Annotated in this window: 47 protein-coding genes and 1 pseudogene; 38 read left to right on the top strand and 10 right to left on the bottom strand. The window is 41.9% G+C overall.

All coding sequences use genetic code 11. The features are described 5' to 3' along the window. The first annotated feature begins 173 nt into the window (after window positions 1-173). A complete protein-coding gene (locus R2X38_RS24375) occupies window positions 174-440 on the top strand; it encodes a YfcL family protein (protein WP_317524939.1) in 267 nt (88 codons plus the stop codon). Window positions 441-1294: 854 nt separating this feature from the next. Here R2X38_RS24375 and R2X38_RS24370 read toward each other — a convergent pair. The 4 genes from R2X38_RS24370 to R2X38_RS24355 all read right to left on the bottom strand — a co-directional run bounded on the left by R2X38_RS24370 (window position 1295) and on the right by R2X38_RS24355 (window position 5559). After that, window positions 1295-3514, bottom strand: a complete 2220-nt coding sequence (locus R2X38_RS24370) for a YjbH domain-containing protein (RefSeq protein WP_317524938.1) — start codon at window positions 3512-3514, stop codon at window positions 1295-1297. 2 nt (window positions 3515-3516) lie between these two features. Beyond that, window positions 3517-4353 carry a capsule biosynthesis GfcC family protein gene (locus R2X38_RS24365; protein ID WP_317524937.1) on the bottom strand — a complete coding sequence of 279 codons (837 nt, stop codon included), beginning with the start codon at window positions 4351-4353 and terminating at the stop codon, window positions 3517-3519. A gap of 10 nt (window positions 4354-4363) precedes the next feature. Then, window positions 4364-5083, bottom strand: coding sequence for a YjbF family lipoprotein (locus R2X38_RS24360; protein WP_317524936.1), 720 nt, complete (start codon window positions 5081-5083; stop codon window positions 4364-4366). 176 nt (window positions 5084-5259) lie between these two features. Continuing rightward, entirely contained in the window at window positions 5260-5559 is a 300-nt protein-coding gene (locus R2X38_RS24355) for a hypothetical protein (protein WP_317524935.1), read from the bottom strand. Between the two features lie 748 nt (window positions 5560-6307). On the opposite strand from R2X38_RS24355, the gene R2X38_RS24350 reads away from it, so the two are divergent. The 30 genes from R2X38_RS24350 (at window position 6308) to pssE (ending at window position 37589) form a co-directional block, all read left to right on the top strand. Further along, window positions 6308-7450: a polysaccharide export protein gene (locus R2X38_RS24350; protein ID WP_317524934.1), complete on the top strand. Its 1143-nt coding sequence runs from the start codon at window positions 6308-6310 to the stop codon at window positions 7448-7450. A 150-nt stretch (window positions 7451-7600) separates the two neighbouring features. Further along, window positions 7601-9760, top strand: coding sequence for a polysaccharide biosynthesis tyrosine autokinase (locus tag R2X38_RS24345; protein ID WP_317524933.1), 2160 nt, complete (start codon window positions 7601-7603; stop codon window positions 9758-9760). 251 nt (window positions 9761-10011) lie between these two features. Further along, the gene (gene cysD, locus R2X38_RS24340) at window positions 10012-10926 is read left to right on the top strand and encodes a sulfate adenylyltransferase subunit CysD (RefSeq protein ID WP_317524932.1); all 915 of its coding nucleotides are present in this window, start codon (window positions 10012-10014) and stop codon (window positions 10924-10926) included. 59 nt (window positions 10927-10985) lie between these two features. Further along, window positions 10986-11330 (top strand): four helix bundle protein, encoded by a 345-nt coding sequence (locus tag R2X38_RS24335; RefSeq protein WP_281025392.1) that lies wholly within the window; start codon window positions 10986-10988, stop codon window positions 11328-11330. 87 nt (window positions 11331-11417) lie between these two features. Then, window positions 11418-12848 carry a sulfate adenylyltransferase subunit CysN gene (gene cysN, locus R2X38_RS24330; RefSeq protein WP_317524930.1) on the top strand — a complete coding sequence of 477 codons (1431 nt, stop codon included), beginning with the start codon at window positions 11418-11420 and terminating at the stop codon, window positions 12846-12848. 27 nt (window positions 12849-12875) lie between these two features. Beyond that, complete coding sequence (glf, locus tag R2X38_RS24325; protein WP_317524929.1) at window positions 12876-13973, top strand: UDP-galactopyranose mutase; 1098 nt, start codon at window positions 12876-12878, stop codon at window positions 13971-13973. Between the two features lies 1 nt (window position 13974). Beyond that, entirely contained in the window at window positions 13975-15285 is a 1311-nt protein-coding gene (locus R2X38_RS24320) for a hypothetical protein (RefSeq protein WP_317524928.1), read from the top strand. Next, complete coding sequence (locus R2X38_RS26840) at window positions 15278-16369, top strand: EpsG family protein (RefSeq protein ID WP_411185914.1); 1092 nt, start codon at window positions 15278-15280, stop codon at window positions 16367-16369. Before R2X38_RS24320 ends, R2X38_RS26840 begins: the two co-directional genes overlap by 8 nt. Next, complete coding sequence (locus R2X38_RS24315) at window positions 16369-17106, top strand: sulfotransferase family 2 domain-containing protein (protein WP_317524927.1); 738 nt, start codon at window positions 16369-16371, stop codon at window positions 17104-17106. Before R2X38_RS26840 ends, R2X38_RS24315 begins: the two co-directional genes overlap by 1 nt. 2 nt (window positions 17107-17108) lie before the next feature. Continuing rightward, the gene (locus R2X38_RS24310) at window positions 17109-17864 is read left to right on the top strand and encodes a DUF4422 domain-containing protein (RefSeq protein ID WP_317524926.1); all 756 of its coding nucleotides are present in this window, start codon (window positions 17109-17111) and stop codon (window positions 17862-17864) included. Between the two features lie 12 nt (window positions 17865-17876). Further along, window positions 17877-18674, top strand: a complete 798-nt coding sequence (kdsA, locus tag R2X38_RS24305; protein WP_317524925.1) for a 3-deoxy-8-phosphooctulonate synthase — start codon at window positions 17877-17879, stop codon at window positions 18672-18674. A 2-nt stretch (window positions 18675-18676) separates the two neighbouring features. Next, the gene (locus R2X38_RS24300; RefSeq protein ID WP_317524924.1) at window positions 18677-19237 is read left to right on the top strand and encodes an HAD-IIIA family hydrolase; all 561 of its coding nucleotides are present in this window, start codon (window positions 18677-18679) and stop codon (window positions 19235-19237) included. Next, window positions 19234-20010 (top strand): 3-deoxy-manno-octulosonate cytidylyltransferase, encoded by a 777-nt coding sequence (kdsB, locus tag R2X38_RS24295; protein WP_317524923.1) that lies wholly within the window; start codon window positions 19234-19236, stop codon window positions 20008-20010. Before R2X38_RS24300 ends, kdsB begins: the two co-directional genes overlap by 4 nt. Then, window positions 19997-20926, top strand: a complete 930-nt coding sequence (locus R2X38_RS24290) for a KpsF/GutQ family sugar-phosphate isomerase (protein ID WP_317524922.1) — start codon at window positions 19997-19999, stop codon at window positions 20924-20926. The genes kdsB and R2X38_RS24290 overlap by 14 nt, the downstream gene beginning before the upstream one ends. 27 nt (window positions 20927-20953) lie before the next feature. Further along, entirely contained in the window at window positions 20954-22273 is a 1320-nt protein-coding gene (locus R2X38_RS24285) for a flippase (RefSeq protein ID WP_317524921.1), read from the top strand. A gap of 18 nt (window positions 22274-22291) precedes the next feature. Continuing rightward, the gene (gene wbaP / locus R2X38_RS24280; RefSeq protein WP_317524920.1) at window positions 22292-23743 is read left to right on the top strand and encodes an undecaprenyl-phosphate galactose phosphotransferase WbaP; all 1452 of its coding nucleotides are present in this window, start codon (window positions 22292-22294) and stop codon (window positions 23741-23743) included. 239 nt (window positions 23744-23982) lie between these two features. Further along, window positions 23983-24582, top strand: coding sequence for an adenylyl-sulfate kinase (gene cysC / locus R2X38_RS24275; RefSeq protein WP_317524919.1), 600 nt, complete (start codon window positions 23983-23985; stop codon window positions 24580-24582). A gap of 144 nt (window positions 24583-24726) precedes the next feature. Continuing rightward, the gene (locus tag R2X38_RS24270) at window positions 24727-25689 is read left to right on the top strand and encodes a DHH family phosphoesterase (RefSeq protein ID WP_317524918.1); all 963 of its coding nucleotides are present in this window, start codon (window positions 24727-24729) and stop codon (window positions 25687-25689) included. A gap of 146 nt (window positions 25690-25835) precedes the next feature. Further along, window positions 25836-26756 carry a UTP--glucose-1-phosphate uridylyltransferase GalU gene (gene galU, locus R2X38_RS24265; protein WP_317524917.1) on the top strand — a complete coding sequence of 307 codons (921 nt, stop codon included), beginning with the start codon at window positions 25836-25838 and terminating at the stop codon, window positions 26754-26756. 34 nt (window positions 26757-26790) lie between these two features. Further along, complete coding sequence (locus R2X38_RS24260; protein ID WP_317524916.1) at window positions 26791-28518, top strand: SLC13 family permease; 1728 nt, start codon at window positions 26791-26793, stop codon at window positions 28516-28518. Between the two features lie 34 nt (window positions 28519-28552). Continuing rightward, window positions 28553-29092, top strand: a complete 540-nt coding sequence (locus R2X38_RS24255) for a VanZ family protein (protein ID WP_317524915.1) — start codon at window positions 28553-28555, stop codon at window positions 29090-29092. A 98-nt stretch (window positions 29093-29190) separates the two neighbouring features. Next, complete coding sequence (gene rfbB / locus R2X38_RS24250; RefSeq protein WP_317524914.1) at window positions 29191-30195, top strand: dTDP-glucose 4,6-dehydratase; 1005 nt, start codon at window positions 29191-29193, stop codon at window positions 30193-30195. 175 nt (window positions 30196-30370) lie between these two features. After that, the gene (locus R2X38_RS24245) at window positions 30371-30799 is read left to right on the top strand and encodes a protein tyrosine phosphatase (protein ID WP_317524913.1); all 429 of its coding nucleotides are present in this window, start codon (window positions 30371-30373) and stop codon (window positions 30797-30799) included. Between the two features lie 64 nt (window positions 30800-30863). Continuing rightward, entirely contained in the window at window positions 30864-31778 is a 915-nt protein-coding gene (locus R2X38_RS24240) for a glycosyltransferase family A protein (RefSeq protein WP_317524912.1), read from the top strand. Window positions 31779-31881: 103 nt separating this feature from the next. Further along, entirely contained in the window at window positions 31882-33012 is a 1131-nt protein-coding gene (gene wecB / locus R2X38_RS24235) for a non-hydrolyzing UDP-N-acetylglucosamine 2-epimerase (RefSeq protein ID WP_317524911.1), read from the top strand. A 2-nt stretch (window positions 33013-33014) separates the two neighbouring features. Beyond that, window positions 33015-34325: a hypothetical protein gene (locus R2X38_RS24230; RefSeq protein ID WP_317524910.1), complete on the top strand. Its 1311-nt coding sequence runs from the start codon at window positions 33015-33017 to the stop codon at window positions 34323-34325. Beyond that, window positions 34313-35527 (top strand): O-antigen ligase family protein, encoded by a 1215-nt coding sequence (locus R2X38_RS24225; RefSeq protein WP_317524908.1) that lies wholly within the window; start codon window positions 34313-34315, stop codon window positions 35525-35527. The genes R2X38_RS24230 and R2X38_RS24225 overlap by 13 nt, the downstream gene beginning before the upstream one ends. Next, entirely contained in the window at window positions 35487-36611 is a 1125-nt protein-coding gene (locus R2X38_RS24220; protein ID WP_317524907.1) for a glycosyltransferase family 4 protein, read from the top strand. Before R2X38_RS24225 ends, R2X38_RS24220 begins: the two co-directional genes overlap by 41 nt. A 43-nt stretch (window positions 36612-36654) precedes the next feature. Continuing rightward, a complete protein-coding gene (gene pssD, locus R2X38_RS24215) occupies window positions 36655-37140 on the top strand; it encodes a PssD/Cps14F family polysaccharide biosynthesis glycosyltransferase (RefSeq protein ID WP_317524906.1) in 486 nt (161 codons plus the stop codon). Beyond that, complete coding sequence (gene pssE, locus R2X38_RS24210; protein ID WP_317524905.1) at window positions 37140-37589, top strand: PssE/Cps14G family polysaccharide biosynthesis glycosyltransferase; 450 nt, start codon at window positions 37140-37142, stop codon at window positions 37587-37589. Before pssD ends, pssE begins: the two co-directional genes overlap by 1 nt. Before the next feature lie 46 nt (window positions 37590-37635). Here the strand turns inward: pssE and R2X38_RS24205 are convergent, their stop codons facing one another. The 5 genes and pseudogenes from R2X38_RS24205 to wecA all read right to left on the bottom strand — a co-directional run bounded on the left by R2X38_RS24205 (window position 37636) and on the right by wecA (window position 41173). Further along, window positions 37636-38478, bottom strand: coding sequence for an IS3 family transposase (locus tag R2X38_RS24205; RefSeq protein WP_317524940.1), 843 nt, complete (start codon window positions 38476-38478; stop codon window positions 37636-37638). Beyond that, complete coding sequence (locus R2X38_RS24200; protein ID WP_317524941.1) at window positions 38478-38636, bottom strand: hypothetical protein; 159 nt, start codon at window positions 38634-38636, stop codon at window positions 38478-38480. The genes R2X38_RS24205 and R2X38_RS24200 overlap by 1 nt, the downstream gene beginning before the upstream one ends. 63 nt (window positions 38637-38699) lie before the next feature. Beyond that, a pseudogene (locus tag R2X38_RS24195) lies at window positions 38700-38777 on the bottom strand (helix-turn-helix domain-containing protein); the annotation flags it as partial. Window positions 38778-39047: 270 nt separating this feature from the next. Continuing rightward, the gene (locus R2X38_RS24190; protein WP_317524904.1) at window positions 39048-40100 is read right to left on the bottom strand and encodes a Wzz/FepE/Etk N-terminal domain-containing protein; all 1053 of its coding nucleotides are present in this window, start codon (window positions 40098-40100) and stop codon (window positions 39048-39050) included. Further along, window positions 40100-41173 carry a UDP-N-acetylglucosamine--undecaprenyl-phosphate N-acetylglucosaminephosphotransferase gene (gene wecA, locus R2X38_RS24185; RefSeq protein ID WP_317524903.1) on the bottom strand — a complete coding sequence of 358 codons (1074 nt, stop codon included), beginning with the start codon at window positions 41171-41173 and terminating at the stop codon, window positions 40100-40102. The genes R2X38_RS24190 and wecA overlap by 1 nt, the downstream gene beginning before the upstream one ends. 272 nt (window positions 41174-41445) lie before the next feature. Between wecA and R2X38_RS24180 the strand changes: the two genes are divergently transcribed. The 4 genes from R2X38_RS24180 (at window position 41446) to R2X38_RS24165 (ending at window position 45106) form a co-directional block, all read left to right on the top strand. Then, on the top strand, window positions 41446-42852 hold the full coding sequence (locus tag R2X38_RS24180) for an MBL fold metallo-hydrolase (RefSeq protein WP_317524902.1): 1407 nt from the start codon (window positions 41446-41448) through the stop codon (window positions 42850-42852). 157 nt (window positions 42853-43009) lie between these two features. Then, entirely contained in the window at window positions 43010-44176 is a 1167-nt protein-coding gene (locus R2X38_RS24175; protein ID WP_317524901.1) for a nucleotide sugar dehydrogenase, read from the top strand. A gap of 52 nt (window positions 44177-44228) precedes the next feature. Then, window positions 44229-44579, top strand: a complete 351-nt coding sequence (locus tag R2X38_RS24170) for a four helix bundle protein (RefSeq protein ID WP_082060660.1) — start codon at window positions 44229-44231, stop codon at window positions 44577-44579. A gap of 179 nt (window positions 44580-44758) precedes the next feature. After that, window positions 44759-45106, top strand: a complete 348-nt coding sequence (locus R2X38_RS24165; protein ID WP_317524899.1) for a hypothetical protein — start codon at window positions 44759-44761, stop codon at window positions 45104-45106. A gap of 109 nt (window positions 45107-45215) precedes the next feature. Here R2X38_RS24165 and mnmC read toward each other — a convergent pair whose 3' ends face one another. Then, on the bottom strand, window positions 45216-47285 hold the full coding sequence (mnmC, locus tag R2X38_RS24160) for a bifunctional tRNA (5-methylaminomethyl-2-thiouridine)(34)-methyltransferase MnmD/FAD-dependent 5-carboxymethylaminomethyl-2-thiouridine(34) oxidoreductase MnmC (protein ID WP_411185903.1): 2070 nt from the start codon (window positions 47283-47285) through the stop codon (window positions 45216-45218). A gap of 169 nt (window positions 47286-47454) precedes the next feature. Between mnmC and fabB the strand changes: the two genes are divergently transcribed. The 3 genes from fabB (at window position 47455) to R2X38_RS24145 (ending at window position 51450) form a co-directional block, all read left to right on the top strand. Beyond that, on the top strand, window positions 47455-48666 hold the full coding sequence (fabB, locus tag R2X38_RS24155; protein WP_317524897.1) for a beta-ketoacyl-ACP synthase I: 1212 nt from the start codon (window positions 47455-47457) through the stop codon (window positions 48664-48666). A gap of 601 nt (window positions 48667-49267) precedes the next feature. Beyond that, window positions 49268-50440, top strand: coding sequence for a 4-phosphoerythronate dehydrogenase (locus R2X38_RS24150; protein ID WP_317524896.1), 1173 nt, complete (start codon window positions 49268-49270; stop codon window positions 50438-50440). Then, the gene (locus R2X38_RS24145; RefSeq protein WP_317524895.1) at window positions 50437-51450 is read left to right on the top strand and encodes an aspartate-semialdehyde dehydrogenase; all 1014 of its coding nucleotides are present in this window, start codon (window positions 50437-50439) and stop codon (window positions 51448-51450) included. The genes R2X38_RS24150 and R2X38_RS24145 overlap by 4 nt, the downstream gene beginning before the upstream one ends. The last annotated feature ends 174 nt before the right edge of the window (window positions 51451-51624 follow it).

Here is a 51624-nt window from a genome sequence, read left to right as displayed (position 1 = left end):
CCAGGACCCAGGACCCAGGACCCAGGACCCAGGACCCAGGACCCAGGACCCAGGACCCAGGACCCAGGACCCAGGACTTAATACTAACTTGATTCTGTAATATATGGCGTAGTAATTGGGGCTTTGCTCTTCCTAGGCCCTAGGACCCAGAATCCCGAACCCCAAAAGATATTATGATCCATCAATACGAAGAAAAACTACTAACCCTGATCGACCAAATGGTTGAAACAGCCTCAGACGACGAACTGTTTGCTGGTGGGTACTTACGTGGCCACATTTCACTTTCTGCAGCAAATTGTGAGCTGGAAGGGGAGATAAGCATCGAAGCGATGAACGCCAAGGTTGAAACGAGCATGTCAGAAGCACAATCTGAATTAAATCCTGCCGATCAGCTGATTGTCAAAGAGATGTGGCAGCAGCTTCAACAGCAAGCGATTTAATAAGCATCGATATTAATACCAAGCAATTAAGAAAAAACGGCAATGCGAATTGCCGTTTTTTTATGAATTAGTGTTTTTTGTATGTATTTCTTAATTAATTATTTGTGCTCAAATATTTGCGTTTATAATCAGAAGACTTAGCAAATACAATAATAGGTAGAGTCACAAATAAAAAACCAGCTGCAAAAAGCAAATTTTCGTTAGCGAGTAATTGATAACAGCTTACTGCAAAAATAGTCATTACAATTAACAAGTTAACAATATGTGCGATTGGGTGGTTCACTGAAAAGTGAGCATACGCCCTGAACATGCTCTTTCCCTCTTCTATTATCTTATGTCGTCAAAAAAATGTTATTATAGAAATTTGTTGTCAATATATTGACAATGTTGTTATTTATATATGATAGCTCAAATCCTGATTTGATGTCATAAACCTAAAATAATTTACGCACAGTGTCACATTTTTGAGACGAAGCATTTGGAAGTCACGAAAATAATAAGAATCAGAGTGAATAAGTCGAATTATCCTTAAATTTATTTTTTGTATTAATTTTATGTTTTTACAATTGTGTGACTGTTTTATTTTGCATGCTGTCTAACTATTTAGAATTTAAATAAGTTGCCTTAAACGTGATTTGTAAAAGTGGCCCTTGGAAAAGCGAAAACGAGGTCCTTGGAAGAGCAGGTCCTAGGAGAAGCGGGAAGAGCGAAAGAATAAGAGTGAAGAGCTTGACATCGATTAGCTAGTAGAACGCTTTTGCAGGACCCAGGACCCAGGACCCAGGACCCAGGACCCAGGACCCAGGACCCAGGACCCAGGACCCAGGACCCAGGACCAGGACCCAGGACCGCTCCTACTCTACCGCTTTTCTCGAGTACCACGGATATCTCGCATCCGTCACACCAAACAGCTGGTACTTACGGTTCAGCATTTGGCCGCCATCACGGGTTAGCGGCAACCAAGAAATCGTTGCGCGGTTAGTACTTGGTTTCACGGTCATCACGTCAAACGGAATCGAGATATAGAAGCCTTTGGTGTAGCTTCCCTCACCGTATTCATCGGAAGACAAATCCGTAAAGGTGGCAAAGGCACCGGCAGTGATACCACTATCAAACTGCTTCGAGAAATCGACAGTGACACCGATATCTTCAGTTAGATATTGGCCTGCGCTTACCTTGAATAAGGTATTTGGCAACCAATCCCACTGTGGTTGATAGTAACCGGTAACGTGGCCGGTCATCGCCCCGGTTTGCACGCGGTACGAACGATTGGTTATGGGATCAAATTGCTCTTCGTCCGTGAAGAAGCCAAATGCCGAGTCGGGGTCACGCTGCACCACATAGTTAACATCCATGCCCACTGCCCAGTTTGCACCAAGTGGGCGATATAGCACCTCACCGCCAACACCACCAAACATCATTTCAAGGTAGCCACCATACGCTTGGCTGTACCAGTTATCCCCAAGTTTATCCATCCAGGTAAGCTGCAGGTTATCAAGACGGACCGGGTTATCACTGATATATTGGCGAACCAAGGTACGAACACGTTTCAAGTCAGTGCCATCGGGCGGTACGTCGTACAGGAACTGGTCGTAGTTATCATAGATATTGAAGTAGACAGAGCCACCGAGCTCAATATTGTCGGTAAACCAGTAGTTCGCCCCGGCATTGATACCGATATTGAACATGTAAAAATCTTCTGAGCCACCGATAGACTGCTGTAATGTAGGCGATAGGCTGACATCCCAGCGTCTGCTTGGCTCGGCGGCCAATCGACCTTCTGGCTCATTTGGTGTGGAAACTGAAGTGCTGTCTTCAACATTCGCACCGATATATTCAACATTAGCAACTTGGCTAAATTTATCGGCATCAATTCGGGTTTCGGTTATTGCCTGGTGGTTGCTGGTTTCAATCAAGCGATATTCGGCAACATCAGGGCCTCGGTTCGCCAAGACGGTGGCGGCACGTTCATGTGCTTCATTGCGATCACGATATTTATTCTGATCAGCACTTACAGTGATGCTGTTGTTATCGTGATGAATGGTCGGGTTTTTATAACCAGCAATGGTATGTAGCTCGTCAGCAAGGACCTGCCATTCCGCATTGGTAAGCTCAGGAGTGTTTGAAGGGCTCTGGCTTCGAGGGGTATAGTCAGGGGCTGGTTCATCTTGCCAGCCAGACTTCAGGCTGTTGAAGTTGGTGTATAGATTAAAGCCAAATGTCCATGTATTACCGCGCTCATAACTAAGACGTAAGTCGCCCCAGTCTCCAAGCCGATACAGCGCGCCATAGTTAAACTTGCTGTCTTGCGGCATTTCAATATCGCCGCGTGTCACTGGGAAGTCACTTTCGTAATCGTTGGCGTCATATTCCAGCTTAAACCGTAAGGGTTCCCATGGGCTTTGATACTCGAGGCCGCCATATATAGACATAGGGCCACTAAAGAAATTATCGAAGTTTGCCGTACCCCATTGTCCACCAATTTCGCGCTCACAGAAGCGGTCGGCTAAGTCACAGAGTGGGTTGGTAACATTGCCGCTATTGCCCATGTAACCCCATGCAACACCAAGGGTGACATCGACAGGGCCAAATTGTTTATTGGCGGCAATAAACTCGCCATCAAACAAGCCGGTTCCCCCAAAGTCACGCACGCCGACAGCAACTTCAGGCAGCCAGTAACTTTCTTCCCACAATCGAACCTTAAAGTCGATCCCTTTATCTGTGTATTTGGAATCGCCACTAAAATCAGGGTTGCTGCTATAGAGAAGATCTTGAACGATAGTGTAGCGAATCGTTGCTTCAAACCAAGGGAAAAGTTGAAGAGAGGCATTATAGTGGTGATATTCACTGTTATAAGTTGCCCCTGCATTGAACTCACCGGTAGGGTTCATACGCGCGGTAGGCATTTGCATTAAGCCGACACCACCAAAGTCAGACTGTGACGGTCTTAATACCGGGTAACTAAATTCATCGGCATTGGCTGAGTAAACAGGCAGGATTGCTAATGCAAGGGCTGAAAGTTTGAAGAAGCCATTAGGTGCTTGGGCAAGAATATTGATTCCTTTGTTTGACATGATTACAGCACCTTGTTCCTTAGCAAGTTAATCATTTCCTGGTTGAGCGACTTATAGTCGCTCGGTAAATCGCCGTAGCCGATAAAAATGGTCGCACCCGGGGCAACGTCCCTATGGTCGCGATTCCAGTAAGCAATAGGGTGTTGTTCAGCAGTGCCATCAGGCTGAATAACAACCGCATAATCTTTTTGGTGATTGTCAATCAATGCGGTGTTATCGAGGTATTGTTTTGCCGACAAACGTGGCTGCCAACGGATTGCGGTTGGTTTTTGCGTGGCACCAATGACCAATACATCATTGGGGCGATTGGCTAAATAGAGATGGTATTCGCCACGGAGCAAAGGGTTTAATTTTTTGTTCAGCCTAATGGCATCATAATCAAGCGGGATAAACTGCTTGGTATATAAGATGTTATCGTTTATCCAACGCTCATTAGCCCTGAGGCTCGCTTTTAATGCAAAGCTGGTCGGCTCTTTATCAACAAGTTGGTCGATGAGCTTAAGCACGGTTGGTTTGTTCTCGGGTTCTGAAGTTGAGCTTAAAGTACTTCCGAGCCAGAAAATGCTATCAGCGCGAAAAGGGTTACTTTGGCCACTGTTATTAGTTAATAGAGAGGCATTTTTTAGCTGCGTAGCAATATTATCACCAATGACTTGGCTTAATCGTACTGGCTCTAAATAGTTTAAAGACCATGCCTGAGCTTTATTAGGGCTGTAAATAGTGACACTTAACGTATTCTGAGTGTTATTCGCAGCAATGGCAGGTGGATTAAACGAGGCTACCGTTAAAAGTATGAGTAGTGGTGGCATTGCTCGTTGAATAAATCTAAAAAAACTCACGATATTATCCCTAGGCAAATGGTTTAAGCAAAATTAGTTCGATATAAGGCAGGTTCGGGGCCAGCTTTTGTTTACTCTTAATGACGGCTCCGTTGCTTGGATCTATCCACCAGTGATTATCGAACTCAATATCCAGTGTTGGGATAAATATACGCTCAATATAATGCTTGGTTGGCTGAGTGGTGCCATTGATATCAAGTATTTCGTCAGCGATGAAGGTAAATTCACTGTTGACCGGGTAGCCCAAATGATACCCAGGCTGCCAGTCAATAGCATGTTGCCAGTGAGTTGGGGTGGTGGCTAAGTGCAACCCCAAAGCGAGTGGGTCAGTTTGTTTGCTATGGCTGCTTACAAGATTACCTGATGGTAAGTTGAGAGTTTTGACAATCCGGCCGTTTTCTGTGATTAGCATCCCTTTGTCAGCCGATACCCACTTAAGCTGGGTACGTTGTGGCTTTGGTGAACTTGAAGCCGAAAAACCTGCCACATCGGTTAAACCAAGGGTCGCTCTATCTTCGGCAAAAGCCAATACCATGAAAGCTTGCGGGCCATCATCAACCCGTGCATACATGCTGGCATAAGGAAGCTTATTGATTTCTTCTGTGCTTAAGGAGACATCTTTATCACCAAAAAAAGCAAGGTTAACGGTGTTGTTTACATCATTAAACTTCTGGCTGCACCCAGTAAGTGTCAATAAGAGAAGTACTGCAGTGGAACATTGTCGAAACATGGAGGTAGCATCCAAATTGCTCAATCAAGAAAAATAGAGTGTTTCAGAATAAGGTGTCAGAGTTAGGTAGTAGTTGTCTAGTTGCTGTTGAGTAAACTTGTGACGAAATAACAAAAATAACCGCGCTATAAAGCGCGGTTAACCACAATCAACTCAAACTTTAACAGGTTAAAGAATTACTGAGTTGCGGTTGCAGTTGTTGTTGTGCTATTGCCATTGCTTGAATCGGCAACAGCAACAGCTGCTACAGCTACTGCTGCACCAACTGCAACCGTAGTTGCTGCAATACCACCCGCCGCTGCTGCACCAGCAGTACCAGCAGTACCTGCTGCTGCACCAGTTGTTGATGCAGTTGCACCAGCTGTTGAAGAAGCTGTACTACCAGTTGTAGCGGCAGTAGAACCTGTTTCAGTTGCTGCGAAAGCTGTACCACTTAGTGATAGCGCCGCAATCAATGCCAAAGCCGTTTTTTTCATCCCATTCCCTTACTTGTTGGTCAAAAGTAACAGTTACGTATATAAAAAAGTATCAATCAAGCGGTTACCGCCTTCTATGCAATAATATTGTGATTAACACAAATCCGCAATGCATCTAGCTAATTGTCATAAAAGAGTTTTCTTTTTTCTTAAGTTTGGTCGTGTCAAAAAGAGAGGCTACTCCCAAAGATGATTAAGAAATGATTGATAAGAGTATTTTGATGGGAATTTAGGTGTGCTACTAGTGGTAACAGGGATTTATAACGTTTTTGAAAGCTTCTGAATGCTAATAAAAATATTAAAAATCAGAGTCATATAAAAACATTTTAAGAATTTCTGAAAGTAAGCTACAAAATTCATATTCCTATCAACATAAAAAATGTGTAAAATCATCAGCCATATTTGAAGGGGCAATCTCCCATCATTAAAGATGAAATTTGACATTTCTGCGTAACAAATTTGCGATAGTGTACTTCGCACTCGAAAATTGACGGTCATTAGGAACCATAACCTAAGGGCGGTAGCATGTCTTAACCACTCTGACAGCTAAGCAGGCCGATGCATAAATCCGCTGAGTTCCTCTTGCTTGAGCCCAGGATTTCCGTTCATTCTTAGCTGATAGCTTGGCCAACCAACGGTAGTTTCACTTTTTGTTTTATATTTAAATCTTCGCTGATAGCTGATAGCTGATAGCTGATAGCTGATAGCTGATTTTTTGTTTCTTCTTTCAACCTTTTCGAAAACAAATATGCATTTCACAAAGAAGCTCCTAATACCAGCCGTGGCGACGGCCATGCTGGCGGGTTGTACTGTGCCCGGTTCACACTTAACAATAGATGATAAAAATGTCGTTGCTTCTCAACAAGAAAGAGACAGTGATATTTCCGAGCAGGTGAATGTTTACCCGCTGACAGCCAGTGCAGTGAGGCAGTTTAAAGCTCCTGCAGTATACTCAAAGGCAAACCCTGCCCTGGATGCTGAAATTGCCCGTTACCAGTACCGTATTGGTCCTGGTGATATCCTAAATATAACAATTTGGGATCACCCTGAGTTGACTATTCCTGCGGGCTCTTATCGCAGCTCAGCCGAAGCGGGTAACTGGGTACATGCTGATGGCTCAATCTTTTACCCTTATATTGGCTCTGTGCAGGTAGAAGGCAAAACGGTGACCCAAGTGCGTGATGAGATTGCAATTCGCCTAGCAAAGTACATTGAAAGCCCACAGGTTGATGTCAATGTTGCCTCTTTCCGCTCGCAAAAAACCTATATTACCGGTGAAATCAACAAGCCTGGCCAGCAGGCGATCACTAACGTGCCACTTACAATGCTAGATGCGATCAATCGGGCGGGTGGGCTTGCAGAGAATGCCGATTGGCGAAACGTGACCTTAACCCGTAATGGGGTTGAAGAAAACGTTTCGCTTTATGCGCTTATGCAACGCGGCGATTTAACCCAAAACCGATTATTACGCCCAGGGGACATTGTTCACGTGCCACGAAATGATGCCCAGAAAGTATTCGTGATGGGTGAAGTAAATAATCCACAACTACTTAAAATTGATCGCAGCGGTATGAGCTTAACTGAAGCATTAAGCCATGTTGGCGGAATCAACGAGCTAGAAGCCGATGCAACCGGGGTGTTTGTGATTCGCGGCAATGAGCTATCAACCACGGATGAAAGCCAGCCATTAGCGAACATTTACCAGTTGAATATTAAAGACGCCTCAGCATTGGTGATTGGCACCGAGTTTGAGCTTCAGCCTTATGACATTGTTTATGTAACAGCCGCGCCAATTAGCCGCTGGAACCGTGTTGTTCGTCAGCTTCTGCCGACCATTACCGGCTTCAATGAGCTAACTGAAGGTGCGCTACGCGTACGTAATTGGCCGTAGGCTATAGTTCCTGGTCCCTAGGAAATAGTCAGTAGGGAAGAAGCTAGCAACTATTTTGATGAAGTGCCTCAGTTAACTGAAGCATAAATGATTAACGAAAGGATCTAGGATCTAGGATCTAGGATCTACTCTATATTTAGAAGTAATTCTATGACCACAACTCAAAATATTAACAACTCCCAAAACGATTCAGATGAAATCGATTTGGGGAAATTGTTCGGTGTGTTGCTAGACCACCGATGGATTATCATTTTAACCACCTTTTTATTCGCAACTATTGGTGTGGTGTATGCTCTGCTTGCAACGCCTATCTATAAAGCCGATGCTTTAGTGCAGGTTGAAGAGAAAAGCTCAGGAGTACCCGGCCTTTCAGATATTTCAGAAATGTTTGCCTCTGAGTCCTCTGCCGATACCGAGATTCAAATTATCAAATCTCGAATGGTGCTGGGTAATACCGTCGATAAGCTGAACCTCACTGTTAATGTTGAACCGAAATTCTTACCTGCCATCGGTAAAGGCTTAGCAAGATTAAAAGGGGAAGATAAACCGGTTGCGATTATTTCAAAATTAGAGCTTCCACATTCTCTAATGGGAGAGAAGCTGCTACTCACCGTTGAAAATGACCAAAGCTACACATTGTCATTTGACGGTGAAACTTTGATTTTAGGTCACAAAGGTGAGGTGGCTGAGGCTGGAGACATTTCCATTTTGGTTTCAGATTTTACTGCTGAGCCAGAAACTGATTTTACTGTTGTTAAGCGTGCCCGCTTAGTCACCATTAGCGAGTTACAAGAAAACGTTAAAGTTTCTGAACAAGGTAAGAAAACCGGTATCTTGAAACTCACTTTGGAAGGTGAAGAGCCGGCTAAAATTCAGGCAATATTGAATAGCATTACTGAAGATTACCTGATGCAAAATATCGACCGCACCTCGGCAGAGGCGGAGAAAAGTCTGCAGTTTTTGCGAGGTCACTTGCCCGATATTAAGCAACAGTTGGATACATCCGAAGCTAAATTAAACACCTATAAGCTTGAAAATGACTCGGTCGATTTGGCGCTGGAAGCCAAATCGGTACTGGATACCATGGTGACGGTTGAAGCGCAGCTTAATGAGTTGACGTTTAAAGAATCCGACATTGCCCAGCGTTTTACCAAGAGCCACCCTGCCTATGTTTCTTTGCTTGAAAAGCGTCGCACTTTAGAAGGTGAGAAAGCGCGGATTGACCGTATGGTTTCACGTATGCCGAAAACCCAACAAGAAGTGATTCGCCTAAGCCGAGATGTCGAGGTTAATCAGGCTATTTACCTACAGCTGGTTAATAAGGTGCAAGAGCTAAACGTCATGAAGGCCAGTGCGGTTGGTAATGTCCGTATTCTTGATAACGCCGAGACCTTGGAAGAAGCCGTTAAACCTAAAAAAGCTATTATCGTTATAATTGCTACTATGCTAGGTGGTGTATTGTCAGTAGCATTTGCGTTGGTGAAACAAGCTTTCCACCGTGGTGTAGAAAACCCTGATGAAATTGAAGCAATCGGCTTGCCTGTATATGCCAGCGTACCGATGTCGGATTGGCAGATTGAGCTAGAGAAAAAACAAAAGGGCAAAAAGCAGTTATCAGTACAAGACACCTTATTGGCGGTGTCAAACCCTGCAGACTTGTCCATAGAAGCATTGCGTAGCCTGCGTACCAGCTTGCACTTTGCCATGATGGAAGCCAAAAACAACATCCTGATGATTTCGGGCCCAAGCCCAGGTATTGGTAAATCATTCGTCTCTGCAAATATGGCGGCTGTTGTAGCGAAATCCGGCCAAAAGGTACTCGTTATTGATGCCGATATGCGCAAAGGCCGAATGGAGAAACAGATGGCGGTTAACCCAAAACCAGGCCTATCTGATTTCTTAAGCGGTCAAACCAGTATCGAAAGCCTACTAAAACAGCCAGGTGTTGAAGGCATGGAGTTTATTGGCCGAGGTGAAGTACCGCCAAATCCATCAGAGCTGTTAATGCACCCTCGCTTTAAACAGTTGATGGATTGGGCTTCGGAAAATTACGATATCGTTATTGTCGATACTCCACCTATTCTGGCGGTGACTGACCCAGCTATCGTAGGTGCACATGCAGGTACTACGCTGCTAGTGGGTCGCTTTAGCCAAAATGCGGTTAAAGAAATTGAAGTGACCAAGCAACGCTTCGAGCAAAATGGTATTGAAGTAAAAGGCTTTATTCTGAATGCAGTAGTACGTAAAGCAAGCAGTTACTACGGTGGTAACTATGGTTACTACAACTACAGCTACAGCAGCGAAAAATAATTTTTAACTTGAAGCTAATCAGCTATCACCTGTCATAATTCCCTGATAGCTGATAGCTGATAGCTGATAGCTGATAGCTGATAGCTGATAGCTGATAGCTGATAGCTGATAGCTGATAGCTTTATTTCTAATATTTCTCCAAATCACAATTTAATAAGCTCGTAGCTCGTAGCTCGTAGCTCGTAGCTCGTAGCTCGTAGCTCGTAGCTCGTAGCTCGTAGCTTTCATTTTTATCTAAGTCAGAAAATATTATGGAAATCTCTCAAGCAAGAATGACCCACCTCAAGCAACTTGAGGCAGAATCTATTCACATTATTCGTGAAGTGGCCGCAGAATTTGATAACCCAGTGATGCTTTACTCAGTAGGTAAAGATTCAGCGGTAATGTTGCACTTAACCATGAAAGCATTTTTTCCTGCAAAACCGCCATTCCCTTTAATGCATGTGGATACGACATTTAAATTTAAAGAGATGATCGAATTTCGCGATAAAATGGCAAAGAAAATAGGTATGGATTTAATCGTCCATAAAAACCAAGAGGGTATCGATGCAAACATCAACCCATTTGACCACGGTAGCGCCAAGTACACTGACGTAATGAAAACACAGGGTTTAAAACAAGCGCTTGATAAACATCAATTCGATGCTGCCTTCGGTGGTGCTCGTCGTGATGAAGAAAAATCCCGAGCTAAAGAGCGTGTTTACTCGTTCCGAGATAAAAATCACCGTTGGGATCCAAAAAGCCAACGCCCAGAACTTTGGAACATTTTTAACGGCAAAGTAAACAAAGGCGAGAGCATCCGTGTATTCCCATTGTCAAACTGGACTGAGTTAGATATCTGGCAGTACATCTACCTTGAAAACATCGATATTGTACCACTATACCTTGCAGCTGAACGCCCAGTAGTAGAGCGTGATGGAACGCTTATTATGGTGGACGATGAACGCCTACCATTAGCGGAAGGTGAGCAGCCGATGATGAAGAAAGTCCGCTTTCGTACCCTCGGCTGTTACCCACTAACAGGCGCAGTAGAATCTGAAGCAACAACCCTTCCAGAAGTCATCCAAGAAATGCTTCTTACCAAAACCTCCGAACGCCAAGGCCGTGTCATCGACCACGACTCCGCCGGCTCCATGGAGAAGAAAAAGATGGAAGGTTATTTCTAAATTTCCAGAGGAAATTTAGAGCGGCTTGAAAGCTAAAAGGCTAGAAAGCGGGAAAGTAAATGGATTTTGAAAAGTTGGATGTATGGAGAAAGTCTTCTAGATTATCAGCTGACTTATATCTTTACTTTAAGAGCTGCAAAGACTACGGATTTAAAGATCAAATAACTCGTTCAGGCTTGTCTGTTCCTAGTAATATCGCAGAGGGAATGACAAGAGAAACAGAACGAGAAAAATACCGGTATCTATCGATAGCAAAAGGCTCTTGTGCTGAATTAAGAACCCAAATCTATATTGGTATAGAAGTACAATATATAGAAAAAGAAGTTGGTAAAAATTGGCTTAATCAGACAAGGCTTATCGCAGCCATGCTTGAAGGTTTAATGAAAAAATTAAAACCTAGATAGCATTCAAGCATTCAAGCATTCAAGCATTCAAGCATTCAAGCATTCAAGCATATACACAGAATTTAAGATTTTATTTGGAATTAAAATATGTCCAACCAATCCTCCCTAATCGCTTCTGACATCGAAGCGTACCTAAAGCAACACGAAAACAAAGATCTGCTGCGCTTCCTAACCTGTGGTAACGTAGATGATGGTAAATCAACACTTATTGGCCGTTTGTTGCATGACTCAAAAATGATCTTCGAAGATCACATGGCGGCAATTAAAAATGATTCAAAGAAATTTAATACCACTGATGGCGAGTTTGACCTTGCACTCTTGGTAGACGGTCTACAGTCTGAGCGTGAGCAGGGTATTACCATTGATGTTGCTTACCGTTATTTCTCAACCGATAAGCGTAAATTCATTATCGCAGACTGCCCAGGACACGAGCAGTACACCCGTAACATGGCAACGGGTGCATCAAATTGTGATTTGGCGATTGTGATGATCGATGCCCGTAAAGGGGTACAAACCCAGACTAAACGACATTCTTACATTGCATCACTTTTGGGTATTAAGCACATTATTGTTGCGGTAAATAAAATGGACTTGGTGGATTACAGCCAAGACACTTACCGTCAAATTAAAGCGGATTACAAAGCGTTTGCTGAGCAGCTTAATATTCCAGATGTGCGCTTTGTTCCAATTTCTGCACTGCGTGGTGATAATGTGGTAGAGCGCTCTGCACAAATGGATTGGTACCCAGGTGCCACCTTGATGCAACTGCTGGATACAGTGAAGGTCAATGAAGACAAAAACCTTGATGTTTTCCGCTTGCCAGTACAGTACGTAAACCGTCCTAATCTTGATTTCCGTGGCTTTTGCGGCACAATTGCCGGTGGCGTAATTAATGTTGGTGACAATGTAGTTGCTTACCCTTCAGGTAAAACCTCTTCAGTTGCACGTATTGTAACCGCAGATGGTGACCTCGACAGCGCATTTGCAGGGCAAGCAATCACTCTAACTCTGGAAGATGAAATTGATATCTCCCGTGGTGATGTAATTGTAAAAGCAACAGAAGATGCCACTAAACTGCCAACAACTACAAATAACTTTGAAGCAACTATTGTCTGGATGAACGAAGCCGAACTTCAACCAGGCAAAGAGTATGAAATCAAAGTTGGCTCAAAAAATACATTTGGTCATATCGTAAAAATACAGCATCGTATTGATGTAAATACTCTAGAAAAGCATGATTCGACAGAACTTCAGCTTAATGAAATTGCAAGTTGCGTAATAGAAACAGCGAGTCCTGTAGTTATTGATAACTACCAAGAAATACATGGTACAGGCTCATTGATTGTTATTGACCGTTTAACCAATGTAACGGTTGGTGCTGGTATGATCACAAATACCTCGATAGCCAGTGAAAATTTTGACCAAAATACACGCGTATATACTGAAGCGGAAATTGCATTAAATAAATATATTTGTGAGCATTACCCAGAGTGGAATGCAATCTCTTTGAATAAATAAAAAAAGACTAAAGATAGGCGATATATAATGAAATATGATTATGTAATTGTTGGCTCAGGATTGTTTGGTGCTGTTTTTGCTCATGAGATGACGAAAAAAGGCAAAAAGTGCCTTGTTTTGGAAAAGAGAGAACATATTGGTGGTAATATATATACTGAATCCACATCAAATATAAATGTTCATAAGTATGGTGCTCATATTTTTCATACGAATGACAAAGATATTTGGGATTATGTTAATCAATTTGTATCTTTCAATAACTATATTAACTCCCCTGTAGCAATATATAAGGATGAGCTCTATAATTTACCTTTTAATATGAACACCTTTAGTAAGCTGTGGGGGATTAAAAAACCTTCAGAAGCTAAAGAAATTATTGAAGAGCAAATAAAGAACTCTGGTATTACTGAGCCAACTAATTTAGAAGAACAAGCGATAAAAATGGTTGGTATTGATATTTATGAGAAATTGATTAAAGGGTATACAAAAAAGCAGTGGGGGAGAGAACCGAAAAAGTTACCAGCATTTATTATCAAAAGGCTACCTCTAAGATTCACATATGATAATAATTACTTTAATGATAAGTATCAAGGTATTCCAGAGGGTGGATATACCTTATTAATTGAAAAGTTGCTAGATAATGTCGATCTAAAGTTAAGTGTCGATTTTTTAGATGATATTGAAAAGTATGAATCTATGGGCAATAAGATTGTCTATACAGGACCAATTGATGCTCTATTTGATTATAAACTTGGCATGTTAGAGTATCGAGGATTGCGATTTGAATCGATGGAAATGAACTCAGAAAATTTCCAAGGTAATGCTGTGGTTAATTATACTGAAGAGCATATTGAGTATACTCGAATCATTGAGCATAAACACTTTGAAAGCGTAAATACTGATACAACAATTATAACGAAAGAATACCCATCTGAGTGGAAATTAGGTGATGAAAGATATTATCCGGTAAATGATGCAAAGAACCAAGATTTGTATAATAAATATAGAAAATTAGCAGGGGAAAAGAAAAATTATATATTAGGTGGGCGACTTGCTGAATATAAGTATTATGATATGCACATTGTAATTCGTAGTGCATTAAATGCAGTAAGGAAGGAAGTTTAGCATGAAAACATTATATGTTATGTGTTTTTATGAGAGTAATGCAAGATATTTCCATCACGCGATTGAACAATTCAAAAAAAATAATATTGATTTGATATTTCTTTGTATGTATCCGTCAGCTGTTGGTTATTGTCGAAGAAATAATCTTAAATATATTAATTTGCCACATAAGGTAAGAAAACAAGATAAGAATGGATTCTCAGAAAAGCTAACCAGTAAAGCAATTAAGGAGTGCTACTCTTTTCATCATAAGTTGCTACCATTTAGTCATGAAAAATATACTGACTTAGTGAAGCAATACTATAATTTCTATATGGATGCTTTTCAAAAAGAAGAATGTTTAGGTGCTGTTGTAATTGGTGATGTAAGATTGTTTTCATCAACTGCGACCTTAGCTTCATATCAATGTAATAAGAAAATTGTTTATTTTGAACCTGGACCATTTGGAACAATGATCTTTGATGATAGTGGTGTTAACAAAAACATGACGATATCATCTATATCAGATGAATGCATTTCAAGCCATGTTTTAGATAAAACAAAACTCAGTGACTTTTATGAAGTAAAATCTGTTAATCAATATTATAAAGGCTCAATATCTGCCTATATCAGAAAAATTCCTGACGTATTCTTAAGTATTCCTCCAAAGCTTATTAAGGCAAGTTTTCCAATTGAGCTCCAAACAGGAGAAAGCTTTTACGACTCAATTCCGTATCTATTCTCAAGAATAAAAAAGCCAAGACAAAACAAAATAGCAAATGCTAGATATAACGGGAAGTACATTTTCTTCCCTCTTCAAGTTCCATGTGATGTACAGATAGTAATGAATAGTCCTTATTTCGATTCTATTTTACAAATGGTTAAAAGTGTTGCTCAATCCATTCCTGATGGCTATAAGCTTGTTCTTCGTGAGCACCCTATGAACTTAGGTCGATATGGTTCGAGTTTTTATTCATATATTGAATCTAATGACAAGATCATTTTGGATAATTCTAATAACATTTGGGAGTTAGTGAAAGCAAGTGAGTTGGTTGTTGTTAACAACTCTACGGTTGGCATAGAATCATTGAAATACAATACAGAGGTTCTAGTTTTAGGAGATGCATTTTATCATAAAGCAGTGCATGTTTTTAATGGCGAAGGACTGAAAGACAAAATACATCACTCAATTAACAATCCAATAAGCAGAGAATATAAGGATAAATATTTATCACTGCTATATGAAAACTACTTAATTAAAGACAATTATAAAAATGAAAGTTATATAAATCTGGGTTTAATGGTTAATAAAATAAGTAACTTTTATGCTTAGCTATGTTTCTTTAGTTAACTTAACAGCATTGAAAATACTGCTGTTGTTATTATATTATTTTTCCAGAACTAAAATAAAGCCATTATGTTTTCCTGTGTTATTAATCATAATTACTCTGGTTTCTATAGTTTACTATAGTGGGAATGTAATTAGCCATGATAGTATCGTATATTACATACCATATTATAATGATGACACTTGGAGAACATTTGAACCGGGATATATGCTTTTGAATGAGGCGTTTAAATGGCTTGGATTTAGTTCAGAGTCATTCATATTATACATCTCTATTATCTCATTATTTTTGTTTTGTTATTCTTTATATAAATTAACAGACGACCTGTCATGTTTTCTACTTTGTCTGTTTTTTATATTTTGTACCTTAAGCTTTAATTTTTTGGCTACAGGTCTGTTAAGGCAATATATAGCATTTGTGTTGGTTTTTCTTTCACTATATTACTTTTCACAGGAAAGGAAAAAATATTACCAGTTATTAATTTTTGCGTCTTCGATGATTCACTTTTCTTCAATTGTTTATTTGGCGGTAGTTAAGATTAAGAGTTTATCATTTGATAAGAAATTGTACCTGTTAACTTTCTCTTTCATATTGGCCGTTTGTTCTCAACCGATTGTTGGTTTTCTCAGTGGGTTGTTGCCAACCGGTAGTGATAATATATACTTAAAGTCACTTACGCGTGTGTTAGGTTATTCAGATAAAAATATCGTCCATGATAATTATATTATCAAATACTCTTTTGTGTTTATTTGTATGTTTTTAGTTGGAGGGTTTTACCGATTTTTTTACTTGAACAATAATTTGAAAGGAATTAAATCTTTTGAGACTGTTTATGCCTTCTCTCTGTGTGGTTTTTTATTGTCATCACTCACGTTTTTCTCAAGTGAAGCATCTATAAGGGTTTTATATGGTGTTGTTGTATTCAATTCTTGTGCTCTGGGTATATTAATTAGAAATAGTAAAATTAAATATAAAGAAGCTATAGTTGGTTGCATAATAACAGTGTTTTTTATTTATTCATTTATTTCTCATCAGTGGATAACTGAGTTTGTTAATAGGTATATTTAATGTTTGTTGTTTTAAAAAAGATATTAACTCAAAGTGACTTTCTTGAGAGGTGTGTGAGGTTTATACATTCAAGAATACCACTTTTAATTAGATTGCGCTTATCTAGAAAATTTATGTCTGCATATCAAAACCTTGAAGATGAAAATAAAGTGATATTTGTTCACGTACCCAAAGCTGCAGGCAATGGAATAACATACTCTCTTTTTAATAGACCATCATCTGGGCACTATTTTTTATCTAAATATTTTCGTGATGACTCTTTAAAATTTAATGAATATTTTAAGTTTACAGTAGTTAGAAATCCTTGGGATAGATTTGTTTCAGCTTATCATTATCTAAATAATGATAAGGGGGGGATTGGTGTTTGGGATAAGGAGTTTAAAGAGTTATATCTTACAGAATGTAAGAGCTTTAAAGAATTTATTGATAAAATGATATCAGATGACAAATTTTTGAGAAAAGTAATGGCATGGACACATTTTATCCCTCAATACCATTATTTGACGCTTGGTAATAAAATGTCCTTAGAACATTTTGATTTTGTATGTAGATTTGAGACTATTGATATTGATTTTAATCATTTGAAGAAATTTTTAAATAAAGATTCGGCATGCTTATCAGTAGTCAATAAATCTAATCATAATCACTACAGAGACTACTATACAGATGAATACATGATTCAATTTGTAAGAGATTTATATAAAGAAGATATTATTCTTTTGGATTACGAGTTTTAAATATGATTATAGTAGCCACCCACAAAGACTTTAATACATCAATACTAGAAGAAAATTATAGCCCTGTTCAAGTTGGCTGTTTTTTTACTGATGTTGACTTGGGTTTTTTAAAAGATAACATTGGAACCAATATCTCTGAAAAGAATAAAAGTTATTGCGAGCTAACAGCACTTTATTACGCTTGGAAAAATAAATCCAAAAATAAAAAATATTTAGGGCTTGCTCATTATAGAAGACTTTTTGTCAAAGATTCATTTAAAGCCAAGATAAATGCTTCAAAAGAAGTGTTAACAGATTCGGATATTAATGAAATACTTATTGATTATGATGTCATTTTACCCAAAAAGCGGTTTTATCCGTTTACAACGGTTAAGCAGCATTATTGTCAGAGCCATTTTGAGAAAGATATTTTATTGTTGGAAGAATTGATTTCTAATAAATATTCTGAATATTCTGAATCTTTTAATTCTGTTGTGAACTCAAAAAGTATTCATTTATATAATATGTTCGTAATGAAAACTGAACTAGCTGATGAGTATTGTGAATGGCTCTTTAGTGTGCTGTTTGAACTTGAAAGTTTGGTTGATATTTCAAATTATGATTCATATCAAGGAAGGATTTTTGGGTTTTTATCTGAGCGATTATTAAATGTTTGGGTTCATAAAAATAAACTAAGAGTAAAAGAACTTAATGTGTATGAACCCGATGGCAGAAGATACACAGAAAAAGCACTTAAGTATTTAAAAGAATATCGATAAATTGAGGTAAATATGTTTTTAATCGCAGGACCTTGTGTAATTGAATCTGAAGAGCTTGTTTTTGAAGTGGCTTCAACTATGAAAGCTATAACGAATGAACTGGGTATTGATTATATTTTTAAGGCCAGCTTTGATAAAGCTAATCGAAGTTCAACCGGTAGCTACCGTGGACCAGGCATTGATAAGGGGTTAGAAATCCTTTCTAACGTGAAAAAAGAGCTTGGCCTGCGTGTGCTGACGGATGTCCATGAAGATACTCCTATTGATGAAGTAGCATCAGTTGTTGATGTTATGCAAACCCCCGCTTTTTTGGTCCGTCAGACTAATTTCATTCAGAAAGTCGCTGCAGCCGGTAAGCCTGTCAATATCAAAAAAGGACAATTCCAAGCTCCATGGGATATGGAGCAAGTCGTGAAGAAGTGCCACGAAGTGGGTAATAAAGACATTTGGCTATGCGACCGTGGTACTTCGTTTGGTTACAACACACTAGTGTCTGATATGCGCGGTCTTTCAGTCATGCGTCAAACAGGTTGTAAAGTGGTGTTTGATGCAACGCACTCAGTACAGCAACCGGGTGGTCAAGGCGCAACGTCTGGCGGCCAACGTGAAATGGTACCTGTACTTGCTCGTGCAGCCGTTGCCGCAGGCATTGATGGTTTGTTCATGGAAACACACCCTGACCCAACTGTTGCGTTGAGTGACGGACCAAACATGTTGCCTCTTAAGCACATGAAAGAGCTACTTGAAACCTTGCTAGAAATTGATCAGGTAGTAAATAAACGTCCATTTATTGAATCTAAGTTGGTTTAAATATGGCGTTAGTGATCAACAAGCCAATTAAAATGGTTCTGTTTGATGTAGATGGTGTCATGACTGATGGCACTATTTATATGTCAGAATATGGCGAATTCATTAAAGCATTTAACGTCAAAGATGGTCTAGCTATCGAGTTGCTACGGGCGCACGGGATCAAATCTGGTGTTATTTCCGGCAAAGCAAGTTCTGCATTAACAACACGATGCCAACAACTTGGTTTTGATGTGATTGAAACGGGATGTAAGCATAAGCTTCCCAAACTAGAAGAGATTTGCAATCGTTTTGATATCACAGCAGATGAAATCGCTTTTTGTGGTGACGATGTGCTTGATTTACCGATTATGGCGCACTGTGGTTTGTCGGCAGCACCAGCAGATGCTCACCAACTGGTATTAGCGGAAGCTGACTGGGTATCTGAATGTAATGGCGGCTTTGGAATGGTCAGAAATTTTGTTGATCACTTACTGTTGAACCAAAGCGGCCTTATGTTAAATGAGATTTACCAACCGTTGTTGAATAAAATTGCTCGCGATGACCTAAAAGGAGTAGAGCAATGAATGACATTAATAATGGAAAGATCAAAATCGTCATTCCCGCCAGGTATGGCTCTTCTCGTTTGCCAGGTAAACCATTGCTTCTTTTGTGTGGCAAGCCTATTTTTTGGCATGTATTCCAGCGTGCTGTTGAGGCAGGTGTCGGAACTGAAGATATTGTGGTCGCAACAGATGATGATCGTATTTTCTCTGAGGCAGCTCACTTATCTATACCTTGTGTGATGACCAATAAGGACCATGCTAGCGGTACTGATAGGTTAAATGAGGTTGCGACTCAACTAAACTGGGATGATGCGACATTAGTGATCAATGTACAAGGTGATGAGCCATTAATCCCAAGTGCGTTGATACGTCAGCTCATTAGCTTTACGCTAGATAACCGCCAATTTGATATTACAACAGCTATTTCTCCCATTCATTGTATGGATGATGTGGCTAACCCTAATATCGTCAAAGTTGCCATGGGTGAATATAGTCGGGCGGTGTATTTTTCTCGTTCGGCTATTCCTTTTAATCGTGACCAGCCTCAATCAATTGACTCGATTTTCCGTCATATCGGTATTTATGCTTATTCTGTAAAAAGCCTACGACAGTTTTGTCAATATTCAGAGTCTGCATTAGAGCATATGGAAAAACTTGAGCAACTACGAGCTTTAAGTAATGGATTGTCCATTGGGGCAACGATTGTTGAACAGGCTCCACCACACGGTATCGATACCGAGCAAGATTATCTCAACGTAAAAACAATAATGGAAAACGAACATGTCAGTAATTGAGCGTGCTAGGGAAGTTATCCGCACAGAAATTAGCGGCTTAGAGTTTATGGCCACGCAGCTTGGTCAGTCTTTTGAAGCGGCAGTTGAAGCAATTCTAAATACGAAGGGACGTACCATCATTTGCGGGATGGGTAAGTCCGGTATAATTGGTAAGAAAATTGCCGCCTCTTTCGCAAGTACAGGGACAGCAGGTTTTTTCATGCATCCGGGTGAGGCTTTCCATGGTGATTTAGGTATGGTTAAGCCTGAAGATGTCTTTATTGCCATTTCTAACTCAGGTGAAACTGACGAAGTACTAAAGTTACTTCCTTTCTTACGTGACAATGGTAACTTTATTATCGCCATTACTGGTCGACCAGATTCTACCTTGGCACAAGCGGCTCACTGTCATTTAGATATTGCGGTTCCGCAAGAAGCTTGTCCGTTGCAGTTGGCACCAACAGCATCGACGACTGCAACCTTGGCGATGGGGGATGCGTTGACCATCTGCTTAATGGAGCAGCGTAACTTTAAGCCGGAAAACTTTGCCCGATTCCATCCTGGGGGGAGCTTAGGTCGCCGTCTGCTTGGGCGTGTTAGTGATGACATGGTATCGGACAATTTACCTGTTATCCACATGCACAGTGAATTGCCAGAAATTATTGCAAAAATTTCTGAAGGCCGCTTAGGGCTAGCTGTAGTGATGTGTGATGACCAGCTGAAAGGGATTATCACTGACGGTGATCTTCGTCGAACCATTGAAAAATTTGGTAAAGATTCTTTTTCTGTAACAGCAGAGTCAATTTTCTCGCCAAGCCCTGTTACGGTATCGCCACAAACATCAATTCAAAGTGCTTATGAATTAATGGACTCATCAAAAATAAGTGCCTTAGTGGTTGTTGATGATAACAATTTAGTAGGTATTTTGAAAAAGTGATGGTATTAACAAAGAAGGCTAGTTGTAATGACTAGCCTTATTTCAAAACTAAGCCAAAAAGTAAAAGATCCTTCATTGTTGTTTGGGGCAATAAGTGCTTTCGGTGTGAAGATCTTGGCAGCTGGCAGCGCGTTTTTACTGAATATTGTTATTGCACGTCATTTAGGTGCAGAGCAGGCAGGTTATTTTTTCCTCGCTCAGGCAATTTGCGTGCTGTTGGCAAGCCTAACTCGTCAGGGTTTTGATAATGCGCTGGTCCGTTTTATTGCTGGCTTTAAAGTCTCTAATGATAGTGCAAGTATCTCTGGTTTGTTTAAATATACGTTTTCACGTGTACTTTTCGTTAGTGTTGCTACGGCATTGTGCTTATACTCGGCAGCATCTTGGCTCAGTAACTCAGTCTTTGATAAGCCACTTTTAGAGCAAACTTTGCATGTTGCGGCCTTTCTTATAGTACCCCTTGCACTTAGTCAATTTATGGGGTTCTGCTTTCAAGGCTTAAAGAAAGTTGTGCCTGCAATGCTCTATCAATCAGCTTTACTAGCTGTGTTATCAGTTATTGGATTGTGGGTGTTTTCGCCGGATAGTGCATCAACCTCAATGAGTGTTTATGTCATTTGCGCTTGCATTGTTGTAACGCTTGGCCTTCTTCAATGGATTAAACATACTCCTCTAGCTGGTGCGAAGTTAAAAATCGAAGATAAGCACGCAGTTAATCAAGCCATAAGGCCGCTTTTTTTAATATTGCTCATGTCCCAGGCGACACAGTGGGCCGGGCAGCTAATGTTAGGTGCCTGGAGCACGGCGCAAGAAGTCGCACTATTTGCTACAGCCCAACGAACAGCAATGTTGACGAGCTTTATTCTAGTTGCTGTCAACGCCATTGCAGCTCCAAAGTTTGCTGAAGCTTTTAAGCAAAATCGACATGGTGAGATTGAGCAAGTTGCATTATCCTCTAGCCGTCTTATGACTGCAGCAGCTGTTCCAATTTTGATATTTATGATCGTTTTTGCACCTTGGTTAATGAGCTTATTTGGTTCTGATTTTGTTGATGGGGCAGTGATATTACGCATCCTGGCTGTTGGCCAATTTGTTAATGTTATCACTGGCTCTGTCGGATATTTGTTGCAAATGACTGCCAATGAGCGTGTATTACGAAATAATATGGCAATATCCTCCGTAATATTGGTTGTTGGTTCTGTAGTTGCAATACCACTATTTGGTGTTATTGGCGCGGCCGTAGTCACATCTTTTGCGATTGCAACACAAAATTTATTATGTGTTTATCAAGTTAAGAAAAAACTCGGGTTTAATACCTTGTCTATATTTAAAAAAGTTTCTGACTAAAAGTTAGAAAGGTGATTTATGAATAATACAAATGTAATACATCATCAAAACTTGGAGAAAGGAAAGTATTCAGCCACAGTAAATAAGATGGCACTTGTTAGCGCTGATTTGTTGAGCTTTCTTTTTTCTTTGTTTATTGTAACGCTCTTGTTCAAAACAACTGGAGAAGACACACCGTTGCTTGAACAGTTGGATATGGTAAGGCTGACCGTATTACTTTTTATCGCTGCTAGTTCAATTCTGTGGTTTTGGGGGAAGCGTCGTCATTATACTTATCGTAAGCCTTTTTGGAGTGAACTTTACGAGGTTTATCAATCGCTTTGTGTTTTTGCTTTAGTTGATTATGTGATTTTGTCTCTGCTTAATCATACTTTCTCTAACCTGGAGTGGCTGGTTTTATGGACAGTTGTTTTTGTAAGCATCCCTTTACTTCGTTTCGCAATAAAGCTGGTACTTATTAAGCAAGGTGTTTGGCAGATGCCAAGCGTTGTGATCGGTTGTGCTGAAAATGCGGAAGAGGCTTACCACGCTATTAACAGCGAAAAATTGATGGGTTTTGATGTTAAAGCCTTTGTTGCAGCAGACGAACAAGCGTTGTCTTCGCCTATTAAAGGTATCCCATATATTCGCTCTGAGTCTTACTTGAATAGTGGGGCGTTGAACTACAAAGTGTTTATTGCGTTGGAATATGATCAGCGTGACTTGCGAGATAATTGGATTCGTACACTATCCGCTCGTGGAGTTCGTAACATTTCGGTCATTCCTTCAACTCGTGGCGTTCCACTGTACGGTACTGATATTTCACACTTTTTTAGCCATGAAGTCATGATGCTTCGTATTAACAATAACTTAGTACGTAAGTCTTCACGCTTTGTTAAACGTTCTTTTGATATTGTTGTCAGTAGTCTGTTGCTGTTAATGTTATCACCTCTTTTTGCCTACATTGGCTGGAAGGTTTCTCGTGACGGCGGATCTCCGACCTATGGGCATGAACGCGTTGGCTTTGGTGGTAAGAAATTTAAATGTTTGAAGTTCCGCTCTATGGTGATGAACTCGCAAGAAGTCCTTCAAGAGTTATTGGAAAATGATCCTGAAGCTCGGGCGGAATGGGATAAAGATTTTAAACTTAAAAACGACCCTCGTATTACACCTATTGGCCATTTCTTACGTAAAACTAGCTTGGATGAGCTACCTCAGCTTTGGAATGTGCTTAAAGGGGAAATGAGTTTAGTCGGCCCGCGTCCAATTATCGATGAAGAACTACTTCGTTATAAAGATGACTCTGAATATTACCTCATGGCTAAACCTGGGATGTCTGGACTTTGGCAGGTAAGTGGTCGTAATGATATTGACTATGATACCCGTGTTTACCTAGACAGCTGGTATGTAAAAAACTGGTCACTCTGGAATGATATTGCCATTTTGTTCAAGACTGTTGGCGTTGTCTTAAACCGTGACGGTGCTTACTAAAATAATACTATCAGCTATTGTGTTGACTTCACCTCAACACCTGATAATTTCGAGCTTTCGAGCTTTCGAGCTTTCGAGCTTTCGAGCTTTCGAGCTTTCGAGCTTTCGAGCTTTCGAGCTTTCGAGCTTTCGAGCTTTCGAGCTTTCGAGCTTTCGAGCTTTCGAGCTTTCGAGCTTTCGAGCTTTCGAGCTTTCGAGCTTTCGAGCTTTCATAATTTCTAATTATTACTCTATATACTATGAATGAAAACATCGTTTGGCATGACCAAGTCATTAGCCATGAAGCGCGTGCTGCGCAAAAAAAACAAAAACCTGTCATCCTTTGGTTCACCGGCCTAAGTGGTTCAGGTAAATCAACCGTTGCCAATGCGGTTGAAAAAAAATTGTTCGACAAAAACTGTCATAGCTACTTATTAGATGGCGACAATATTCGCCACGGCTTAAATAAAGATTTATCATTTAGTGATCTTGATCGCATTGAAAATATTCGTCGCATTGGTGAAGTGAGCAAACTGTTCGTCGATTCAGGCTTGATTGTATTAACGGCCTTCATTTCCCCTTTCATTGGCGACCGTCAGTTAGTCCGTGAGTTGGTTAATAACGATGAGTTTGTCGAAGTGTATATTGATACACCACTAGAGGTTTGTGAGTCTCGCGATCCGAAGGGCTTGTATAAAAAAGCTAGAGCAGGTGAGATCAAGAATTTCACGGGCATCGATTCTGCCTATGAGGCGCCAGTCTCCCCGGAAGTTCATGTCAAAACGGCTGAACTGTCGATTGAAGAGTGTGCCGAGCAGGTTGTGAGTTACCTGGTAGAGAAAGGCTACATCACGAAGTAATGATGATGAGCTGTCAGTTTGAAGCTGTCAGCGATCAGATACGAGCGCACAGCTTCTAATTGCTACCGTAACCTTCATAAATATTCAATGCTTTACTAGGCACTAGGCACTAGGCACTAGGCACTAGGCTCTAAGGAACCCCCCATGTCCAACCATTACGACATTTTTAATGGTGATGCTGATGGCATCATTGCTTTGCTTCAACTGCGTTTGGCTGAGCCGAAACAAAGTACATTAATCACAGGTGTGAAGCGCGATATTAAACTACTAAAGCAAGTTGAAGCCAAAGCGGGTGATAGTCTAACGGTGTTAGATATTTCAATGGAAAAAAATAGCGAAGACTTGCAGCGTCTGCTAAATGCTGGTGCATCAGTATTTTATGCCGATCACCACCGTGCCGGTGACATTCCTGCAACTGAGCTGCTAGAGTCTCATATTGATCTTGACGCAAATACTTGTACAAGCCTGATAGTTGATAGCCTGCTTAATGGCCAATATCACTCGTGGGCAATCGCTGCTGCTTATGGTGATAACCTGATTGCGGTAGGCGACAAACTAGCGGCTAAAGCAGGTCTGACTTTAGGTGAAGCATCGCTTCTGAAAGAGCTGGGCACACTGATTAACTACAACGGTTATGGTGCAACTGTTACGGATTTGCATTTTGCGCCTGCGGATCTATATCAGAAGTTATTACCTTATAGCTCTCCGTTTGCCGTCATAGAAGATAGCCAGTCGCCATACCATGTTTTAAAAGCGGGTTATGAAAGTGATATGAATCATGCACTAGCTCTTGAGCCAATCGCTGATGAGGTTGTGTGCACGGCATTTGCAATGCCTAATGAGGCATGGTCCAAGCGTATCAGTGGCGTATTTGGTAATGAGCTAGCCAATAAATCACCAAATAAAGCCCACATTGTCTTTACTGAAAATGCTGACGGGACGTTTACCGTTTCACTTCGTGCGCCACTGAATAATAAACAAGGTGCTGGTGATATCTGTAGCCAGTTCCCAACAGGTGGTGGCCGTGCAGCCGCAGCTGGTGTCAATGCGTTACCTGCTGAGATGCGTGAAGCGTTTATCAAAGCGGTTAATGACTATTACAGCTGAGATTAAAGCTATCAGAAATTAGCTGTCAGCGTTCAGAAAAGAAAAAAGCTTGTTGAATACAAGCTTTTTTCTTTAAAAACCATAATTACAATTTTCTAGGTTCTAGGTTCTATATTTCCCCAAATACCCCCAATTAAGGAACAACAATGAGTACAGTAAAAAAAGCTGTCATCCCAGTGGCAGGGTTAGGCACGCGTATGCTTCCGGCAACAAAAGCTATTCCAAAAGAAATGTTGCCAATCGTTGATAAGCCGCTTATTCAATATATTGTCAATGAGTGTGTTGCGGCTGGCATTAAAGAAATTGTGCTGGTGACCCATTCATCCAAGAATGCCATCGAAAACCATTTCGATACTTCATTTGAACTAGAAGCAACGCTTGAGAAGCGAGTTAAGCGTCAGTTGCTGGATGAAGTTCAATCTATTTGTCCGCCAGATGTGACCATTATGCATGTTCGTCAGGGACAGGCGAAAGGTTTGGGACATGCTGTACTTTGTGCAAAACCGTTGGTTGGCGATGCGCCATTTGCTGTCGTCCTGCCAGATGTGATTTTGGATGAGTACACCGCTGATCAGTCAACAGAAAACCTAGCGGCAATGCTAAAACGCTTTGATGCAACAAAAGCTAGTCAGATCATGGTAGAGCCGGTACCTATGTCTGAGGTGTCTAAATACGGTGTGGTTGATTGTGGTGGTGCCGAGTTGCATGCCGGCGACTCTCATGCCATGACTGCCATGGTAGAAAAACCGGCTGTTGAAGAGGCACCGTCGAACCTGGCCGTTGTTGGCCGTTATGTTCTGTCTTCTAACATTTGGCAGAAGCTGGCCATTACCCCTCCTGGTGCCGGTGATGAAATTCAGCTAACGGATGCCATTGATATGCTAATGGCTGAAGAAGTTGTCGAAGCCTTCCACATGACGGGTAAGTCCCATGACTGTGGTGATAAGCAAGGTTACCTTCGTGCCTTTGTTGAGTATGGTATGCGCCATGACAGCCTGGGTGAAGAGTTTAAAGCTTACCTAAACTCGCTCTTTAATTCTGCCTCACCATTAAAAGCGGTGAGCTAATATGTATGGCGCTTTCGGGCGCCTATTTTGATTTATGATGACCCCTTCATTTATAGTTGCACTGACGATTGTATTGCTATTTTCTGCCCTTATCTTTACTCGGGTTAGGCCTTCTATCCTTTTCAGTGCGGTAGTTTTATTTTTTTACTTCCTTGGTTACATTGAGCAATCAAGAATGCTGAGTTTTGGTGTCAACCAAGCCGTTATTACACTTTTACTCCTATTAGTTGCTTCTCTTGCCCTAGAGCGCACCCGTATTCTTGTATGGGTAACGAAGCTGGTTTTTCGCCCAACATTTAGAATGACATTGGCGCGATTAGGCCTCTTATCTTCAGTTAGCTCGGCTTTTCTCAATAACACAGCGGTGGTTGCCTCCTTGATGGCTGGTTTAACCCGTAGTCAGGATTATGCCCCATCACGCTTGCTGCTACCGCTCTCCTATTTTGCCATTATTGGTGGAACTCTGACCTTAATTGGTACCTCTACTAATTTGGTTGTGAATGGCCTTTTGATAGAGCAGGGATATAGCGCGCTACAATTCTTTGATTTTCTGCCCGTTGGCCTAATGATTCTCTTGGTAGCAGGCCTTGCGGTATATTTTTGTGCTTACCGTTTACCTGAAAAAGTAGTGAGTGAGGGGCAGCGCGGTGATTACTTTATCGATGCTGAAGTACAAGCTGGAAGTTCGTTGATTGGTAAAACCATTCAGCAAAATGGACTGCGGGCGCTAGATGGTTTGTTTCTTGTTGATATTGTTCGAGATGGCCAGTTAATCTCGCCGGTGAACCCGCAAATGGTCATTAAAGACAACGATAAGTTGGTCTTTTGTGGGGATGTAAAACATATCTCGCAACTAGAGCAGTTTGATGGTCTGAGCCTGTTCGCAAACAGCAACGGTTTGTTAATTAGCAACTTGATTGAAGTGATTGTTAGTACCGAATCTAGCATTATCGGCAGAACACTGAAAGATACGCAGTTTCGCTCACGCTTTGATGCTGCGGTTGTGGCGATTAATCGAAATGGCCAGAAGGTCAGCGGCAAGCTTGGGGAGCAAGTAATTTATGCCGGTGATAAATTGGTATTGGCTGTTGGGCCAGACTTTGAAAAACACCGAAATGTTGATAGAAACTTTTTTATCATCTCAGGCCTGAAAGTTAAATCGCGCCTACAGCCTTGGCAAGAAGTGGTTGCAATTGGTGGCTTTGTGTCAATGATTGCGCTGGCTGCCACCGGTACCATGAGTCTCTTTTCTGGACTGCTGATTTATGTCGCGACCATGGTGCTATCAAAGGTACTTACTGGGGCAAATATTCGTCGTCGATTCCCATTTGAGATCTGGTTGATGATTGCCAGCGCACTTTGTATCGCTGATGTGTTCACTACTAGTGGGTTAGCGCAGCAAATTGCCGACGTGGTGACTACCGTTGCGGGTAGTAGTGGACCTTGGGTTGCACTTGCCGTGATATTTTTCATGACGATGATTACCACTGAAATTGTCACCAATAATGCAGCTGCAGCATTGGCATTACCTATTGCCCTGGGCGTGGCCCAAACATATGGGGTGAACTACATGCCTTTTGTCATGGCCGTTGCTTATGGCGCCAGTGCAAGTTTCATCAGCCCGTTTGGCTATCAAACCAATCTGATGGTAATGAATGCTGGTGATTACAGGGTCATTGATTTCATCAAAACGGGGTGGAAGGTCTCTTTAACCTATTCGGTAGTCGTGATTGCAACTACTCCGTTGGTTTTCCCGTTCTAATAATTTCATGGGCTTGACATAAATTGGATGGTCCATGAAAAATTCCCGCTTTCCCGCTTTCCCGCTTTCCCGCTTTCCCGCTTTCCCGCTTTCCCGCTTTCCCGCTTTCCCGCTTTCCCGCTATCCTCTTTACTATTCCCCCATACATCGTCAGAATCACCAGAACCCAGAACCCAGAACCCAGAACCCAGAACCCAGAACCCAGCCCATGCTCAGAAAACTTCCGCTATTTTTATACGCGCTGCTAATTCTTTATCTCTCACTTAAGCCTAGCGGTCCGGAGATCGTTTCGATACCCCATATCGACAAATTGCAGCATTTCATGGCTTATACGGTGTTCGCCGTTGTTGCAGCATATGCGGTGTCGACTAAAAGGGCTTATTACAAGGTTTGTATAGCCATTGTGCTGTTCAGTGGTGCGATTGAACTTATACAGCCTTCTTTTGGGCGCGAGTGCTCATTTTTTGATTGGCTTGCCAATTCGTTAGGGGTTAGCCTAGGTATGTTTGTCACGGCTTTGCTCTACAATCAGCAAAAGCGGTTGTGTGATTTCCTAAACTTAAGCTTGGATTAGAGTGATTATCCTTAAGTTCAGGCAAGCAAAGAGCGGAGTTTGTGATGACTTTTTTGCGATAGCCAGAGTGATGTAAAGACAGAGCTGTAAGAAATAATATGAAAATTTTGATCACGGGTGGGGCGGGGTTTATTGGCTCAGCAATGGTCCGTTACCTCATTAATCATACTGATGACAGTGTCATCAATGTTGATAAATTGACTTATGCGGGGAGCTTAAAGTCATTAGCTACTGTTGAGAGAAGTGCTAGATATGTTTTTGAGCAGGTAGATATCTGTGACAAGCCTTCCCTAGAGCGTGTCTTTGCTCAATACCAACCTGATGCGGTAATACACCTGGCAGCCGAATCGCACGTCGACAGATCCATTGATGGACCCGCTGCATTTCTGCAGAGCAACATTGTAGGGACATTTACGTTGTTGGAAGTCGCTAGAGCGTACTGGGTTCAATTGGATGAGAAGAAACGTTTAGGTTTTCGACTTCTTCACGTTTCGACTGATGAGGTCTATGGTGATCTTGAACAGAGTGAAACGCCTTTTACTGAAACGACGCCGTATAAGCCAAGTAGCCCATACTCCGCTTCAAAAGCTTCCAGTGATCATCTGGTACGGGCTTGGCACAGAACATACGGATTGCCCATACTGGTGTCCAATTGTTCCAATAACTATGGACCACATCAACACACTGAGAAATTGATCCCTTTGATGATCAAGAACGCCTTAAATGGGTACGCTTTGCCTATCTATGGCGACGGGAATCAAATAAGGGATTGGTTGTATGTTGACGATCACGTCAAAGCACTTTATGCCATGCTGATGAGAGGGAGAGTAGGTGAGAGCTATAATGTCGGTGCCAGTAATGAGATGAGGAATATCGACCTTGTCAAAACTCTCTGCAATATTCTTGACGAACAAGTCCCCGTTAAGCCGATAGAAATAGAAAAATACCAAGATCTGATTACTTGTATAACTGACAGGCCTGGTCATGACGCACGATATGCAATTGATGCGAGTAAACTGAGGAAAGAACTAGGCTGGAGACCAGAAGTTGACTTTTCTGAGGGGCTGAGAAGAACGGTAGCTTGGTATTTGAGCAAATGCTGAGTCAGTTGCAGACTACAGACTGATGACTTAACTTCCCATCATTTACATAGGGTATAGGTGGTTTTCTTGGCTGCAAAGAGACTCCATATCCTGTAAACTGCCAAATTAATTGTGTGCCGGAAATTTGTCCCGGCTTTGGCCCTGAAGATAACTTTCGTTAAGAGTGAAGGACAATATGTTTAACAAGATCTTGGTCGTTTGTGTGGGGAATATCTGTCGCTCTCCATCTGGTGAGTACTTGCTCAAGCACCATCTTCCTAACAAACATATCGCATCTGCTGGTGTAGGTGCCTTGGTAGGGAAGCCTGCTGATAAAACCGCTGCTGAAGTTGCAAAAGAGCACGGTATTAGCCTTGAAGACCATGTTGCCCAGCAGCTGACGAGCGAGCTGTGCAGAGAATATGATTTAATTTTGGTGATGGAAAAGGGTCACATTGAAGCGGTGACTAACATTGCCCCGGAAGCTCGTGGTAAGACAATGCTGTTCGGTCAGTGGATAGGTCAAAAAGACATACCAGACCCATACCGCCAGAGTCGCGAAGCGTTTGATTTTGCTTATGAGCTGATTGATGAATCTGCTAAAGCGTGGGCGAAAAAATTATAACATGAGCGTTTTTTAATCGCTTTGAATGATTGATAACAAACATTTACTGAGTATAGAAATTATAATGAATGACGTATCTTATTCTATCGTTACCCCTACATATAATAGGGCCCATTTATTAACTAGGCTTTATGAAAGTATTTGTGCACAAAAGTACATTAATATTGAATGGATAATAGTGGATGATGGAAGCCAAGATAATACAAAAGAAGTCATCGATGCTATTATGTCAAACCATACTGGTTTTCCAATTAAATATTTCTATAAAGATAATGGCGGTAAGCATACAGCATTAAACACAGGTTTTAGTAAAAGTACCAATGAGATGTTGCTTATTCTGGATTCAGATGATGAGCTAACGGCGAACACGCTCTCAAGAGTATCTGAGTTGTGGTTTGACCTAAAAGATAACGCTTCAATAGCGGGTATTATTGGTCTATGTAGAGATGCTGAAACTAATGACCTTATTGGTACAAAATTTCCTAAAGAAAATATGTTTTCTACGATTACTAAAAACATGTTCTATTTTAATCGTAGAGGGGATACCTGTGATTTCATTCGAACAGAATATATCAAAGAATACAGATTCCCTGAACTTGAAGGACAAAGGTTTATTCCTGAGTCAATCGTGACATATGATCTTGATAAACAATATCAATACCTGTGTGTTAATGAAGTGTTTGAGGTAAAAGAATACCAAAAAGAAGGTATAACAAAAAACTTTACTAGATTAGCAATTAATAATGCTAATGGGTATTTTTTAAGATTTGAACATTTAATGCACAACTGTTTTCTTAATCAGATGAGTACGAAAGGGAAAATTACAGTCTCTGCTAATTATTACCGTTACTTATGGCATAGTGAAAACGCTTTTTCACTGAAAAAATTATTAGATAATAAGATCAACCCATTTTTGATTTTATCAGGTGTGGTTATAGGTTCTGTATACTATCTGAAAGACAAAATGACAGTTAAGTAACTTATATTAACTAAATAGATAAATGTTGGATGTGTTGTTTTAATAACTTTAGATACATTCAAGGTATAATGATTAATAGATATAGAATTAGGTAACCAGAAAAATGCAAACATCTCGACAGCGAGTTTTGACGGTATTTGGCACAAGGCCTGAAGCCATCAAAATGGCCCCTCTAGTTAAAGCGCTTGAGACCGATGTTCGGTTTGAAGCTAAGGTGTGTGTTACTGCACAGCACCGTGAAATGCTAGACCAGGTATTGGAGCTATTTCAGATAGAACCAGATTATGATTTAGACTTAATGCGTTCAGGTCAGTCTCTAAATGATGTAACTGCACGAATATTGACCACTATGAAGCCTGTATTGGAGGAGTTTAAACCGGATGTGGTTTTAGTACATGGTGATACTGCAACAACGTTTGCTGCATCCCTTGCTGCCTATTATCAGCAGATTGCTGTCGGTCATGTAGAAGCGGGATTGCGTACGGGAAATATTTACTCTCCGTGGCCAGAAGAAGCTAATCGCAAGCTAACAGGTGCACTGTCTCGTTTTCATTTTGCGCCAACAGATACATCAAAAGAGAACCTATTAAAAGAGAACATTGATGAATCTAATATTACTGTAACTGGTAATACTGTCATCGATGCCTTGTTAATGGTCAAAGATAAAATTGATAATGACGAAGAGCTTAAGAGCCATTTAGTTAAACAGTTTCCTTTTCTCGACAATAACAAAAAACTTATATTAGTAACGGGACATCGTCGTGAAAGTTTTGGTGGTGGATTTGAACGAATTTGTGAAGCTCTGGTAAAAATAGCGAATGAGCATTCAAACAGTCAAATTCTATACCCTGTTCACTTAAATCCTAATGTTAGAGAACCTGTAAATCGCATTTTAGCTGGTGTTAATAATGTTCACCTTATTGAACCTCAGCAGTATTTACCTTTTATCTATTTGATGAATCGGGCTCATATTATACTGACAGACTCTGGTGGTATCCAAGAGGAAGCGCCTTCGCTTGGGAAGCCGGTATTAGTGATGCGAGAAACTACTGAAAGGCCTGAAGCTGTAAAAGCAGGTACGGTTAAGTTGGTAGGTACTGATGTTGATAAAATCGTAAAATCTATTAATGATTTGTTGTCAGATGAAAAGCTATATACAGCAATGAGTCGAGCACATAACCCTTACGGTGATGGAAATGCTTGCCAGCGTATAATTGACTGCTTGCAAGGTTAACAATGCTTAAAAGTATATTTGTTGGGTACTTGTCACGGTTGTTAAGTGTGGGTGGTAGCATTTTGGTGCTACCACTTGTGCTTGGTAGCTTAACAAACTTTGAATTTAACATGTGGATTGTTTTCAGTACTGCATTTATGTTTCAAAGCGTACTGGATTTTGGTTTTTCACCCACAATCTCAAGATTTTATGGATATGCAAGAGCAAATAAGGATGATAGTGGAAATACAGATTCGTGGCTTGATAAATTGACTCCAGAGTTAATTTATAAAGGCTCACGTGCTGTTTATCTATTATTAGGTATTATTGCTTTTATATTATCTATTGCATTCTATTATTTCTACATAAAGAACCTTCAAGATGGTGAAACTGTTATTCTTGAATGGACATTTATGGCTTTAGCTTTAATCATTCATATTTTATTTTTGAATGTGAATACTCTTTTACATGGCTATGAGAGAGTTATTGATGTCCATTTTTCAAGTGTATATTCAAGTCTAGCATTTCTAATAATGGCATATGTGTTTTCCCTTTTTAGCTTTGGCTTATTGGGATTAACTATGGCTCGTTTTCTTTCGGTGTTTGTAAATAGACTATATTGCTTCTATCGACTATATCGTGAGCCAATTGAGATTAAATTTGATTGGAAACTATACAAAGGTGAATGGGATATTCTGAAAAAGATTGGTAAGCAGTCAATTCAGGTTGGCTTCGGCGCTTTAGGAGGATACCTTAGTAACCGTTCATTAGTTTTCTTTGTAACTAGCTTTTTTACAGTCGGACTTGCATCAGAATATAATATCGCTTCAATGCTGTTCGCAACAATTTTATCGGTAAGTTTAGTTGCTTCCAATACTCTGATTCCAACATTATCTAAAACTGTATTGGAAAAGAATAAGTCAAAAGAATATAAGACAGTTGCTCAAATGTATGGATTAGGCTTATTGACTGTTGTTCTAGGTGGCATTACCATTTATCTATTTGGTGAATATTTATTAGACTTAATTGGTTCGGAAATAAAATTGCCAAGTGAGACGATTATTATCGCATTTATTGCTTTGTTTATCTGTGAAATGATTTTTCAGGTTTCAACATATATCTGTGCTACATATAATAATGTTAATTATGTAAAAACCATACTTATCAGTGGTGTAATGAATATCTCTATTGCATATGTCGGTTTGAGGTATTTTGAAGTAAGAAATATTGAATTTGTGCTAATTTGCCAATTTTTTACCCAGCTTATATTTAATTACTGGTATTGGCCAAGAAAAGCTCTTTGTTATGTGAGTAGTAAAAAATGTATGGATTAATTTTACGATACTTACCATGGCTACCTATTGGATTTATCGTCATCGATATTATTTCGGGATTGCTACTTCATACAACTGGTAGCAGTTTAGGCATTTCTGTATTGTATAAGTTCACAGTTATTTTACTGTGTCTACTTTTGCTGTCCTTAGGACGTACGGGAGGGGCACAACTGTCTTTCCTAACGGTATTTATTACTGTCGTTTATGGTTGGTTGTACTCATTAGTTTATGGTAACCAACATATAGCGTATCAGGTCACAGAGATATTTAAATTATTTTCTCTTTTTATTATTGCATTTGGACTTATTGAATGCTATAAAATCAAGCCTTTTGATTTAAAAGCTATTAATCTTTTCTTTTTAATAACAGTTTCTGTATTTGCGATTAATATATTATTAGGGCTATTTGGGATAGGATTTAAGGCATATAGCACGCATGGTATCAAAGGTTTCTTCTATAGTGGAAACTCTTTATCTGGAATTATCACTATTCTTTCTGTTTATGTATTGACAAAAGCAAACAAAATAAATTGGAAGGCTTATATAGTTACCTTTGTGTTCTTTATGATTCTAGCATTGTTAATTGGGACAAAAAGTGCGATTCTAGCCGTAGGTATTGTTGGAGTTGCTATCCCATTTCGTTCAATTAATCTTCGTACAGTTATCACTATAGGTTTAGTCTCCTTGGTTAGCTTATTACCTCTGCTTGCTTTTTCGGGGAGCATTTTAAATTCTGCTTTCATTTCTCGATTAGTATTTATGTATAACCAAGGTGGTATTGCTAATCTGATATTATCAGGACGTAATGAATTTCTTGCTACTCTGCTACCCTCTTATTTTGAAAATCTTAACTCCGCTATATTGTTAGGGTTAGATAGAGGTATATCGGCGACATTGGTACATAATATTACTGAGATGGACCTTTCTGATATGCTCATTTTTATGGGGTTGCCAATCAGTCTTATTTATTTGTTTTGCTTTGGGCTTTTATTTAAATATTTAAAAGATAATCTCACCAAAGATATCTTTTTTGAAGTTAGTTTAACAAGTTTTGTTTTAGTTTTGATTGGGCTTATTTCAGGTCATGTGCTTTTTAATGGTGTGATAACACCTTACTGGGCTGCTGTTTTAGCTTTTGGTTTTATAAGATCGGTAGGTAATAATGAAAATCGCAATTTTAACAACACAATATCCATCGGATGAAAATCATTATGCTCATACTTTTGTGCATCGCCGATCATTGTATTTTAAAGAGCAGGGCTATGACGTTACAGTATTAGTACCGCACAAATCTTGCCAACCCTATGAATTTGAAGGGGTAGAGGTTATTCAAGATCAGGCATCTAACTTGTGTCGACTTCTTGAAAGATTTGATGTTGTTTATTTCCATTTGCTGAACTTATATCCTCAGCCTTGGAAGAATGGTGCTCTGCTGTATAACCATATAATTAAAAATAAAATACCTTCGGCATTTTATATGCATGGTAGTGAAGTTCAGTCCATCTCAAAGAGCCGTAACTTTGACCATCAAAATAACCTAAAGCAAATTTTGCGAATGGTTTATAAAGATGTGTTTTTTATGCCGCAAATGAAGAGAATTGTCAAAAAGCTTCACGCTAATGGGACACGGTTTATTACACCTTCCCATTGGATGCATTACGAAGCAATGTGTCAACTTGGCTATTCCTTTGAGGCTGAGATCATTCCAAATGGTATTAATACAACAAAGTTCGATGTAAATGAACTTGTAGATAACAAAAAAATGTTATGTATTCGTCCTTTGAACAGTAATAAGTATGCTGTAGATATTGCTATTCGTACAATGTCTTTTTTACCTAGTGATTTTACTCTAGATATCTATGGCAAAGGTCCAAAGTATGATGAATATATAAACCTGATTTCTTCACTTGGCCTTACTGAACGCGTCAAAATTCACTCAGAGTTTATTAATAATAACGATATGCCTAATTTAATGGCTAAATATTCGTATTTTATGAGTCCAACTCGTATGGATGCTCAAGGTGTGTCTATGTGTGAAGCTATGTCCTGCTCAAGAGTCGTTATATCTTCTAATAATACGGCAATCCCTGAGTTTATAGATTCTGGTTTAAATGGAATATTGGGTGATTCCCCTGAAGATTTGGCGGAAAATATTCTAAATGTGGAAAATGATAAATCTCAGAAATCTATAATTGCTAAAGAAGCACGTAAGAGCATGGTTAATATTGATAATGAAGTAACTTTATCTAAAGAGCTTGTAATATTAAACGCTCTTAATTCTAAGTAGAAATTTTTGGTAAGGTTAATATTCAAGCTTTTAGGTATAAGGTATGAGTAAAGTATTTATTTTTGTTGCTGGTGAAGGAGGGCATTTTAGTCAGTTCACTAGATTTTATGAAAAAGTGCAAGAAGACTTAGTTGATTGTAAAATCTACTTGCTCACAGATCATTTGCACCCTAACAATAATAAGGCTCTCGATGGTTTAAACGTAGTTGAACTGGGAGCCATAAGAGCAAAATCAGGCTTTCGATTTTCTGATATGTTTAACCATTTATATCGTGCTGTAAGCTTTTATATTAAGCTTAGAAATTTTAAAGAGATATCTATGGTTTCTACTGGACCAGGGATTGCAATACTTCCAGCTATTTTAACTAGGCTTTTGGGGGGGAAGGTCGTTCACATAGAAACCTGGTCTAGGTTTTATTCAAAATCTATGACCGGTAAAGTGATGTATTTCCTAGCAAATAAATTTTATGTACAGAATCAGTCATTATTGAAATTGTATAAAAAAGCAATATATTCAGGAAAGCTGTGATGAAGAAATGTTTAGTAACTGTTGGTACATCATCTTTTGATTCTTTACTTAAAGAATTGGACAGCCTTAGAATTGATTCTTTGGATATATATTTTCAGACTGGAACCTCTAAATATAAACCTAAAAATTATCAGCATTCACCCTTCATTGATAATTTTAATGATAGTTTGAGAGAGTATGATTTAATCATATCTCATGCTGGTGCTGGTTCTGTTTATCACATGCTTGAATGTAATTACAATATCATTGTTGTCCCAAATACTGATAGAGTAGATCTACATCAACTTGAGTTGGCTAAATTTGTAGAATCTAATAATTTGGCTCTAACGTGCCATGATATTTCTGAAATTAAAACAAAGATTGAAGTTGCTCTCACGCATCCTAAATTTGATAAGTATACAAAAGAGGAGTTTTTCAAATTTAGTGAAATTATAAACTTCTTAAAATGAAAAAGCCGCCATTAGTGAAGTGACCCCGTAAAGTTGGACATTTCTGTTAAGCGACTTTCAAGGCCTGATTTCGATACTCTATCGGAGTCAGGCCTTTTAGTTTCGTTTTGATACGCTTGGTATTGTAGTACTTGATGTATTCTTTAATCTGCTCTATCAAGTCATTTGCATCTTCAAAACTTCGATTGTGATACATCTCTGTCTTAAGTAGGGCAAAGAAGTTTTCAGCGACAGCATTATCTAAGCAATTGCCCTTTCTCGACATACTTTGTACTAACCCGTTATCAATCATTTGCTTCTGATAGGTTCGATGGCGATACTGCCACCCTTGATCACTATGTATGATTGGCTTTGACTCTGGTTCTAGTTTTGAAATCGCTTCTGCAAGCATATCAGTAACCAACGGTAAGCCGGCATTTTTCGCGACTTTATAGGTAATAACCTCTCGAGTAAACAAGTCCACCACTGGTGACAGATACACTTTCTGTCCTTTGACTTTAAACTCTGTCACATCAGTTACCCATTTTTCATCTGGCTTGGCCGCACTAAAATCTCTTTCAAGAACGTTAGGGGCAATGTTTCCGCACTCACCACGATAAGAGCGATACTTCTTGGGCCTTACCGTCGGCTTGAGGCTTAGCTGAGCCATAAGCTTTTGAACTGTCTTATGATTCAGCATGATATTACGCTTTCTTAGTTCCAGGTGAACTCGTCGATAGCCATATCGTCCCTTATGCTCGTGATAAATTGACTGTACCAGCAGCCTTTCATTTTCATAGATATCAGGACACTTACTCGCTTTTACCTGGTAATAAAATACGCTTCTTGCAAGATTGAGAGCACGAAGTAAGTGCTTCAGTGGATACTTGTTTTTGAGAGTTAGAGCGATTACCGTTTTTTCTTTGTTCGACGGTTTTTCTCCTGCTCCAACTCTTCCAGCTTTTTTAGAACAGCATTCTCAGCTCGTAAGTAGGCGAGTTCTTCTCTTAATTCCTCAAGAGTCATTTCACTATCTGGCTTGGATGCAGGTTGAGGTTGCTGTTTCATGGGAGGCCTTCCTTTAGGTTGCGCTTCGAGCCCTTTAATACCTTGCTGGTTATACCGCTTGAGCCAGACAGAAAGTATTCCTGGGGACGAGAGATTTAAGACAGCACTAGTGTGCGCGATAGACCAGTTATTCGTCCACATAAGTTTCAATGCTGCTAACTTGGATTGGGCTGTAAGCGCCTGAGTTGCGCGTACAAATGAACGATTGCCATGTATAGAAAAGACTTGCGCCCAGTACCTAATTTGGCTCGAAGAGATGGAATGTTGTTGAGTAAGGCTCCGAGATGACTCGCTACTTAAGCATTTCTTGGCAATAGAACACTTGAATTCGCGACTGTATTTGGACATAAAAAGACCCCCAATAATTGATTGTCCAACTATTGGGGGTCAGTTCACATTAGGCGGCTTTTTTTATTTTAATGAGTTTCTGAAGTATACAAAACTAACACCAGAAAGTAATCCAAACAATGCACCTAGAATAATAAAAAATGCTTTTTGGTTTTTTAACTGAGAAGTATCATCTATTTGAGCTAGTGGATAAAAGCTTTGGAATTTAATGTCTTCTCTTAAGGCATTGTGTTGGTTTAAAAAAGAAAGCCTAGCTACCACTTCAGCCATAGAAGGAGTAATTATTTCATCTTGTTTAAGATTAGTTAGAGATTCAATCTTAGCTTTATAGATTTTATACCCATCATTAGTGTTGAATATTGAATCGTTGCTATAAGAGAAGTAAGGAAGATCTACATTTGCCTTTTTCGTAATCTCATATGATACTTTAGCTTTATTAATTTCAATGTCGATAAGGCTTCTTTGTAATTCTTTCGAGTATTCATACTTAGACTGTTCATGCTTAAACAAAGTATTAATCTCAGTATTGATTTCCTCTGTTAGTTCTTGTGCGGTCGCTTCTTGTGTATAGGCAATATAATCTTTTAATAATAGATTACTAATGTTGCTCTCTATGCTCACAACTTCCAGTGAGTAGCTAGTTGAACTAGTAAGGTCGCTTTCAATTAAGTTGGCAGTTATTTTTTCTGCCCACTCGAGATCCAACTCGCCCTGAGATGATGTATCTACGTTGTTATGCGTTAAATAGTCTTGAAAAACTACACTCTCAGACAGAAACTCCAATTTATTATCAAGAAGATTGAAATTTTCGATGAATGCTTTTAGTAAAGCTTCACTTTCAATGCCCTTTTTTAATGGGCTGTTTAAGTTATTAGAGCTATACAGAAAGTCGTATAGCTCTACATTATCAACCAGTTCTTGGTATTGCTCAATATCTGGAGCTGCAACTTGTATTGATGCTATCCATTCAGGTTCTTGTTTTCCTGAAAAAAACCAACTTACTACTGTGAAAGTAAGTACAAACGAAACGATATGAAACTTACCTTTCCATAGTATATTGAAATGGCTTAAAAGGCTGAAGTCTTTATAAGTTGTGTCGTGATTTTGTTGCTTCATCATTTACTCGTTTTTTGAACTATTGAATTTTTATTTATTCTTTTAAGAAAGGATGTCACTTTCCATATATTCAAAAGAACATATAAGTACGCTAAAAATAAAAAGAAAAACCCGAAAAACATAATGCTTTCTGAGATGTTGAGGTATTCGCCCAAAATTCCAATGCCTGCTAGGATAGATGCTAGCGTACATATTACTATTAGTGTTTGGGTCGAGTTTAAACCAAACCTCTGAAAGATATGATGCAAGTGTTCTCTATCGGGCTTAAATGGTGAGTCACCACGTCTGATACGTCTAACCATAATTGCTGCCATATCCATTAATGGAATCCCTATCAGCCATAGCGCTGTAACAGGTCTAAGCGGAGACTTATCGCCATTTTGACTTGCTAGTAATAACATCCAGATTACGGTAAAGCCAATCAACATGCTTCCGGCATCGCCCATAAAGACTTTTCTTCTTCTTCCAAAAGCACCAAGATTTAAAAGAATATATGGAATAATTGCCACAATAATAACAGTTAAAATATAGGCGAGGTTTGTTTGTCTTTCATTTGCAAGGATAAGGGCAAGGCTTCCGAATGTTACTATAGAAAGCCCTCCAAGTAGCCCGTCAATGCCATCGACCATATTGAAGGCATTGATTGCACCGATGACAGCAACCACGGTAATAAGGTAACCAAAAACACCTAGGTTTATGGGCCCGAACCCAAAGAGATCACCTAAGGTGTGTAGTTCTAAACCGGCAAAATAGATCATGCAGATTGATAGGGCTCCTTGCAGGAGCATTCTCAGTTTAAAATCCACATCAAACTTATCATCCAGAGCACCAACAATCGTTAAAGTTGTAATGCAGAAAACAAATAGCCCTGAGTCATTTAATATCTCTGGCTTGTAGTACAAAAACTGAGCAAGGCAAATGCAGATAGCTATACCACCAACGAGAGGTACGGCTCCTTGGTGTAGCTTTCTTGCGTTGGGTTTATCAACGAGTCCAATTCGTTTTGCGAATTTTCTTAATAAAAATAAAGCCGTCAGCGAGGAGAAAAAGACGAAAAAAAAGTCAGCAAACATTGGATACTACTAGTGTTGTTGTGTGATGGTCTTATCTAATTTTAACAAGAATTAACTAGTTAAAGAAGTCTTAAGAGCGACTCAATCGTAACTGAGTATATTAGTACAGGTTATTATTGATAGGTTAGTGCGTCCTTACCTTCGGATTTGCTTGATTTGTTGAGCTTTTTTTCATTTTTTTTTGCGAGGTGTTACTAATCATTAAACCTCATCTAGTGCGTGCTCACTTTTTTTTGTCATCATCTCTATGAATTCTGGTTAAGGTATGACGCATGAACATTATTCATCATGGAGCATTTGAGGGGGTGACGGGCTCTTGCCATGAGCTGCGCTGGGAGAAATATGGCATTCTGATTGACTGTGGGTTGTTTCAAGGGAGTGAAGCCCAACATTCATTGAATATCGATTTTGCCGTAGAGCATATCCAGGCTCTTGTGTTGACCCATTGCCATATTGATCACATCGGCCGGATTCCCTGGCTGCTTGCTGCGGGCTATCGTGGCCCCATTTATGCAACAGAGGCGACGGCTGCATTGTTGCCGTTAATGCTCGATGATGGATTGAAAATTCAGCTCAACCTGAATCAAAACCAACGTAATCAGTTCTTGAGTTTGTGTAAGAGTTTGCTCAGGCCAGTTCCTTTCGACTGCCAGGCGCCTGTTGTTTTGCCAAATGGTGAGAGGCTCGCGCTTTATTTTCGCCAGGCAGGGCACATTTTGGGTTCGGCTTATGTTGAAGTTGTCTTACCAAACAGCCAGGTTGTTGTTTTCTCTGGTGACCTTGGCCCAACTGGCACACCTTTGCTGGTTGATCCGGTATCGCCTAAACGTGCCGATGTTTTGGTATTAGAAAGTACCTATGGCGATAAGTGTCACCAAAGGGAGAGAGAGCGAAGTGAAAACCTCAAGCAAATTATTGAAAAGTCCCTGCTTGACGGTGGTGCGATACTCATCCCTTCCTTCAGTGTTGGTCGTACGCAAGAGCTATTGTTTGATATCGAGAGCTTGATAGCCGAGACATTCGCGCCTGTTTTGCTAAAGGGTACAGAGTTGCAAGGGGACGCCGAGCGATTGAAGTGGGAAGAGCTGCCGATAATCTTGGATTCGCCTTTGGCCGATGAAGTTACCAAGCAGTATGCGCTTTTTTTCCGCTTATGGGAGAAAGAGGCGCTAGCAAGGAAAAATATGGGGCGCCATCCGTTGTCGTTTGAACAATGTATTACAGTCGGCTCCCACCAGCAGCATCAATCAATTGTGAATCGCTTGGTATCGACCCAAGAGCCCGCGATTGTCGTCGCAGCGAGCGGTATGTGCAGCGGGGGACGGATCCTCAACTACCTCAGGGCGTTATTGCCAGAACCCCGGACAGATGTAGTGATTGCGGGGTATCAGGCGAAGGGTACACTGGGGTATTCCCTTTCCCGTGGTGCAAAACGGGTTAATATCGACGGTGAGGATATAGATGTCAGGGCACGTATACATCATCTAACGGGTTATTCTGCCCACGCAGACCAAGCTGATTTGGTTCAATTTGTCGACAATATTGGCCAAGGCCCAACTAAAGTTCACCTTGTACATGGCGATATTAAAGCTCAGAGTGAATTGGCAGCAAAGTTGCGTTCGATAAAGCCCAATTGTGAGGTGGTGGTCACTGCCGGGCAAAATATAGTCACTGCTTGATACTGAACATTATTATGTACCGTAAACAATACCATCACTATGCTCTGTTAAGTTACTGATGTATTATCTTTGCTAATTGAGTATACCAATCAGTAAGTAGGTAGCGATGCATGAACTGTCGCTCTTGCAAGTTTGCTGAAGAGATTGAGGTTGAATAATGAAGATTACGGTTGCGGGTACAGGGTATGTTGGCCTGTCAAACGCGGTGCTATTGGCGCAGCACAATGAAGTCGTCGCATTGGATATTATCCAAGATAAAGTGGACTTGATTAACAGTGGTCAATCGCCGATCGAAGATAGAGAAATTTCTCAATACCTGGCAGAAAAAAAGCTGGATCTTCAAGCGACAACGGACAAGGAGCTTGCTTACCAAGGGGCTGACTATGTCATTATTGCAACGCCAACTGATTACGACCCGATCACCAACTACTTTAATACCTCCTCAGTTGAAGCGGTGATTAAAGATGTTATGTCGATTAACCCGAACGCGGTGATGGTCATTAAGTCAACGGTACCTGTTGGCTATACGCAGCGTGTGCAGGAAGAGTTGGGTTGTAAAAATTTGCTATTCTCACCTGAGTTCTTGCGTGAAGGCCGTGCCTTGTTTGATAATTTGCACCCGTCTCGCATTATTGTCGGCGAAAAGTCTGAGCGCGCTGAAGTATTTGCCAATCTGCTGGTACAGGGTGCGGTGAAAGAAGATATTGAAGTGCTTTTCACCGACGCTACAGAAGCGGAAGCCGTGAAGTTGTTCTCGAATACGTATCTTGCTATGCGTGTGGCATACTTCAATGAGCTGGACTCTTACGCTGAAGCCCATGGTTTGGACAGCCGTCAAATTATCGAAGGGGTTGGTTTGGACCCTCGTATTGGCAACCACTACAACAACCCGTCATTCGGCTATGGCGGCTACTGCCTACCGAAAGACACTAAACAATTGTTAGCCAACTACCAGGCGGTACCGAACAATATTATTGGTGCAATTGTTGATGCTAACCGCACCCGTAAAGATTTCATTGCCGATTCTATCATTGCGAAAAAACCAGAAGTGGTAGGTGTTTACCGTCTTATCATGAAAGCGGGCTCTGACAACTTCCGTGCTTCTTCTATCCAGGGCATCATGAAGCGTATCAAGGCCAAGGGTATCCCGGTCGTGGTGTATGAGCCGGTTTTGCAGGAAGAAGAGTTCTTCCAGTCCAAAGTGATGACAGATCTCGAGGAGTTCAAGCAGGTGTCTGACGTCATCATCTCCAACCGTATGGCAGAAGAGCTCGCAGACGTTGCCGATAAGGTCTACACCCGCGATCTATTTGGGGCGGATTAAAGAGCTAGGCTATAGGTAATGGGCAATAGGCCATAGGATTTAAAATTCAAGGATGAATTACAAGAAGCTAAAAGTTTGGAGGGATAGCTATCAACAGGCATTGGATGTTTATAAGGCCATTGAAAGTTGTAATGATTACAGCTTGAGGGATCAAATCCGACGCTGTTGCATATCTGTTCCTTCTAATATTGCTGAGGGTGACGAGAGATTTAGCGATAGAGAAGCAGTAAGGTTTTTTTATATAGCTAAAGGTTCAAATGGAGAACTAGTTACCCAACTAATGCTGGCGCGGGATTTAACATACATTTCCCCTTCAGAAGTGAACCCATTGATTGAAAAAGCTCAACATATATCTGCTCAGCTAGGGGCCTTAATTAGACATAGGCAAAAGTGTTCCTCATAACTGCCATCGTCCATCGTCCATCGTCCATCGTCCATCGCCCATCGCCCATCGCCCATCGCCCATCGCCCATCGCCCGTTTCTCATTCTCAAGACTCTTCTCAACTCCCCCTCCCGTATCGCTAACCCCAACTATACTTACCGATATATCAATAACCATACGTTGCGCTTTGGGGATAGTAATGATGAAGTTTTCATTGGCGGCATTTTTAATATCGGGCTTTATTAGCTTCTCTTCTTTTGCGGCAGACTCTGCATCTACTTCTTCTCAGGTTAGGCAAGCGCCGACCTCGACGCCTACCGCTTCCCAGTCGAGTTCGACTCAACAGCAGGCGCAAGCTTCGGTACAAGCGGCGAATCAGGAAACCGGAAAAGCGGCAGGTATTGATACCGCATTTGCGGCTTCGGCGGGTGGTATTACCGCAACGGTTTTGGCGGTCGGTGCCGCCGCGGTTGTGATCGGGGTGGCATTGTCTGATTCAGGCGGCGGCGATGACCCGGCACCACCTGTAACAGCACAAGCTGAGTAAATTAGGTAAAAGTAAACATTTTTAGCTAGGCCTGCATTATCTGCAGTCCTAGTTTATTCTAGGACCCAGGACCCAGGACCCAGGACCCAGGACCTAGGACCTAGGTTCTTCATACCTTCTTCCCCTTCACCAACTTCCTTACCCACATCCGTCCCGGATGCAGGGCCTCCAGCACGCTGTTTGGCAGTGGGAGCGGATCACCGCAGATCTGTGATGCAAGTAACTCACCCAGCAGTGGGGCAGAGCTTAAACCACGAGAGCCCAAACCAATCATGGCGTACAGGTTTGGGTAAACCGGCACGTCCTCTGCGCTCTCCTGCTGGTTTTTCAAGTCTGCATATTGCTCAAGTAATGGCTCGTATTGGCACACGTCACCTACGAATGGTAGGTGGTCGCGGCTGGCACAGCGGACACCGACACGTGCTTGTTCCGCTGACATATCAATATCCTGCGGCCAGCTTGCTGCAGGCAGGCAGTCAACCAAACGCTGCTTGTTGTCGGCATGCTCTTCTGGGCTGAAGGTTAAATCGGTACTGCCGCGGCGGTAGCTGGCACCGATGCAATGGCTCTCACCCGTGGCATTGACGGGTGTCAGGTAGCCATCGTAGCAAAGCACGGTTTTGAGCGGGTTCAGCGTTGGGTTAGTTGGAACATGGCTCACTTGCCCGCGTACCGAGTAAGCCGGAATATCCTGGGTCTGTGGAAACTCGGCGAAACGGTGTCCGTTAGCCACAATCACGGTGTGGTGTTGGTAGCTTTGACCTTGTTGGTCAGTCAGTCGCCAGCTTTGTTCACCCAGCAGGTCAAGCTGTTGAATGTCGACCTTAGTTTTGAGTTCAAGCATGCCCATTTCTTGTGCTTGTTCAATCAAGGCGCGGGTCAGCTCTTGCGGGCATAACCATCCGCCAAGCGGGTAGTTGACACTGCTGTGGCCTGAAACCACGCCAGTTACCTGCTCGGTTTGTTCAACGTCTAATTGGCGTATCAGCTGTTCAGGGAAGCCGCCTGTCATCATCTTGCCAAGCTTGCTGGTGGCATTGTCATCCCAGGCGAGCTGGGTGACACCGCACCACTCATGGGCGACCGCTTTTTGCTTGGCGGCCTGTTCAACAAACTGACGGGCATAGAGAAATGCCGGGGCAAAGAAGCGCGAGAGGGCGTCGTTGGAGCCGTTGAGCAGCGGGTATACCGCGCCCTGGCGGTTGCCTGAAGCCCCTTCTGCAGGTAGTTCATCGGCACAATAAAGCGTTGTTTTGATACCACGACGAGCCAGTGCCAGTGCCGTGGTTGCCGAGCCGACCCCACCGCCGATGATCGCAATGCCTGCATCAGTCTGTTCTTTCGCGGCCGACTTGCGGTTATACCATGGCTTGACGTTAGTGCTGTATTTGCGTTCGGTCACGCTACCTGCCAGCATTTCGCGCTTGGTACCAAAGCCTTTGACCTTCTTCATGTCAAAGCCAGCTTCAATCAGGCCGCGACGGACAAAACCTGCAGCGGTAAAGGTTGCGGTGCTACAGCCGACACGAGCCAGTTTGGCCATGCCGTTGAACAGATCTTGGTTCCACATTTCCGGATTCTTGCTTGGCGCAAATCCATCAAGGAACCAGGCATCAACGATACCGTCATTATTCGTCCATACTTGTGGCATACAGTCTTTGATATCACCGAACCACAGATCAAGGGTGATCATGCCGTGTTCCAGCACAATGCGGTGGCAGTCGGCGACCGCGGGTGGGTAGTGGGCATGGAGCTGGCTGGCTAAATCAGCCAGTTCCGGCCAAGACTCATGAGCCTTGATCAGATCGTCTTTGGTGACCGGAAACTTTTCGAAGCTGATGAAGTGCAGCTCTTTGGTGGTCGCATCCGGGTTGGCCTGGCGGAAGGCTTTGAACCACTGCCATACCGCAAGGAAGTTGAGGCCGGTGCCAAAACCGGTTTCCGCAACCACAAAACGGCGGCGGTCGAAGGTTTCCCAGCGTGTCGGTAAGCCATTCTGGTGCAGAAACACATAGCGGGTTTCTTCCAGGCCATTGGCGTTGGAGAAGTAGACATCGTCAAAGTCGTTGGAAACAGGCGTTCCTGATTCGTTCCAGTCCAATACGGCATTTTCGATTTTTGCCGATGGCGTTTTGCTTACGGACGGTTGGGCTTTATAAGACAAAGGGAGAAGCCTCATAGTTGGTATTACGGGTTGAATTGCAGAGGATTGTACCTGATCAACAGGAAAGCTGACCACTTTTGGCGGACAAACCCGTTATTATCGTCAACGTTATACCCAAGTCACCTCAGGTTGCTAATTGTTTTGACTGAGGTTATTTGGGTATAAATGACAGTAGGAATTCATCATGAAACGAGCCGTAATTACAGGCATGGGTATTGTCTCCAGTATTGGTAACAACGTTAAAGAAGTGCTGGAGTCTTTGAAAACGGGTAAGTCCGGTATCAACTTCTCTGAACAATTTGCAGAAATGAAGCTGCGCAGTAATGTTTGGGGCGATTTGAAAATGACCCCTTCAGAGCATATCGATCGTAAGAAAATGCGTTTCATGGGCGATGCTGCCGCTTTTGCTTACCTGTCTATGGAGCAAGCAATTGAAGATGCTGGCCTGACTGAAGATCAGGTTTCAAACGACCGTACGGGCCTTGTTGCTGGTTCTGGCGGTGCGTCTTCTTACAACCAGGTTGCTGCGGTTGATATTCTTCGCGAGAAAGGCGTTAAGCGTGTTGGTCCTTACATGGTTCCGCGTACTATGTCTTCAACCGTGTCGGCTTGTTTGGCGACACCGTTCAAAATCCGTGGTGTGAACTACACCATGAGCTCAGCTTGTGCGACGTCGGCACACTGTATCGGTCACGCCCTAGAGCTTATTCAGCTAGGCAAGCAAGACGTTGTTTTTGCCGGTGGTGGTGAAGAGCTAGATTGGTCGCTGACTATGATGTTCGATGCCATGGGCGCACTATCAACTAAGTACAACGACAACCCAACTAAAGCTTCGCGTACTTACGACGCAGACCGCGATGGTTTCGTGATCTCTGGTGGCGGCGGCATGCTGGTTATCGAAGAGCTAGAGCACGCATTGGCGCGTGGTGCAAAAATCTATGGTGAGATCGTTGGCTACGGCGCAACCTCTGACGGCTATGACATGGTAGCCCCATCAGGCGAAGGCGCGGTGCGTTGTATGAAGATGGCAATGCAGGATGTTGACAGCATTGACTACATCAACACCCACGGTACTTCGACGCCTGTTGGTGACGTGAAAGAGCTAGGCGCGATCCAAGAACTCTTTGGTGATAACAGCCCTGCGATTTCTGCAACCAAGGCAATGACAGGCCACGCACTGGGCGCGGCAGGTGTTCACGAAGCGATTTACTCGACGCTGATGCTAAACAATGGTTTTATCGCCCCAAGCATCAATATTGATAACCTGGATCCAGCGGCAGAGGGCCTGGATGTCGTGACTGAAAAGCGCGACCAGGAGCTGAAGACCGTGATGTCAAACAGCTTTGGCTTCGGCGGTACTAACGCCACACTGGTTATCAAGAAGTACGAAGGGTAAGAAGAGCTGGCCATAGGAAAACAGGCTCTTGGCTATGGGTAAAGTACAAAGCCCATAGTCCACCTAGAAATTATGCAGGTTGGGGGGAAGTTAGGGAAAGTGAGCCGATAGCCACACGCCCTTAGCCGCTCGCCTGAACCCGACTTTTGTCATTTTCCAGGGGGTGGCACTGACTAAGAGATTCAGCTAGAAAGCCTTTTTGCGGAGACTGCGCTAGCTGTTTTGCCCTTGAGTCAGTGCCTAAAAAACAGACGCGACATTGGCTGTGAGAATAGTATTTTCTTTTGCGGGAGCTGTCTATGATCCCAGTCGGTGTTTTTATTCCTGGACGTTCGCCCAGCAGAGATTCTGCTGGGCTTTTTTATGGGTAAGAGCTTGGCTGATAGGCAAAACGGCCAGAGGCTAGAGGAAAAGCAAGAGATTGACATGGTTAGGCTCTTGCAAACAATTTGGATCGCCCATCGCCCATCGCCCATCGCCCATCGCCCATCGCCCATCGCCCATCGCCCATCGCCCATCGCCCATCGCCCATGAATCACTTGACACTCCCTCAACATCCAATAGCATCTCCCATATACAAATAACCTTCGAAGGACGCTTTATGAAAATCCTCATTGACGAGAACATGCCTTATGCCGAGGCGCTTTTTAGCCAGTTGGGCGAGGTGATCAGCAAGCCGGGCAGGACGATGACCGCTGAGGATTTGCAGGATGTCGATGCCTTGATGATCCGCTCGGTGACCAAGGTCAACGAAGCGCTACTGACCAAGGCCAACAAGCTGAAGTTTGTCGGTACGGCAACGGCTGGTCAGGATCATGTTGACGAAGCGATGTTGGCAGCCAAGGGAATTACTTTTACTGCAGCGCCGGGTTGTAACAAGGTCGGTGTCGCGGAATATGTATTGAGTAGCCTGATGGTGCTTGGGCAGCAGCAGGGCTTTTCTATCTTCGACAAAAAGGTCGGGATCATCGGTGCCGGTAATGTCGGCAGCTGTCTTGCTCAATGTCTCGATGCGCTGGGTATCGCGTACCTGCTCAATGACCCGCTTAAAGAACAGCAGGGCGATAACCGACCATTCCACTCGCTGGAAGATATCCGCTCGCAATGTGATGTGATCACCATGCACACGCCAATTACCCGCGATGGCGAGTATCCAACTTATCACTTGGTTGATGAGGCTTTTATCGCGGATCTAAAGCCTGGCGCTATTTTGATCAACGCGGCCCGTGGCCCGGTTGTCGACAACCAGGCGCTTAAGCGCGCTCTGCAGCAGAGCCTGTCTGGTGTAGGCAAGACACTGACAGCAGTCTTGGATGTGTTCGAACATGAGCCACAAGTTGACTTGGAACTGTTGCCATTGCTGGCTTTTGCCACGCCGCATGTGGCGGGTTACGGCTTGGAAGGTAAAGCCCGCGGCACAACGATGGTTTACAACAGCTTCTGCCAGTTCCTTGGCTTAGATAAGGAAGTCAGTGCCTCAAGCTTGCTGCCGGTTGCTCCGGTGCCACAGGTAACGCTTAGCGGAAAGTGGGACGAGCCAACCTTATTCTCTCTGACTCAGCTGGTTTACGATGTGCGCCGTGATGATGGTTTATTCCGCCGTGAAATGAGCCAAACTGAAGAAGGTAGCCCGGAAATGGCCTCGGCATTTGACCGGATGCGTAAAAATTACTGGGATCGCCGCGAATATAGCGCGATTACAGTAGCGGGCGAGGCCCATTTTGGGGTAGAGTCGCTGGCTAAATTAGGTTTTACAGTAGAGGAAAGGCCATGAGCCAGGAATTTGATATTGCAGTACTCGGTGCGACCGGCGCTGTCGGCGAAACCATTGTAGAAGTTCTTGAGGAACGCAATTTTCCTGTTCGCAATCTCTATTTACTTGCTTCTGAGCGCAGTGCGGGCAAAACCCTGCGCTTTAAGGGTAAGACTGTACGTGTAACCAATGTTGAAGATTTCGACTGGGGCCAGGTTCAGCTTGCTATTTTCTCTGCCGGTGCAGAAGCTTCAGAGCGTTGGGCACCCACTGCAGCCGATTATGGCGTAGTAGTCATTGATAATACATCACGCTTCCGTTACGACTACGATGTACCTTTGGTGATCCCAGAGGTAAACCCGCACGCGCTGGCGGAATACCGTAACCGTAACATTATTGCCAACCCGAACTGCTCGACTATTCAGATGCTGGTGGCACTGAAGCCTATCCACGAAGCATACGGTATTGAACGCATCAACGTTGCCACTTACCAGTCGGTATCGGGAACGGGCAAGAAAGGTGTGGACGAGCTTGCAGGCCAAACGGCCAAGCTACTGAACGGCCTACCTGCAGAAACGGATGTGTACGACAAGCAAATCGCCTTTAACTGCTTGCCGCATATCGATCAGTTCATGGATAACGGCTACACCAAAGAAGAAATGAAGATGGTGTGGGAAACCCAGAAAATTTTGGGTGACGACAATATCCGCGTGAACCCGACTTGTGTGCGTGTGCCGGTGTTCTACGGTCATGCTGAAGCAGTTCATGTTGAAACCTGCCAGCCGGTGCATGTCGAGGAAGCGATTAGCCTGTTGGAAAATGCCGAAGGCATTGAAGTCTTCCACGGCAATGACTACCCGACCCAGGTTAGTGACGCGACAGGTAAAGACCACGTGATGGTTGCCCGTATCCGCGAAGATATCAGCCACCCTTGCGGCCTGAACATGTGGGTTGTTGCTGATAACGTGCGTAAAGGCGCAGCAACCAACAGCGTACAGATTGCCGAGAAGCTGATTGAAGAGTATTTATAAAAGGTTGGCCCTGGGAAGAGCCGGCCCTAGGAAAAGCGGGAAGAGCGAAAGAACAAGAGCGAAGAGCTTGACGTCATATCGCTATCAGTGATCGCTTCTGCAGGACCCAGGACCCAGGACCCAGGACCCAGGACCCAGGACCCAGGACCCAGGACCCAGGACCCAGGACCCAGG

Origin of the sequence: Photobacterium rosenbergii (assembly GCF_033022775.1) — a bacterium.
Classification (GTDB): Bacteria; Pseudomonadota; Gammaproteobacteria; order Enterobacterales; family Vibrionaceae; genus Photobacterium; species Photobacterium rosenbergii_A.
The sequence above is the reverse complement of the archived record's forward strand: the minus strand, read 5'-3'. Positions and strand labels throughout refer to the sequence as shown.

What these genes read in the sequence shown, in the direction of transcription:
- R2X38_RS24375 (WP_317524939.1), top strand. Translation starts at nt 174, where the DNA reads ATGATCCATCAATACGAAGAAAAACTACTAACCCTGATCGACCAAATG.
- R2X38_RS24370 (WP_317524938.1), bottom strand. Translation starts at nt 3,514, where the DNA reads ATGTCAAACAAAGGAATCAATATTCTTGCCCAAGCACCTAATGGCTTC.
- R2X38_RS24360 (WP_317524936.1), bottom strand. Translation starts at nt 5,083, where the DNA reads ATGTTTCGACAATGTTCCACTGCAGTACTTCTCTTATTGACACTTACT.
- R2X38_RS24355 (WP_317524935.1), bottom strand. Translation starts at nt 5,559, where the DNA reads ATGAAAAAAACGGCTTTGGCATTGATTGCGGCGCTATCACTAAGTGGT.
- R2X38_RS24350 (WP_317524934.1), top strand. Translation starts at nt 6,308, where the DNA reads ATGCATTTCACAAAGAAGCTCCTAATACCAGCCGTGGCGACGGCCATG.
- R2X38_RS24345 (WP_317524933.1), top strand. Translation starts at nt 7,601, where the DNA reads ATGACCACAACTCAAAATATTAACAACTCCCAAAACGATTCAGATGAA.
- cysD (WP_317524932.1), top strand. Translation starts at nt 10,012, where the DNA reads ATGGAAATCTCTCAAGCAAGAATGACCCACCTCAAGCAACTTGAGGCA.
- R2X38_RS24335 (WP_281025392.1), top strand. Translation starts at nt 10,986, where the DNA reads ATGGATTTTGAAAAGTTGGATGTATGGAGAAAGTCTTCTAGATTATCA.
- cysN (WP_317524930.1), top strand. Translation starts at nt 11,418, where the DNA reads ATGTCCAACCAATCCTCCCTAATCGCTTCTGACATCGAAGCGTACCTA.
- glf (WP_317524929.1), top strand. Translation starts at nt 12,876, where the DNA reads ATGAAATATGATTATGTAATTGTTGGCTCAGGATTGTTTGGTGCTGTT.
- R2X38_RS24320 (WP_317524928.1), top strand. Translation starts at nt 13,975, where the DNA reads ATGAAAACATTATATGTTATGTGTTTTTATGAGAGTAATGCAAGATAT.
- R2X38_RS26840 (WP_411185914.1), top strand. Translation starts at nt 15,278, where the DNA reads ATGCTTAGCTATGTTTCTTTAGTTAACTTAACAGCATTGAAAATACTG.
- R2X38_RS24315 (WP_317524927.1), top strand. Translation starts at nt 16,369, where the DNA reads ATGTTTGTTGTTTTAAAAAAGATATTAACTCAAAGTGACTTTCTTGAG.
- R2X38_RS24310 (WP_317524926.1), top strand. Translation starts at nt 17,109, where the DNA reads ATGATTATAGTAGCCACCCACAAAGACTTTAATACATCAATACTAGAA.
- kdsA (WP_317524925.1), top strand. Translation starts at nt 17,877, where the DNA reads ATGTTTTTAATCGCAGGACCTTGTGTAATTGAATCTGAAGAGCTTGTT.
- R2X38_RS24300 (WP_317524924.1), top strand. Translation starts at nt 18,677, where the DNA reads ATGGCGTTAGTGATCAACAAGCCAATTAAAATGGTTCTGTTTGATGTA.
- kdsB (WP_317524923.1), top strand. Translation starts at nt 19,234, where the DNA reads ATGAATGACATTAATAATGGAAAGATCAAAATCGTCATTCCCGCCAGG.
- R2X38_RS24290 (WP_317524922.1), top strand. Translation starts at nt 19,997, where the DNA reads ATGTCAGTAATTGAGCGTGCTAGGGAAGTTATCCGCACAGAAATTAGC.
- R2X38_RS24285 (WP_317524921.1), top strand. Translation starts at nt 20,954, where the DNA reads ATGACTAGCCTTATTTCAAAACTAAGCCAAAAAGTAAAAGATCCTTCA.
- wbaP (WP_317524920.1), top strand. Translation starts at nt 22,292, where the DNA reads ATGAATAATACAAATGTAATACATCATCAAAACTTGGAGAAAGGAAAG.
- cysC (WP_317524919.1), top strand. Translation starts at nt 23,983, where the DNA reads ATGAATGAAAACATCGTTTGGCATGACCAAGTCATTAGCCATGAAGCG.
- R2X38_RS24270 (WP_317524918.1), top strand. Translation starts at nt 24,727, where the DNA reads ATGTCCAACCATTACGACATTTTTAATGGTGATGCTGATGGCATCATT.
- galU (WP_317524917.1), top strand. Translation starts at nt 25,836, where the DNA reads ATGAGTACAGTAAAAAAAGCTGTCATCCCAGTGGCAGGGTTAGGCACG.
- R2X38_RS24260 (WP_317524916.1), top strand. Translation starts at nt 26,791, where the DNA reads ATGATGACCCCTTCATTTATAGTTGCACTGACGATTGTATTGCTATTT.
- R2X38_RS24255 (WP_317524915.1), top strand. Translation starts at nt 28,553, where the DNA reads ATGAAAAATTCCCGCTTTCCCGCTTTCCCGCTTTCCCGCTTTCCCGCT.
- rfbB (WP_317524914.1), top strand. Translation starts at nt 29,191, where the DNA reads ATGAAAATTTTGATCACGGGTGGGGCGGGGTTTATTGGCTCAGCAATG.
- R2X38_RS24245 (WP_317524913.1), top strand. Translation starts at nt 30,371, where the DNA reads ATGTTTAACAAGATCTTGGTCGTTTGTGTGGGGAATATCTGTCGCTCT.
- R2X38_RS24240 (WP_317524912.1), top strand. Translation starts at nt 30,864, where the DNA reads ATGAATGACGTATCTTATTCTATCGTTACCCCTACATATAATAGGGCC.
- wecB (WP_317524911.1), top strand. Translation starts at nt 31,882, where the DNA reads ATGCAAACATCTCGACAGCGAGTTTTGACGGTATTTGGCACAAGGCCT.
- R2X38_RS24230 (WP_317524910.1), top strand. Translation starts at nt 33,015, where the DNA reads ATGCTTAAAAGTATATTTGTTGGGTACTTGTCACGGTTGTTAAGTGTG.
- R2X38_RS24225 (WP_317524908.1), top strand. Translation starts at nt 34,313, where the DNA reads ATGTATGGATTAATTTTACGATACTTACCATGGCTACCTATTGGATTT.
- R2X38_RS24220 (WP_317524907.1), top strand. Translation starts at nt 35,487, where the DNA reads ATGAAAATCGCAATTTTAACAACACAATATCCATCGGATGAAAATCAT.
- pssD (WP_317524906.1), top strand. Translation starts at nt 36,655, where the DNA reads ATGAGTAAAGTATTTATTTTTGTTGCTGGTGAAGGAGGGCATTTTAGT.
- pssE (WP_317524905.1), top strand. Translation starts at nt 37,140, where the DNA reads ATGAAGAAATGTTTAGTAACTGTTGGTACATCATCTTTTGATTCTTTA.
- R2X38_RS24200 (WP_317524941.1), bottom strand. Translation starts at nt 38,636, where the DNA reads ATGAAACAGCAACCTCAACCTGCATCCAAGCCAGATAGTGAAATGACT.
- R2X38_RS24190 (WP_317524904.1), bottom strand. Translation starts at nt 40,100, where the DNA reads ATGAAGCAACAAAATCACGACACAACTTATAAAGACTTCAGCCTTTTA.
- wecA (WP_317524903.1), bottom strand. Translation starts at nt 41,173, where the DNA reads ATGTTTGCTGACTTTTTTTTCGTCTTTTTCTCCTCGCTGACGGCTTTA.
- R2X38_RS24180 (WP_317524902.1), top strand. Translation starts at nt 41,446, where the DNA reads ATGAACATTATTCATCATGGAGCATTTGAGGGGGTGACGGGCTCTTGC.
- R2X38_RS24175 (WP_317524901.1), top strand. Translation starts at nt 43,010, where the DNA reads ATGAAGATTACGGTTGCGGGTACAGGGTATGTTGGCCTGTCAAACGCG.
- R2X38_RS24170 (WP_082060660.1), top strand. Translation starts at nt 44,229, where the DNA reads ATGAATTACAAGAAGCTAAAAGTTTGGAGGGATAGCTATCAACAGGCA.
- R2X38_RS24165 (WP_317524899.1), top strand. Translation starts at nt 44,759, where the DNA reads ATGATGAAGTTTTCATTGGCGGCATTTTTAATATCGGGCTTTATTAGC.
- mnmC (WP_411185903.1), bottom strand. Translation starts at nt 47,285, where the DNA reads ATGAGGCTTCTCCCTTTGTCTTATAAAGCCCAACCGTCCGTAAGCAAA.
- fabB (WP_317524897.1), top strand. Translation starts at nt 47,455, where the DNA reads ATGAAACGAGCCGTAATTACAGGCATGGGTATTGTCTCCAGTATTGGT.
- R2X38_RS24150 (WP_317524896.1), top strand. Translation starts at nt 49,268, where the DNA reads ATGAAAATCCTCATTGACGAGAACATGCCTTATGCCGAGGCGCTTTTT.
- R2X38_RS24145 (WP_317524895.1), top strand. Translation starts at nt 50,437, where the DNA reads ATGAGCCAGGAATTTGATATTGCAGTACTCGGTGCGACCGGCGCTGTC.